The sequence below is a fragment of the Bradyrhizobium sp. USDA 4354 genome, assembly GCF_054060315.1.
The window spans coordinates 7,037,895-7,094,885 of sequence record NZ_JBSSDC010000001.1 but is presented as its reverse complement, the minus strand read 5'-3'; the positions used below and the strand labels follow the sequence as shown (position 1 = coordinate 7,094,885).

General features: G+C 64.3%; 52 protein-coding genes (1 of these 52 cut by a window edge). 34 read left to right on the top strand and 18 right to left on the bottom strand.

Annotated features, from left to right (window positions below; genetic code table 11):
• Window positions 1–333 precede the first annotated feature (333 nt).
• Window positions 334–510, bottom strand: coding sequence for a potassium channel family protein (locus tag ACVIIV_RS32965; protein WP_456748885.1), 177 nt, complete (start codon window positions 508–510; stop codon window positions 334–336).
• Between the two features lie 160 nt (window positions 511–670).
• Between ACVIIV_RS32965 and ACVIIV_RS32960 the strand changes: the two genes are divergently transcribed.
• Window positions 671–904, top strand: a complete 234-nt coding sequence (locus ACVIIV_RS32960) for a hypothetical protein (protein ID WP_456747905.1) — start codon at window positions 671–673, stop codon at window positions 902–904.
• Between the two features lie 105 nt (window positions 905–1,009).
• On the opposite strand, the gene ACVIIV_RS32955 is transcribed toward ACVIIV_RS32960, so the two are convergent.
• The 5 genes from ACVIIV_RS32955 to ACVIIV_RS32935 all read right to left on the bottom strand — a co-directional run bounded on the left by ACVIIV_RS32955 (window position 1,010) and on the right by ACVIIV_RS32935 (window position 8,525).
• The gene (locus ACVIIV_RS32955; protein ID WP_456747904.1) at window positions 1,010–2,461 is read right to left on the bottom strand and encodes a Spy/CpxP family protein refolding chaperone; all 1,452 of its coding nucleotides are present in this window, start codon (window positions 2,459–2,461) and stop codon (window positions 1,010–1,012) included.
• Window positions 2,462–3,176: 715 nt separating this feature from the next.
• The gene (locus tag ACVIIV_RS32950; protein ID WP_456747903.1) at window positions 3,177–4,364 is read right to left on the bottom strand and encodes a 6-phosphofructokinase; all 1,188 of its coding nucleotides are present in this window, start codon (window positions 4,362–4,364) and stop codon (window positions 3,177–3,179) included.
• A gap of 90 nt (window positions 4,365–4,454) precedes the next feature.
• Window positions 4,455–5,684: a fructose 1,6-bisphosphatase gene (locus ACVIIV_RS32945; RefSeq protein ID WP_456747902.1), complete on the bottom strand. Its 1,230-nt coding sequence runs from the start codon at window positions 5,682–5,684 to the stop codon at window positions 4,455–4,457.
• A 177-nt stretch (window positions 5,685–5,861) separates the two neighbouring features.
• A complete protein-coding gene (rocD, locus tag ACVIIV_RS32940; protein ID WP_456747901.1) occupies window positions 5,862–7,076 on the bottom strand; it encodes an ornithine--oxo-acid transaminase in 1,215 nt (404 codons plus the stop codon).
• Window positions 7,077–7,304: 228 nt separating this feature from the next.
• Window positions 7,305–8,525: a cytochrome P450 gene (locus tag ACVIIV_RS32935; RefSeq protein WP_456747900.1), complete on the bottom strand. Its 1,221-nt coding sequence runs from the start codon at window positions 8,523–8,525 to the stop codon at window positions 7,305–7,307.
• A 105-nt stretch (window positions 8,526–8,630) separates the two neighbouring features.
• On the opposite strand from ACVIIV_RS32935, the gene ACVIIV_RS32930 reads away from it, so the two are divergent.
• The 9 genes from ACVIIV_RS32930 to cnbZ all read left to right on the top strand — a co-directional run bounded on the left by ACVIIV_RS32930 (window position 8,631) and on the right by cnbZ (window position 20,079).
• On the top strand, window positions 8,631–9,173 hold the full coding sequence (locus ACVIIV_RS32930; protein WP_456747899.1) for a phosphonopyruvate decarboxylase: 543 nt from the start codon (window positions 8,631–8,633) through the stop codon (window positions 9,171–9,173).
• Window positions 9,170–9,760: a thiamine pyrophosphate-dependent enzyme gene (locus tag ACVIIV_RS32925; protein WP_456747898.1), complete on the top strand. Its 591-nt coding sequence runs from the start codon at window positions 9,170–9,172 to the stop codon at window positions 9,758–9,760. Before ACVIIV_RS32930 ends, ACVIIV_RS32925 begins: the two co-directional genes overlap by 4 nt.
• Window positions 9,761–9,916: 156 nt before the next feature.
• Entirely contained in the window at window positions 9,917–10,603 is a 687-nt protein-coding gene (locus ACVIIV_RS32920) for a TetR/AcrR family transcriptional regulator (RefSeq protein WP_456747897.1), read from the top strand.
• 1 nt (window position 10,604) lies between these two features.
• Window positions 10,605–11,798 carry an efflux RND transporter periplasmic adaptor subunit gene (locus tag ACVIIV_RS32915; RefSeq protein ID WP_456747896.1) on the top strand — a complete coding sequence of 398 codons (1,194 nt, stop codon included), beginning with the start codon at window positions 10,605–10,607 and terminating at the stop codon, window positions 11,796–11,798.
• A gap of 69 nt (window positions 11,799–11,867) precedes the next feature.
• Window positions 11,868–14,963 (top strand): MexW/MexI family multidrug efflux RND transporter permease subunit, encoded by a 3,096-nt coding sequence (locus ACVIIV_RS32910; protein ID WP_456748884.1) that lies wholly within the window; start codon window positions 11,868–11,870, stop codon window positions 14,961–14,963.
• Between the two features lie 129 nt (window positions 14,964–15,092).
• On the top strand, window positions 15,093–17,690 hold the full coding sequence (locus ACVIIV_RS32905) for an ATP-binding protein (protein ID WP_456747895.1): 2,598 nt from the start codon (window positions 15,093–15,095) through the stop codon (window positions 17,688–17,690).
• The gene (locus ACVIIV_RS32900) at window positions 17,687–18,076 is read left to right on the top strand and encodes a response regulator (RefSeq protein WP_456747894.1); all 390 of its coding nucleotides are present in this window, start codon (window positions 17,687–17,689) and stop codon (window positions 18,074–18,076) included. The genes ACVIIV_RS32905 and ACVIIV_RS32900 overlap by 4 nt, the downstream gene beginning before the upstream one ends.
• On the top strand, window positions 18,073–19,323 hold the full coding sequence (locus ACVIIV_RS32895) for an adenylate/guanylate cyclase domain-containing protein (RefSeq protein WP_456747893.1): 1,251 nt from the start codon (window positions 18,073–18,075) through the stop codon (window positions 19,321–19,323). The genes ACVIIV_RS32900 and ACVIIV_RS32895 overlap by 4 nt, the downstream gene beginning before the upstream one ends.
• Before the next feature lie 9 nt (window positions 19,324–19,332).
• Complete coding sequence (cnbZ, locus tag ACVIIV_RS32890; RefSeq protein ID WP_456747892.1) at window positions 19,333–20,079, top strand: 2-amino-5-chloromuconate deaminase CnbZ; 747 nt, start codon at window positions 19,333–19,335, stop codon at window positions 20,077–20,079.
• A 7-nt stretch (window positions 20,080–20,086) separates the two neighbouring features.
• On the opposite strand, the gene ACVIIV_RS32885 is transcribed toward cnbZ, so the two are convergent.
• The 6 genes from ACVIIV_RS32885 to ACVIIV_RS32860 all read right to left on the bottom strand — a co-directional run bounded on the left by ACVIIV_RS32885 (window position 20,087) and on the right by ACVIIV_RS32860 (window position 27,626).
• Window positions 20,087–21,892, bottom strand: a complete 1,806-nt coding sequence (locus ACVIIV_RS32885; RefSeq protein ID WP_456747891.1) for a gamma-glutamyltransferase family protein — start codon at window positions 21,890–21,892, stop codon at window positions 20,087–20,089.
• An 85-nt stretch (window positions 21,893–21,977) separates the two neighbouring features.
• On the bottom strand, window positions 21,978–22,967 hold the full coding sequence (locus ACVIIV_RS32880; RefSeq protein ID WP_456747890.1) for an ABC transporter ATP-binding protein: 990 nt from the start codon (window positions 22,965–22,967) through the stop codon (window positions 21,978–21,980).
• Window positions 22,964–23,950 (bottom strand): ABC transporter ATP-binding protein, encoded by a 987-nt coding sequence (locus ACVIIV_RS32875; protein ID WP_456747889.1) that lies wholly within the window; start codon window positions 23,948–23,950, stop codon window positions 22,964–22,966. The genes ACVIIV_RS32880 and ACVIIV_RS32875 overlap by 4 nt, the downstream gene beginning before the upstream one ends.
• A gap of 13 nt (window positions 23,951–23,963) precedes the next feature.
• Window positions 23,964–24,935, bottom strand: a complete 972-nt coding sequence (locus tag ACVIIV_RS32870; RefSeq protein ID WP_456747888.1) for an ABC transporter permease — start codon at window positions 24,933–24,935, stop codon at window positions 23,964–23,966.
• Window positions 24,936–24,945: 10 nt separating this feature from the next.
• Entirely contained in the window at window positions 24,946–25,926 is a 981-nt protein-coding gene (locus tag ACVIIV_RS32865; protein WP_456747887.1) for an ABC transporter permease, read from the bottom strand.
• A 104-nt stretch (window positions 25,927–26,030) separates the two neighbouring features.
• Complete coding sequence (locus ACVIIV_RS32860; RefSeq protein ID WP_456747886.1) at window positions 26,031–27,626, bottom strand: ABC transporter substrate-binding protein; 1,596 nt, start codon at window positions 27,624–27,626, stop codon at window positions 26,031–26,033.
• 305 nt (window positions 27,627–27,931) lie between these two features.
• Here ACVIIV_RS32860 and ACVIIV_RS32855 point away from each other — a divergent pair, with 305 nt between their 5' ends.
• From ACVIIV_RS32855 to ACVIIV_RS32830, 6 genes are all read left to right on the top strand, one after another.
• A complete protein-coding gene (locus ACVIIV_RS32855; protein ID WP_035710680.1) occupies window positions 27,932–28,189 on the top strand; it encodes a DUF6489 family protein in 258 nt (85 codons plus the stop codon).
• Complete coding sequence (locus tag ACVIIV_RS32850; RefSeq protein WP_456747885.1) at window positions 28,189–28,989, top strand: esterase/lipase family protein; 801 nt, start codon at window positions 28,189–28,191, stop codon at window positions 28,987–28,989. The genes ACVIIV_RS32855 and ACVIIV_RS32850 overlap by 1 nt, the downstream gene beginning before the upstream one ends.
• Window positions 28,990–29,034: 45 nt before the next feature.
• Window positions 29,035–30,585, top strand: coding sequence for a WS/DGAT/MGAT family O-acyltransferase (locus ACVIIV_RS32845; protein ID WP_456747884.1), 1,551 nt, complete (start codon window positions 29,035–29,037; stop codon window positions 30,583–30,585).
• A gap of 10 nt (window positions 30,586–30,595) precedes the next feature.
• A complete protein-coding gene (locus ACVIIV_RS32840; protein WP_456747883.1) occupies window positions 30,596–31,591 on the top strand; it encodes an alpha/beta fold hydrolase in 996 nt (331 codons plus the stop codon).
• Window positions 31,592–31,714: 123 nt separating this feature from the next.
• Window positions 31,715–34,954 (top strand): bifunctional cytochrome P450/NADPH--P450 reductase, encoded by a 3,240-nt coding sequence (locus ACVIIV_RS32835; protein WP_456747882.1) that lies wholly within the window; start codon window positions 31,715–31,717, stop codon window positions 34,952–34,954.
• A 30-nt stretch (window positions 34,955–34,984) separates the two neighbouring features.
• Window positions 34,985–35,659 carry a spermidine synthase gene (locus tag ACVIIV_RS32830; RefSeq protein WP_456747881.1) on the top strand — a complete coding sequence of 225 codons (675 nt, stop codon included), beginning with the start codon at window positions 34,985–34,987 and terminating at the stop codon, window positions 35,657–35,659.
• Here ACVIIV_RS32830 and ACVIIV_RS32825 read toward each other — a convergent pair.
• Window positions 35,656–36,570: an alpha/beta fold hydrolase gene (locus ACVIIV_RS32825; protein WP_456747880.1), complete on the bottom strand. Its 915-nt coding sequence runs from the start codon at window positions 36,568–36,570 to the stop codon at window positions 35,656–35,658. The two genes, ACVIIV_RS32830 and ACVIIV_RS32825, sit on opposite strands and share 4 nt — an antisense overlap.
• Window positions 36,571–36,732: 162 nt before the next feature.
• Here ACVIIV_RS32825 and ACVIIV_RS32820 point away from each other — a divergent pair, with 162 nt between their 5' ends.
• The 16 genes from ACVIIV_RS32820 to ACVIIV_RS32745 all read left to right on the top strand — a co-directional run bounded on the left by ACVIIV_RS32820 (window position 36,733) and on the right by ACVIIV_RS32745 (window position 50,919).
• A complete protein-coding gene (locus tag ACVIIV_RS32820; RefSeq protein WP_456747879.1) occupies window positions 36,733–37,113 on the top strand; it encodes a hypothetical protein in 381 nt (126 codons plus the stop codon).
• Window positions 37,110–38,192, top strand: a complete 1,083-nt coding sequence (locus tag ACVIIV_RS32815; protein ID WP_456747878.1) for a PHA/PHB synthase family protein — start codon at window positions 37,110–37,112, stop codon at window positions 38,190–38,192. The genes ACVIIV_RS32820 and ACVIIV_RS32815 overlap by 4 nt, the downstream gene beginning before the upstream one ends.
• On the top strand, window positions 38,189–38,782 hold the full coding sequence (locus ACVIIV_RS32810) for an N-acetyltransferase family protein (protein ID WP_456747877.1): 594 nt from the start codon (window positions 38,189–38,191) through the stop codon (window positions 38,780–38,782). Before ACVIIV_RS32815 ends, ACVIIV_RS32810 begins: the two co-directional genes overlap by 4 nt.
• A 262-nt stretch (window positions 38,783–39,044) precedes the next feature.
• Window positions 39,045–39,500, top strand: a complete 456-nt coding sequence (locus tag ACVIIV_RS32805) for a phasin (protein ID WP_456747876.1) — start codon at window positions 39,045–39,047, stop codon at window positions 39,498–39,500.
• Window positions 39,501–39,744: 244 nt separating this feature from the next.
• Window positions 39,745–41,031, top strand: a complete 1,287-nt coding sequence (locus ACVIIV_RS32800) for a DUF445 domain-containing protein (protein WP_456747875.1) — start codon at window positions 39,745–39,747, stop codon at window positions 41,029–41,031.
• 197 nt (window positions 41,032–41,228) lie between these two features.
• Entirely contained in the window at window positions 41,229–41,999 is a 771-nt protein-coding gene (locus ACVIIV_RS32795) for an esterase/lipase family protein (RefSeq protein ID WP_456747874.1), read from the top strand.
• Between the two features lie 204 nt (window positions 42,000–42,203).
• A complete protein-coding gene (paaX, locus tag ACVIIV_RS32790; RefSeq protein WP_456747873.1) occupies window positions 42,204–43,070 on the top strand; it encodes a phenylacetic acid degradation operon negative regulatory protein PaaX in 867 nt (288 codons plus the stop codon).
• Window positions 43,071–43,146: 76 nt separating this feature from the next.
• A complete protein-coding gene (gene paaA, locus ACVIIV_RS32785; protein ID WP_456747872.1) occupies window positions 43,147–44,139 on the top strand; it encodes a 1,2-phenylacetyl-CoA epoxidase subunit PaaA in 993 nt (330 codons plus the stop codon).
• A 10-nt stretch (window positions 44,140–44,149) separates the two neighbouring features.
• Entirely contained in the window at window positions 44,150–44,437 is a 288-nt protein-coding gene (gene paaB, locus ACVIIV_RS32780) for a 1,2-phenylacetyl-CoA epoxidase subunit PaaB (RefSeq protein WP_015687593.1), read from the top strand.
• Entirely contained in the window at window positions 44,437–45,213 is a 777-nt protein-coding gene (gene paaC, locus ACVIIV_RS32775) for a 1,2-phenylacetyl-CoA epoxidase subunit PaaC (protein WP_456747871.1), read from the top strand. The genes paaB and paaC overlap by 1 nt, the downstream gene beginning before the upstream one ends.
• Window positions 45,207–45,710, top strand: coding sequence for a 1,2-phenylacetyl-CoA epoxidase subunit PaaD (gene paaD, locus ACVIIV_RS32770; RefSeq protein WP_456747870.1), 504 nt, complete (start codon window positions 45,207–45,209; stop codon window positions 45,708–45,710). Before paaC ends, paaD begins: the two co-directional genes overlap by 7 nt.
• Window positions 45,711–45,712: 2 nt before the next feature.
• Entirely contained in the window at window positions 45,713–46,795 is a 1,083-nt protein-coding gene (paaE, locus tag ACVIIV_RS32765) for a 1,2-phenylacetyl-CoA epoxidase subunit PaaE (protein ID WP_456747869.1), read from the top strand.
• A 51-nt stretch (window positions 46,796–46,846) separates the two neighbouring features.
• On the top strand, window positions 46,847–47,290 hold the full coding sequence (gene paaI / locus ACVIIV_RS32760; RefSeq protein WP_456747868.1) for a hydroxyphenylacetyl-CoA thioesterase PaaI: 444 nt from the start codon (window positions 46,847–46,849) through the stop codon (window positions 47,288–47,290).
• 49 nt (window positions 47,291–47,339) lie between these two features.
• Entirely contained in the window at window positions 47,340–48,671 is a 1,332-nt protein-coding gene (paaK, locus tag ACVIIV_RS32755; RefSeq protein ID WP_456747867.1) for a phenylacetate--CoA ligase PaaK, read from the top strand.
• 182 nt (window positions 48,672–48,853) lie between these two features.
• Complete coding sequence (locus ACVIIV_RS32750; protein ID WP_456748883.1) at window positions 48,854–49,861, top strand: quinone oxidoreductase family protein; 1,008 nt, start codon at window positions 48,854–48,856, stop codon at window positions 49,859–49,861.
• On the top strand, window positions 49,861–50,919 hold the full coding sequence (locus tag ACVIIV_RS32745; protein WP_456747866.1) for a YeeE/YedE family protein: 1,059 nt from the start codon (window positions 49,861–49,863) through the stop codon (window positions 50,917–50,919). The genes ACVIIV_RS32750 and ACVIIV_RS32745 overlap by 1 nt, the downstream gene beginning before the upstream one ends.
• Here the strand turns inward: ACVIIV_RS32745 and ACVIIV_RS32740 are convergent.
• Complete coding sequence (locus ACVIIV_RS32740; protein ID WP_456747865.1) at window positions 50,898–51,812, bottom strand: DMT family transporter; 915 nt, start codon at window positions 51,810–51,812, stop codon at window positions 50,898–50,900. The genes ACVIIV_RS32745 and ACVIIV_RS32740 overlap by 22 nt on opposite strands.
• Before the next feature lie 83 nt (window positions 51,813–51,895).
• On the opposite strand from ACVIIV_RS32740, the gene pdxR reads away from it, so the two are divergent.
• A complete protein-coding gene (pdxR, locus tag ACVIIV_RS32735) occupies window positions 51,896–53,341 on the top strand; it encodes a MocR-like pyridoxine biosynthesis transcription factor PdxR (protein WP_456747864.1) in 1,446 nt (481 codons plus the stop codon).
• Between the two features lie 10 nt (window positions 53,342–53,351).
• On the opposite strand, the gene ACVIIV_RS32730 is transcribed toward pdxR, so the two are convergent.
• The 4 genes from ACVIIV_RS32730 to ACVIIV_RS32715 all read right to left on the bottom strand — a co-directional run bounded on the left by ACVIIV_RS32730 (window position 53,352) and on the right by ACVIIV_RS32715 (window position 56,840).
• Entirely contained in the window at window positions 53,352–54,575 is a 1,224-nt protein-coding gene (locus tag ACVIIV_RS32730) for a bifunctional alpha/beta hydrolase/OsmC family protein (protein WP_456747863.1), read from the bottom strand.
• A 25-nt stretch (window positions 54,576–54,600) separates the two neighbouring features.
• Window positions 54,601–55,260, bottom strand: coding sequence for a sulfite oxidase-like oxidoreductase (locus ACVIIV_RS32725; protein ID WP_456747862.1), 660 nt, complete (start codon window positions 55,258–55,260; stop codon window positions 54,601–54,603).
• Window positions 55,261–55,349: 89 nt separating this feature from the next.
• Window positions 55,350–56,573 carry a cytochrome P450 gene (locus ACVIIV_RS32720; protein WP_456747861.1) on the bottom strand — a complete coding sequence of 408 codons (1,224 nt, stop codon included), beginning with the start codon at window positions 56,571–56,573 and terminating at the stop codon, window positions 55,350–55,352.
• A gap of 57 nt (window positions 56,574–56,630) precedes the next feature.
• Entirely contained in the window at window positions 56,631–56,840 is a 210-nt protein-coding gene (locus ACVIIV_RS32715; RefSeq protein ID WP_018648108.1) for a ferredoxin, read from the bottom strand.
• Between the two features lie 138 nt (window positions 56,841–56,978).
• Here ACVIIV_RS32715 and ACVIIV_RS32710 point away from each other — a divergent pair, with 138 nt between their 5' ends.
• On the top strand, window positions 56,979–56,991 hold the 5' portion of the coding sequence (locus ACVIIV_RS32710) for a TetR/AcrR family transcriptional regulator (protein ID WP_456747860.1). 635 nt of this gene lie beyond the right edge of the window; 13 of the gene's 648 nt are visible here — the first part of the coding sequence; the start codon lies at window positions 56,979–56,981; its stop codon lies off the right edge, out of view.

The following is a 56,991-nucleotide window of genomic DNA, read 5'->3' as shown; positions in this document are numbered from 1 at the left end:
AGGCCTCTTTTGCGGTGAGGATGAAAACCTGAGGACTTCCCTGAACCGTGTCTGGATAAGCAGCCATTGAATGTTGGCAAAAGCGGCAGAGCCTGCGCAAGCAAAGATTGCGTTTTATTTCTGTTACATCTCAAACAATTGCGTGAAGTTGACTGACGGTGCGGCGCGCGTTGCGGCTGTCGACCGGTGACGGCCGCCCGCCGGCGGCGATTGCGCGTGGCGCTGATTTGCGCGATAGTTCAAATGGTTCGGCAGATCCGCGACACATGTCGCGTGGACCCGTCCGCTACTGTGCATGGGGTTGTTTTCGACATTTCTGTTCGGCGGTGCGATTCAGGTGTCCCGATTGCGATGCGCGATCTCGATCGTGACCAGGCGCGCCACCAACGTCGCCGGATAGAGCTGGCCGAAGATGGCTTCCATGTTGCACAGGCGGCGCGCGACAGGGTGAAGGGGCGCGACGTCGCCATATCCTGTTGTGGTCATCGTTGCGAAGCTGAAGCGGCGCAAGACGGTGGTTGAGTTGCCGCGCGTGTCTCGGTGAAAAGTCAGACGATTGCGCAATCATCGATTCACCGTCGAATCCCGGGCTATCACTCGTCAATTCGATCTGCGAAGCTCTGACGACACAGATGCGCTTGCAACAAGCAGGCGCGAAGGGAGGTTCGCAGTGGAGAAAGTGCGACGCTTGCGTGCGATGAGCTCACTGTGCCGCCAACAGGCCGCGTACAACAGCATGAACAAATGGAAGCTGCTGGCTGAAGCAGAATACTGGGATCATCTGGCTGAGCTCGAGTTGTCTTCTCACTTCAGGCTTTGCAATGCCAGTGCGTCGAATGAGATCGAGCAGCCTCAAGCGATCACAAACCCGAATGATGCTGGGCGGAAGACGATTTCCGTATGAGGTCAGAGCGAGGCTGTCGTTTGCGTTCCGTACCGTTGCTCTCTCGCAGAGAGCCGCGTCGTTCGGCCGTTGCGCAAATTGCAACGAGAGAACGCGACGCTGCCCTCACGGGCCTGCGACCTGTTGCAGCGTGTTGAAGCGGGCCTTCTGCTCGCTGCTCAGCGTGGCGTAGAACTCGTCCAGCGCGGGTTGCACCAGCTTGGCGGCGGCGAGCATGGCTTGGAGACGATCCCCCATGGCTTCCAGGCGTCCGACTGGTGTCAGCGGCACACTGTCGGGGCAGACGGCTTGCAGTGCTGCGACTGCCTGCTTCGTCGCTTCGCCCAAGCGCTCGAGCGCATCCTTCTGCCTGCCTGCCGGACGGACAACGGCGTCGATGCGTTCGATCGGCAACTGGGTCAGGCCAGACTTCGGATCGCCGCAGCCCTCGCTATTCGCTTCCTGCTGCTGGGACGAGCGGTCGCCGACATTGGGGCCGAGCGCGTTGAAGCGGGCCTGCTGTTCGTCATTGAGCGAGTTGTAGAAATTCTCCAGTGCCGGTCGCACGATCTTGACGGCCTCCAGCGTCGCATTGACGCGATTCATCATCGCGCGCAGGCGGCCAGGCGGAGTCAGTGCATAGGTCTCGGCACAGGATTCCTTGAAGACATCGGCAGCCTTGGCCGCCGCGGTCTTCAATTCGTCGAGGAGCGCGCGTTGCTCCGGCGTCGGCTGCACGGCTCGCGCGATATCGGCCAGCGGCCAGGCGGTGACGCCCTTGTCCGGTGTGGCGCACAATTGCTGAAGCGGCTGCGAGCTCACGGTGGCGCGCGGCCGCGCGCGTCCGCCGCCGGCTTGCGGATAGTCTGAGGGGTTGATGCTGGCATAGGCGGAATAGGGGCCGTCGCCACCCCAGAACACGGTGTCGACGAAGTCATCATACGCGTACGCCCAATAGCCGGGCTCGTACGCATAGGGCCAGAACGTGTAGTTAAAGATGTCGGAATAGGCGTAAGGCCAGAACACGGGCCCAAGCCACGCCACGAACACCGCCGGATGGCGGTGACGCCAGGCCTGTCGGGGCGCCCAGCCGCTCTGGCGGGCGACCAGGGCCGCTTGGGTCTGCGCAGTAGCCTGCGTGCGGAAGCGCTCTGCAAACCGCCCGCGCTCGGCAGCCTGCGCGGCGGCGGTGGCGGCTGGGGCGCGCTCGGCGGGAGCCTGGAGGCCAAGCCGCTGCTGGCGCGCCAGGTCAATCTGCTGCGCGCGCTGCTCACGGCCAAGCAACCGGTTCTGTGCCTGGAGCATCTGTTGCTGCAGGCGCTGCGCCCGCGCGCCTTCCGGCTTTTGCGACTGCAGTTGCTGCACGCGCTGCTGCAGCCGTTCGATGCGGTCCTGACGCTCCGTCGTCTGGCGCGACAGCATCTCGCGCTGCCGCTGCTCGACTTGCTGCGAGCGCTGTTGGATACGTTGCTCGCGCTCAAGCAGGCGGCTCTGCGACTGCAGCAACCGCTGCTGCTGATGTTGCGCCCTTGCGCCTTCCGGCTTCTGCGATTGCAATTGCTGCACGCGCTGCTGCAAGCGGTCGATGCGGCCTTGGCGTTCCGCAGATTGGCGCGAAAGCATCTCGCGCGGCGGTCCCGGTCGCTCGCTCACGGCCGGGGGTGCGCTTGGGCGCGAGGGGGCGGCGATATGCGGCGTCGGCCGCGGTGCCATCGCCGGACGTTGCGGAGCTGCCGGCGCCCGATGAGATTCAGGCCGCGGTGCCGCGACGTGCGGCGCCGCCCGCGGCGGCGGCGCAGCAATGTGTGGGGCTGGGCGCGGTGGCGCAGCGATGTGTGGGGGGCGCGGCGGCGGTGAGGCCATGCGAGGCGCCGAAGGCGCCATGGCCGGCCGCTGCGGCATGGCCGGCGGATGGAATGCCGGCGCGGCGGGACGTGCCATGGCCGGCGGCGCCGCCGGACGGGCCATGGCCGGTGGTGCCGCTGGCCGTGCTGCCGGCGCTGCGGCTGGACCGGGTGGCCCGCCTCTGCCATGTCCTTGGCCGGGTCCCTGGGCGAACGCGTCGATGCTCGCCGTCAGCATCAAAAAACCAACGAAAACAGCCGTAAGGCAAGCGCCACGCGGAAGCATGATCGTAGCTCCCAGCTCGTAATCGCCCACGACGTTCAACGCACAGCTGGCGGAATCGTTCGTTGTCGGCCACGAGCGGCATTGCGATTTTCCGACGCAGGCGGCCTCAAGAGAAATCCTGCGTCAGGGTGGTGGCGAGCCGCTCCAGCGCCCAGTCGGCACGCTAGGACGCGCGGTTGAGAAAGATCGGCAGCCCCTGCTTGTTGGCGTAGATGGGGCGGTAGCGCTCCGTGTTGTAGCTGCTCGCAACGTCCAATTTGCGCGGACCGAGCCTGGCGTCAGGGATGGGCACGAGGTTGTAGCGGCCCTCGACCAGCGCCGACATCAGGCCGGTCTTGCCTTCCAGCATGGCATCGTAGGCCATGTTACCGAAAGTCAGGGCCACAAGCTTGTCGATGAAGTCCGGATCGCCCGATCGCAAATCGTAGGTGAGATCGGAGATGATCGTCTCCTCGCCGGTGCGCTGCTTGATCTCGTCGGCAAGCGATTCCGCCACGTTGGCCTTCTTGCGGTGACCGTAGGCGTCAGGCTCGCCGTATTCCCGCAGCTTGTAGCCTTCCCACTGAGCTCCCTCGCTGAGCACGATCAGCGCATAGTTGCTTGGATTGGCGCGCTTGTCCTCGATGAGCAACCGGATCAGCTTGTCGAGGTCGACCTTATACTCCGGTATGACGCATCGTATCGAGGTCGCATACGCGGTGTAGAGTGCCGTAAATCCGGCATCGCGGCCAAAGACGCGGAAAATGCCAATTCGCTCATGCGAGCCGACGGTAGTGCGCTGCCGCTGGATGGCATCGCTGGCGCGGGTGATCGCGGTCGAGAAGCCGATGCAGTACTCGGTGTTGCGGACGTCATTATCCATCGTCTTCGGGATCGCGATGATCTTGACGCCGAGTTCGTTGAGCTTGGCCGCATAACTGAGCGTGTCGTCGCCGCCGATGGCGATCAGGTGTTCGATGCCGAGTTCCGAAAGGTTAGCGAGCACCCGGCTGGTGAGGTCCCACGTCTTTGTCGCGATGCCGCCGCTGGTGCTCAGCGAGACCGGAACATCATTGCCGACGAGATGATCGGGCAGCTTTTGTATTTTGGAAGGATTGACGCGGCTCGAGTGCAGCACGGTGCCGCCGCGCCGGTCGATCGTTCGAGTGTTTTCACGGTTCAGCGGGATGACGTAGTGGGACCTGCTGTTTGGGTCGTCGAGGTTCAGGTGCGTGAGGGCCTCCCAACCACGGCGCAGACCGACAACCTCGATGTCGTCCTCACTGCCGCGATAAGTCACGCTCTTGATGACTGCATTGAGGCCGGCGACGTCGCCGCCGCCCGTGAGAATGCCGATGCGTTTTTTGGCCATATCCACCTCCCGGATAGGCATGTCGTCATAGCGCCTGCATCTGTCGATTGAACGGTGAACGTCGCTCCAGCTTCTGATTGAAGGCGGTCGCTACTCGGCCGCTTCCGGCTTGCGGTCGTCGCGCAGTCGAAAACGCTTCAGCAGTCCGGACACGGTGTCGCGGAAGCCGCCATATTCCAGTTCGGAATAGGGCAGCATGGCGGCGCCAGACCAACCTTGGCTGCGCATCTCGATGGCCTTGCGCTGGGCGCACCGGCGGACCTCATCCCACGCCGGGTTGTCGAAGAAATCGGTGTAGGACTCGGCAAACCGGCCTTCCCTGTCGATCGAAAAGCCGACGCAAGAAACGATCGGCAGGCAGTACATGCCGGTAACGGGGGTGTTGAGTGGCACCGGCATGAGCGGCATCACATGCGAGCCGCGTGCATCGCCGCCCACGAAGTGCGCTTTGGCGAACGGCGAGATTATTTCCTCCGGAGCTGGGAAAATCCCCTGGTTCCTGACGATCGCGACTGGATCATCCTTGCCGGTGTACTTGCCTGCGATCGCGTGGAGGCGCTGTGCCGAAACGGCCACGACGACCTCGCCATGGGTTCGAGAAATGATGCGATCGATGCCAAAGCGCTCGTTGTCGCGAAGCAGGGCGGCAATGTGGTAGCTGTCGGCGGGTGCGTCGAGCTCGAGTAGGCTGTCGCCGGCTGTGTTGTCCATGTCGATGATATGGAAACGGAATCCCTTGATCATCGGAGGCAGCATCAGCCCAGCGCAGTACATGGGGTCGGCAAAGGCGAGATAGAGCGGCAGGTTGTAGGCGCCGGGGCCGCATTTGTCGGCCGCGAATACCATAAAGGACTCCGCGGGTCGCACGCTGGAGAGGCTGTGGTCGAAGCTGAGCTCGGCGACGCCTGGGCCGGCGCCGCGAATGTTCCCGGAAGGCGCGTCGGCGAGAAGATCCTGGCCAGCGCCATAAAGCCCGGAGGTCTTCGCGACCGAGGTGGCCGCGAGGAACGTCTTCCAGGCGAGTTGATGGACCTCGGAGCTTCCTTCACCCCGTGTGTGCGTCATGATGATCGCAATGTCGTCGCCGGTGTGGCAGATGAAGCCGTCGATCAGCAGACCATTGCAGATCGCCTTGGCAACCTCGCCCTCGACAGTCGCGATCATGCGTGAAGACGGTTTCGTATGCCCGCCAACGGAGCCAACGTCAGCTTTGATGACTGAAAGGGTGAGTCTCATGAGCGTTTCTCCGATCCGCGCAGCTCTGCGCCTCCGGCCTCGGCGCTTGCTGCGCCGGGCACGGCGCTGCTCATTCGCGGACAAAAACGTCCGTCGCTCCGATAGGTTCCACGCACCCGTTCATCCGGTTGCCGGGATCATGCAGAGTTTTGCCTTAGGACCATGCGTCACTATTTGCTGCGCTGCACGAGTCCGGTTCTGGCCGGACCGCCAACTGTCGTAGGCCGCGGCCGGCATAGCGGTCTTCCGACGCAGGCAGCCTCAGGAGAGATCCTGCGTCAGGGTGGTGGCGAGCCGCTCCAGCGCCCAGTCGACCTGGTCGCTGGTGATCACCAGCGGCGGGGCGATGCGGATCGTTTGCTCATGGGTATCCTTGGCGAGGATGCCCTTGCCCTGAAGCACCTCGCAATAGCGGCGGGCGCGGCCGGCCTCGGGATGCAGCTCGACGGCCAGCATCAAGCCGCGGCCGCGCACCTCGCGGATCGTATTGGCACGAATGTCCTTCAAGCCTTCCAGAAAGCGCGCGCCCTGCCTGGCCGCGTTCTCGATCATGCCTTCCTCGACCAGCACGCGCAGCGCCGCGCGCGCCACCGCGCAGGCGAGCGGGTTGCCGCCGAAGGTCGAACCATGCTGCCCGGGTCTCAAGGTCCCGAGCACGTCGTTGTTTGAGAGTACCGCCGATACGGGATAGAAGCCGCCGGACAGCGCCTTGCCGAGCAGCGTCACGTCCGCCTCTATACCCTCGTGCTGTTCAGCGAGCAGCTTGCCGGTGCGGCCGAGCCCGGTCTGGATCTCGTCGAGCACCAGCATCACGTTGTTGGCGGTGCAGAGCTCGCGCACCTCAGTGAAATAGCCGGCTGGAGGAATGACGACGCCGGCTTCGCCCTGGATCGGCTCGACCAGAAAGGCGACCGTGTTTGGGGTGATTGCCTCCTCCAGCGCCGCGGCGTCGCCGAACGGGATGATCTTGAACCCCGGCGCAAACGGCCCGAAATGTGTGCGTGTCTCGGGGTCGGTTGAAAAACCGACGATGCCCAGCGTACGTCCGTGGAAATTGTTGGCGCAGACGATGATCTCGGCCTGGCCGTCCGGCACACCCTTGACCTCATAGCCCCATTTGCGCACCGACTTGATGGCGCTTTCGACCGCCTCGGCGCCGCTGTTCATCGGCAGCACCTTGTGGGAACCGGTGAGCGCGGCGATCTCCTCGTAGAACGAGGCGAGCTGGTCGTTGTGGAAGGCCCGCGAGGTGAGCGTCAGCCTGTGCGCCTGTTCGACCATCGCCGCCAGGATCTTGGGGTGGCAGTGGCCCTGGCTGACCGCCGAATAGGCCGAGAGGCAGTCGAGATAGCGGTGGCCTTCGGTATCCCAGACCCAGACACCTTCGCCGCGCGACAGGACCACCCCGATCGGCTCGTAATTGCGGGCGCCAAAACGTGCTTCCGTTGCGATGAAATCAATGACCGACGCGCTCATCTGTCGTCACTCCATTGCCGCGCGCGGAGGCGTCAACCGACTGCGCCGGCGGCCTTCAGCTTGATTTGGGGATCAGCCCGCCGTCTTGGAAGCCTTTCATGCGCCAACGGCGTGGCTCAGCCCGATTTGCCTGAAACATCCGATAGTTCTCCGGATCTACAAGGTGTCATTCGTCGACCCGGTCTCTACTGTGCATGGGGTTGTTTTCGCAATTTTTGTTTTCGGCCCTCACCCGATCGCGCAGGGCACGCTCAAGAAGCCGCGAAACCGAACCCGGCCGCCCCGCACCGGCTGGCCGCTGACGGCATAGTTCGGGAAACGCGCCAGGAAGCGCGAGATCGCGATCGCCCCTTCCAGCCGCGCCAGCGCCATGCCGGCACATTGATGCGCGCCGGTGGCGAAGGCGAGGTGTCGGTTCGGCGTGCGCGCGATGTCGAAGCGCTCAGGGTCGGGAAACTGCGCGGGGTCGCGGTTGGCAGCGCCGATGCACAGCGTCACCGACGTCCCGGCATCGAGCATGACGCCGCCGAGCTCGACCCGTTCAGTGGTCATGCGGTTGCCGAGCTGGTTGGAGCTCTCGTAGCGCAGCATCTCCTCCACGGCGGTCTTGATCATGTCAGGGTTATCGATCAGCCGCTGCTTCTGGTCGGGATTGCGGTCCAGCGCCACGAGACCGTTGCCGATCAGGTTGGTCGTGGTCTCATGGCCGGCATTGAGCAGGAAGATGCAATTGTGCAGCAGCTCCTTCTCGGTCAGCCGCTCGCCGTTTTCCTCCCCCTGGATGAGGCGCGTCAGCACGTCGCGCTCGGGATTGCCGGGTTTCGCGCGCCGGCGCGCGACCAGCGTTTCCAGATAAGCGAGGAAGTCCGTCACCGCCTTGTTGCCCCGCGCGGCGGCTTCGGGCGACACCACGGGTTCGAGCGCGCCGAGGATCGCCAGCGACCAATCGCGCAGCGGTCCGCGTTCGGCGTGGGGGACGTCGAGCAGATTGCCGATCACCTCGATCGGGATCGAGGCGGCGAAATCCTCGATCAGCTCGCAATCGCCCTTGGCCGCGATGGCGTCGAGCAGGCTGTCGACCAGCTTGATGAGATCGCTCTCCATCCCTGCGATCGCCCGCGGCGATAGCGCGCCCATGATCAGGCGGCGCACGCGAGTGTGGGAGGGCGGATCGTTGAAGACGAGGCTCGTGGTGTGGTGCTCGTAGAGCGGGGTATCGCCGTACTTCGGCGCGAACTCGCGCCTCTTGTCCGAGCTGAACGACTTCGTGTTCTTGTAGGTGACGACGAGATCGTCATAGCGGGTCAGGAACACTGTGCCGTTCGGCAGGCGCTTGACCGGCTCGTTCTCCCGCAGTGCACGATAGGTCGGATAGGGGTTGTCGTAAAATTCAGGCGTCAGCTTCTCGAGGTCGAAGCTTGCCGCCAACTCCTTCGCATCTGCGTTCATCCCGTTATACTCGCCGGTTAAAGCCGTTATGCCGTTTTTGTTGTTCTGGTCGGCGCACGCATGCGTCTACAGTCTTTGCACCTTGCTAGCCGACCGGACAGGAAAATGCACGCACGCGCTGACGCTGCCGACACGGCGCCGAACTGGCCCGACGATATTTTCGCGACCCTGCAACGCTTCGATATCAGGCAGGTGCCTTACGTGCCGGATGCCGGCCATTCGAGGCTGATCCAGCGCGTGCTGGACTCCTCCACCATGCGCGGCATTCCGCTGACGACGGAGGAGGAGGGCGTGGCGCTGCTCGCCGGCGCGTGGGCCGGTGGCCAGCGCGGCGTGCTGCTGATGCAGTCGAGCGGCGTCGGCAATTGCATCAACATGCTGTCGCTGATCCCGATCCTGCGCTTTCCGTTCCTCACGCTGGTGACCATGCGCGGCGAGTGGGGCGAGTTCAATCCGTGGCAGGTCCCGATGGGATCGACCACGCAGGGCGTGTTCGAGCTCTCCGGCGTCCGGGTGCTGCGCGCCTCGCACGCGGCCGAGGTGCCGGCCGTGCTGGAGGCGGCCGCAGCGCAGGCCTACAATGCGCTCACCCCGACCGCCGTCCTTCTGTCGCAGCGCCTGATCGGCGCCAAGGTTTTCACCAAATGAGCAAGGCCAATCTCCTCGACCGCCGCCAGGTGGTGTCCACGCTGCTTGCGGACCGCAAGGACGTCGTCGCGATCGGCGGCTTGGGTGCCTCCACCAACGACATGTGCGCGGCCGGCGACCACGCCCGCAACTTCTACCTCTGGGGCGGCATGGGCGGCGCGGCGATGATCGGGCTCGGACTCGCGCTGGCGCAGCCGAAGCTGCCGGTGCTGGTCATCACCGGCGACGGCGAGATGCTGATGGGCTTGGGCAGCCTTGCCACCATCGGGCTGCAGAAGCCCTCCAACCTGTCGATCGCAGTGCTCGACAACGAGGCCTATGGCGAGACCGGCGGCCAGACCAGCCACACCTCGGCCGCCGCCGACCTCGTCGGCGTCGCCAAGGCATGTGGCATTGCGGACAGCCGGGCCGTCACGACCATGGCCGAGGTCGAGGCCTTTGCCAAAGCCGTCCACGACGTCTCCGCCGGGCCGCGCTTTGCCAATGTGAAGATCGACAGCGCCAGCCTGGAGCGGATTTTGCCAAGCCGGGATGGAACTTACATCCTCAACCGGATCCGCGGCGACTTCGGCTTCCAGCCGATCTAGCCCGGCGCTGCTCGTAAAAGGCGAGCACCGTACACGCTGGCCGGGTGACGGGGCGAAATTTCCCCTGAGTCTGCAACGCATTCAGGTTGCGATGCAACATAGTGCTTGACTTCTGCGTGGGTGAGTGCTTACTCACCCGGCATGAGCTCATTGCGTATGACGAGCGACCTGAGGCGTCAATTGATCCTCGGCGCCGCAAAGCGCTGCTTTGCCCGACACGGCTATACCGGCACCACGACGAAGAGCGTGGCGGCCGCCGCTGCCATTTCCGAGGCGCTGCTGTTCAAGCATTTCCCGTCCAAGGCGGCGCTCTACGCCGAAATCCTCAGCGACGAATGCGAGGCAGATCCGGCGTTGATGGAGCTGCTCGAGCGGGAGCCGTCGACCGCCACTCTGGTCGAAGTGATCCGTGGCATGGTCGAGCATTTCCTTGAGATCGCCGACGGGCCCGACCAGGAAGAGGCGCAGCGCCTGCGACTGATGGCCACGAGTCATTTGGATGATGGCGAATTCGCCCGTTTGCTGTACGCCAAGATCGAGACGCTGATCGGGGCCGTCTTCGTCACCTCGCTCGAGCGGGCGATTGCCAGCGGAGACGCGCGGCCCTGCGCGGGCGATCCGCTCAACCTGTTCTGGTTCGCGCATCATGCGGTGATGACCGTGGCGCTGACCAGGCTGCCGGCCACGCCCTGTCTCGCTTACGGCAAGGCGAATGATCTGGAGCGGCAGCTCTGTGAGTTTCTCCTGAGGGGGATCGGACTTAACGACGCCGCAATTGCTACGCATCTGAGCCACGATCAGGCCGCAGATGCCGACAAGGCGGCGATTGCAGAAAGTGCATGACATGAACATCGTAGCCGAACACAAGATTTCGGGCGAACCGATCGACAACAAGGCTCCCAAGCGTCCGGTCCGGCCGGTGCGCTGGTTCATCATCGTCAGCACGCTGCTGGCCGTGCTCGTCGGTGGCCTCGTCTGGTTCAATTATTTCCGCGGCCAGATGATCAAGCAGTTCTTCGCAAACAACAAGCCGCCGCCGACGGCCGTCAGCGCAGCCGAGGCGAAGTCCGAGGTGGTGCCGAACCTGCTCACCGCGGTCGGCAGCCTTGTCGCGGTGCACCAGGTCGACGTCAGCGCCGACGTCAACGGTCGCGTCACCGAGATCAAGTTCGAGCCGGGCACGCATGTCGAAGCCGGCACGCCGCTGGTGCAGCTGTTCGACACGCCCGAGCAGGGCGACCTTGCCAATTACAAGGCGCAGGCGACCGTCGCGCAGCTCTCGCTCGACCGTGCCAAGCAGCTGGCCTCGCGCCAGTTCGGCCCGCAGGCCACCGTCGACCAGGCGCAGGCCGCTTACGACCAGGCACAGGCGGGCATTGCCAAGACCGAGGCGCTGATTTCGCAGAAGCTGGTGCGTGCGCCGTTCTCCGGCGATCTCGGCATGCGCAAGGTCGAGCTCGGTCAGTACCTGACGGCCGGCACGGCGATCGTCTCATTGACCGACCTGTCGGAGCTGTGGGCCAACTTCACGGTGACCGAAAAGGATTCCGGCAGCCTCAAGGTCGGCCAGACCGTTCGGCTGAAGGTGGACGCCTATCCGGGCCGCACCTTCGAGGGCAAGATCACCACGATCGAGCCGCAGATCGCGACCGACACCCGAAACATCCGTGTGCAGGCGACGATCGCCAATCCCGAGAAGATCCTGAAGCCCGGCATGTTCGTGACCACGACGGTGGTGTTGCCGGAGAAGCCGGCGGTAATCACCGTTCCGGAAACGGCGGTCGACTATACGCTGTACGGCGACTCCGTGTTCGTGATCACCGAGAAGAAGGAAGAGGACGGCAAGACCAGCCTCTCGGCGGTGCGCACCTTCGTGCAGACCGGCAACCGGGTCGAGGGCCGCGTCGAAATCGTCAAGGGCTTGAAGGCGGGCGACAAGGTCGTCGCCGTCGGCCAGCTCAAGCTGCAATCGGGTGCTCCGGTGTCGATTTCGACCGACCCGGCCCCGCCGATTCCGGCGCAGCCGCCGCGCTACTGATCCACTGCATTCAAGTGATCCGGCTCGGCCGGATCACTTCTCTTGAGACATAGAATCGAGATCGCCGCGATGGCCTTTACCGATATTTTCATCAAGCGTCCGGTCCTGTCGGTCGTCGTCAGTCTGCTGATCCTGTTGATCGGACTGCGCGCGGCCATGGTGCTGCCGATCCGGCAATATCCGAAACTGTCGAACACGGTCATCAACATCACGACCGTCTATCCCGGTGCGTCCGCGGACCTGATCCAGGGCTTCATCACCACGCCGATCGAGCAGGCGGTCGCCTCCGCCGAGGGCGTCGACTACATCACCTCGTCATCCGTGCTCGGCACCTCGACGATCCAGGTCTACATCAAGCTGAACTTCGATCCGAACCAGGCGCTCACCGAGGTGCTGGCGAAGACGAATTCGGTGAAGTACCTGATCCCGAAGGAATCCAACGACCCGATCGTCACCAAGACCACCGGCCAGACCACCGCCGTGATGTATCTCGGCTTCTCGTCCGAGGAGCTGTCGGGTTCAGCGATCTCCGATTATCTGACGCGTGTGGTGCAGCCGGTGCTCTCGACCGTCGACGGCGTCGCCTCGGCCGACATTTTGGGCGGTCAGACTTTCGCGATGCGGCTGTGGCTTGATCCCGTGAAGATGGCTGGCCGCAACGTGTCGCCGGCCGATGTCGCGGCCGCGATCACCGCCAACAACTTCCAGTCCGCGGCGGGCCAGACCAAGGGCTATCTCATCGTCTCGAACGTCTCGACGAATACGGGCCTGACCGACGTCAACCAGTTCAAGAAGATGATCGTCAAGGCCAAGGACGGCGGCTTCGTGCGGATGGAGGACATCGCCACCGTCGAGCTTGCGGCCCAGAGCACGGACGCCAGCGTCGCCTTCAATGGCGAGCATGCGATCTTCATCGGCGTGCAGGCAACGCCGCAGGGCAACCCGCTGACTCTGGTGAAGGGCGTGCGCGCGCTGTTCCCCGAGCTGGAGCGCAATCTGCCGCCGTCGATGAAGATGAAGGTCGCCTACGATTCGACCAAGTTCATCCAGTCCTCGATCGACGAGGTGGAGAAGACGCTGGGCGAAGCCGTGATCATCGTGATCGTGGTGATCTTCCTGTTCCTGGCCTCGCTCCGCTCGGTCATCATTCCCGTCGTCACCATCCCGCTGTCGATGATCGGCGTCTGCACCCTGATGCTGGCGCTGGGCTTCAGCTTCAATCTTTTGACCCTGCTCGCGATGGTGCTCGCGATCGGCCTCGTCGTCGACGACGCCATCGTCGTGGTGGAGAACATTCATCGCCACCTTGAGGAGGGCAAGACACCGGTCCAGGCCTCGCTACAGGGTGCGAGGGAAATCGTCGGGCCTGTCATCTCCATGACCATCACGCTGGCCGCGGTGTACGCGCCGATCGGCTTCCTTGGCGGTCTTACCGGTTCGTTGTTCCGCGAATTCGCCTTCACGCTCGCGGGCTCGGTGATCGTGTCGGGCGTGATCGCGCTGACGCTGTCGCCGATGATGTGCTCGGTGCTGCTGAAGAACGCCGAAGAGGGCCGTTTCGCCAAGCTCGTGAACCGTGTGTTCGGCGCCATGACGCGGTGGTATGGCCGCAAGCTCGACCGCTCGCTCGACTACAAGGCCATCACCGGCCTGTTCGCAGTGACGATCCTGGGGCTGGTCGGCTTCCTCTACATGCATACCTCGAAGGAGCTGGCGCCCGAGGAAGATCAGGGCATCGTGTTCGCGGTGACCAAGGCGCCGAAATACGCCAACATCGACTATGTCGATTTCTACGGCGACAAGCTCGACAAGGAATTCCAGAAATTCCCCGAGACCGATCTGCGTTTCGTGCTGAACGGCATCAACGGCCCGCAGGGCGGCATCGCCGGCATGCTCTTGAAGCCCTGGGACGAGCGCACACGATCGTCGATCGCCTTGAAGCCGCTGGTGCAGGCCGAGCTCTCCAAGATCGAGGGCGTGCAGGCGTTCGCGTTCAACCTGCCGCCATTGCCGGGCGGACCGGGCGGTCTGCCGATCCAGATGGTGATCAATTCCACGGCCGGCTTTCAGACCGTCTATGAGCAGATGGAGAAGCTGAAGGAAGCTGCACGCAAGAGCGGCATGTTCATCGTCTCCGACAGCGACCTCGCCTATAACCAGCCGAACGTCGAGGTGACGATCGACCGCACCAAGGCGCAGGACCTCGGCGTCAACATGCAGAACCTCGGCTCGACGCTCGCGGTGCTGCTCGGCGGCAATTACATCAACCGCTTCAATCTCGAGGGCCGCTCCTATCAGGTGATTCCGCAGGTCCCGCGGGGCAAGCGGCTGTCGCCGGAATCGCTCGGCGGCTACTATGTGACGACCAACACCGGCCAGCAGCTTCCGCTGTCGACCGTGGTCTCGATCAGGACCAAGACCGATCCGAATTCGCTGACTCACTACAACCAGCTCAATTCGGCGACGTTCTCGGCCGTGCCGATGCCCGGCGTGACCGTTGGCGCTGCGGTCGACTTCCTCGAAGGCGAGGCCAAGAAGCTGCCGCAAGGCTTCAGCCACGACTACCTCGCCGACTCCAGGCAGTACGTGCAGGAAGGCAATCAGCTCGCGATCACCTTCGGTTTCGCGCTGATCATCATCTTCCTGGTGCTGGCCGCGCAGTTCGAGAGCTTGCGCGATCCGCTGGTCATCATGATCTCGGTGCCGATGGCGATCGTCGGTGCGCTGATCCCGCTGTTCTTCGGCGCGGCGACCATGAACATCTACACCCAGGTCGGTCTGCTCACCCTGGTCGGCCTGATCACCAAGCACGGTATCCTGATGGTGGAGTTCGCCAACGAGCTCCAGGTCAACGAGCGGCTCGACCGCCGCTCGGCCATCGAGATGTCGGCCCGCATCCGCCTGCGGCCGATCCTGATGACGACCGCCGCGATGGTGACCGGCCTGATCCCGCTTTTGACCGCAACCGGCGCGGGCGCGGCCAGCCGCTTCTCGATCGGTCTGGTCGTCGTCGCCGGCATGTCGATCGGTACGCTGTTCACGCTGTTCGTGCTGCCGGCGGTCTATGTGGTGCTGGCGACTGACCATCGCGCGGCGGCCGATTCCGAGCGGAACAAGCAGGTTAACGAACTCGACCTGGATTCAAAGGTGCTGCGGCCGACCTGAGGCCTCACGGCAACCCGGTCCCGGGGCGGCAGCGGTCATCCGCTGCCGCCCTTTTTCGTTGTGTCTCGGGCAGGCCCTGCGCCGCGCTTGCGAGAGACAAGGACCGGTCTTCTTGCTAGGTTCCGCGGGATGAGCCTTTCCCTCCACCCCGACACACCTCGAGCCGGGTCGCTGCCGAGCGCGGCCCCAGGCGAGGCCGCGTCCGGCGGAACGGCGGGCCGCGGGATCAGGACCCGGCTCTTCGCCAAGTACGTCGCGCTGTTCGTGGCCGTCGTCGCCATCGCGCTGCTCGCCAATGGCCTGTTCGAGGTCTTCTTCTATTATCGCGAGCACAAGGCCTCGCTGATCCGGGTCCAGCATGAGCAGGCCGAGGCGGCTGCGGCCAAGATCGGCCAGTTCGTCAAGGAGATCGAGAGCCAGCTCGGCTGGACCACGCAACTGCCCTGGTCGGGGGGCTCGATCGAGCAGCGCCGGTTCGATGCGCTGCGCCTGCTGCGCCAGGTACCTGCGATCACCGAGCTAGCCCAGGTGGATTCGACCGGTAAGGAGCGGCTGCGGGTTTCGCGGCTGGCGATGGACGCGCTCGACAGCGGGATCGACCTGTCGAGCGATCCGAAGTTCACCGAGGCGGTTGCGCACAAGGTCTATTACGGGCCGGTCTATTTCCGCCGGGAGTCCGAGCCCTACATGACGCTGGCGCTGGCGGGCGCGCGCAAGGATGCCGGCGTCAGCATCGCGGAGGTCAATCTCAAGCTGATCTGGGACGTCGTGTCCCAGATCAAGGTCGGCGAGCACGGCCACGCCTACGTGGTCGGCCCGGAGGGACGCCTGATCGCGCATCCCGACATCAGCCTCGTTCTGCGCAATACCGACATGTCCAAGCTCGCGCAGGTGCGGGGTGCCCGGGCCGGTGGCGGCACCATGCCGGACTCATTGCAAGAGGCGACCAACATCCAGGGGCAGACGGTTCTGACAGCCTCCGCCCCGATCGCGCCGCTGGGCTGGACCATGTTCGTGGAGCTTCCTGTCGAAGAGGCCTACGCTTCGCTCTATGCCTCGTTGCAGCGGCTCGCGATCGTACTGCTCGCGGCGTCGATTTTCGCAGTGCTCGCCGGGGTTTTCCTGGCGCGCCGCATGGTCGGACCGATCCAGGCGCTGCGCAGCGGCGCCGAGCGGATCGGCGGCGGCGACTTCTCCCAGCGCATCTCGATTAAGACCGGCGACGAGCTCGAAGGCCTCGCCGATCAGTTCAACGAGATGGGCGCGCGCTTGCAGGAATCCTATGCCGACCTCGAAAGCAAGGTCGAGCAGCGCACCGCGGAATTGAGCGAGTCCTTGCAGCAGCAGACGGCCACGGCGGAAGTGCTCGAAGCGATCAGCTCATCTCCGGGGGACCTGGAGCCGGTATTCCAGAAAATGCTCGAGAACGCCACGCGGGTCTGCGCGGCCAATTTCGGCGTGATGCACTTGATGCAGGGCGACACTTGCATGGTCGTGGCGGACCATAACCTTCCCGAAGCGTACCGCGCTTCTCGAGCCGGCCTTCAGGTCCAACCGCATCCGGAAAGCGGTCTTGCGACGGTGATCCGCACGCATGCGATCTCTCACATGGAGGACTTGCGGGAGGGTGGTGCCTATCGGGCTGGAGCTCCCCACGCAATCAAGCTCGCCAACATCGCCGGAGCGCGTACGGTCCTCGTCGTGCCGATGATGAAGGAAGACGAGCTGATCGGTACGATCACGATTTTCCGACAGGAGGTTCGACCATTTACCGAAAAGCAGATTGCTTTGGTCGAAAACTTCACCAGGCAGGCCGTCATCGCCATCGAGAACACGCGGCTGCTTCGCGAGTTGCGTGAGCGCACCGAGGCGCTGTCCCAATCCCTGAACGATCTGCGCGTCGCGCAGGATCGCCTGGTACAAACCGAGAAGCTCGCCTCGCTCGGCCAGCTCACCGCCGGCATTGCCCACGAGATCAAGAACCCGCTCAATTTCATCAACAATTTCTCTGCGGTCTCGACGGAGCTGATCGACGAGCTCAACGAGACCCTGCAATCGGCCGCGCTCGACGGCAAGACGAAGGAGGAGGTTGACGAGCTGACCGCCATGCTCAAGGGCAATCTCGAGAAGGTGGTGCAGCACGGCAAGCGCGCCGATTCCATCGTCCGGAACATGTTGCTGCATTCGCGCGAAGGCTCCGGCGAACATCGCGCCGTCGACATCAATGCCGTCGTGGAGGAAAGCCTCAATCTGGCCTATCACGGCGCGCGCGCCGAGCGGCCGGCCTTCAACGTCACGCTCCAGCGCGCGTTCGATCCCGCTGCCGGCATGGTCGACATCTATCCGCAGGAGATCACGCGCGTCTTCCTCAACCTGATCTCGAACGGCTTCTACGCCACTGCCAAGCGTAAGGAGAGCGAGGGCGATGCTTTCGAGCCCACCCTCAACGTTGCGACCAAATATCTTGGCGGCAGCGTCGAAATCCGGATCCGCGATAACGGCACCGGAATTCCGCCCGAAGTGAAGGAGAAGATGTTCAATCCCTTCTTCACCACCAAGCCGGCCGGCGAGGGCACCGGGCTCGGCCTTTCCATGAGCCATGACATCGTCGTGAAGCAGCACGGCGGCACGATCGACGTGAACACCACACCCGGTGTATTCACCGAATTCATCATCACGCTGCCGCGTACGATGATGGCAAACGGCACTTCTGGAGGCAAGTCTTGAACGTTTACATCCTGGTCGTCGATGACGAGCCCGACGTCGAGGCGCTGTTCCGGCAGCAGTTCCGGCGCGACCTGCGCGCCGGCCGCTTCCAGATGGAGTTCGCGCTCTCGGCTCCCGAGGCGCTCAAGCGCGCCGCCGAGGTTCACGATCCCTCGCTGATCTTGATCCTCTCCGACGTCAACATGCCCGGCATGAGCGGGCTCGACATGCTGCCGAAGGTGCGCGCCGCGCATCCGGACGTTCCCGTCATCATGATCACCGCCTATGGCGATGCGGAGACGCGTCGCAAGGCGATTGAGCGCGGCGCCGTCGGGCTTCTCACCAAGCCGATCGACTTCGCGCTGCTGCGGCAGGAGATCGACACGAGGCTCGAGCAAGCCGCATGACTGCGACCATCCTCTTCGTCGACGACGAGCCGGACCTGGAGGCGCTGATCCTGCAGAAATTCCGCAGGCAGATTCGCGATGGGCACCTCGCTCTCATCTTCGCGCGCGACGGCCTGGAGGCGCTGGAATCGCTCGAGCGGAACCCGCATGTCGACATGGTGGTCTCCGACATCAATATGCCGCGGATGGACGGGCTGTCGCTGTTGCAAAAGCTCCAGGAGGCGGAGGACAAGAAGTCGACCATCATCGTCTCGGCCTATGGCGACATGAGCAACATCCGCACAGCCATGAACCGCGGCGCGTTCGACTTCCTGACCAAGCCGATCGACTTCGCCGATCTGGAAGCCACGATCGAGAAAACCATCCGGCATGTGGAGATGTTGCGCGACGTGCGGCGGCGCCAGATGGAAGCCGAGCGCGCCCATGCCTCGCTGTCGCGTCATTTCTCGCCAGAGCTCGCCAAGCGTCTGGCGGCCGGTGGCGAAGGTGAGGGGATCGAGGTGCAGTGGCGCGATGTCGCGACCATCTTCACTGACATCACCGGTTTCACCTCGCTGGTCGAAAGCGCGCCGCCCGAGACGCTCGGCGAGCTGCTCAACGAATATGTCGGCGGGATGACCGAGATCGTCTTCGCACATGAGGGAACGGTCGCGAAGGTCATCGGCGATGCGATCCAGGTGCTGTTCAATGCGCCCGGCGATCAGCCCGACTATGCGACCCGTGCGGTCGCCTGTGCTCATGATCTCGACGCCTGGGCGCAGGACTTTTGCGCTCGGCAGAAGGCCAAGCGTGTGAATTTCGGCACGACGCGCATCGGCATTCACGCCGGGCCGGCGCTGGTCGGCAATTTCGGGGGCAACCGCTTCTTCGACTACACGGCCTATGGCGACTCCATCAACATCGCGGCGCGTCTCGAAGCCGCCAACAAACATCTGGGCACCCGCATTTGCGTCAGCGCTAGCGTGGCTGCAGCGGCTGAGAATTTTCAAGGCCGCCCCGTCGGTGAGCTGATGCTGCGCGGCCGCAGCGAACCGCTGCGCGCGTTCGAGCCGTTGCCGCAGGCCAAATTCGAAGCGCCGGAATCCGCGCTTTATTCCGAGGCTTTCGCCAAGATGGAAGCCGGCGACGCCGCCGCCATGCCGGCCTTTGCAGCGCTGGTCGGTATGCACGCCGACGACTCCCTGGCCGGCTTTCACCTGAGGCGCCTGCTCAATGGCGCCAAGGGCATTCGCGTGCCACTCGAATAGGGGTTCAACATGACGCGTGACTTCTCCGCCGGCAATTATCGTTTCATTCCGTCCGTATTCCAATATTCGGCTGGTGCCGCCGCAGATGATGGCTACGAGATCGAGCGCGTCCGCTTCGATCGCCTGGTGCCGCTCGCGGAAGGATTTGCGCTGGCCGCAAAGTTCATCCAGGAGGCGGGACGTCCGCTGACGGCGTTCTGCGCCTGCGAGCTGCGCTCGCCGGCGGCCTTCAGCGAGGAAGGCTTTCGCGCGTTTAACCTGCACTATGTGAAGACGCTGTCGGAATGGGGCATTTTCGATGGCGCCACCAATCCGGTCGCGCGCAGCAATGTCTGTCCGGAGATCGATCCGCCGTCCGAGCCGTCCTTCTACGCATTCTCCTTCACGCGTCCGACGCGGTCAAACGCACCCAGCTTCGTCATCGCCGGTGGTGCGGAGGCACGCGAGGGCAGTGGCACTTATGTCGAGCGCACGGTGCGCTACCGCGACCTCAGCCCCGAGGGGCTGCGGGAGAAGGTGCGCTTCACCACCACGTCGCAGATGGAAAACCGGATGGCGGCCTTCGGCTTTGGCTGGAAGGACACCACCGCCGTGCAGGCCTATTCGGTGCACGACTTCCACCACGCGCTGGTCGATGAGCTGGTCCGCCGCGGCGCGCTGCGCTCCGGCCTGACCTGGCATTTCGCCCGGCCGCCAGTGGTCGATCTCGAATACGAGATGGATTGCCGCCGCGTGATGCGGGAAGTGGTGATCTGATCGGACGTCAGCGTCCTGCGGCGTAGCCCTGCATGCCGCGCGGATTGGCGGCGGCGCGGCGGCGGCGACCTACGCGTGAGGCCGCGGTGAGGCGGCCTTCCGACCAGTCGGGACCGATCTCGACGATATGCCCGCGCTCGCGAAGATTTTCGATCGTCGCCTTCGGCACGCGGTTCTCGAGCACGAGCACGCCGGGGCGTGCGGTGCGCGGCCAGAACGAGATCGGGAAGTGCTCGGAATGCCAGGCCGGCGCGTCGATCGCCTCCTGGAGATTGAGGTTGCAATGGACGTGGCGCAGGAAGAACTGCGTGATCCATTGGTCCTGCTGGTCGCCGCCGGGCGAGCCCCAGGCCAGATACGGCTCGCCGTCGCGCAGTGCCATGGTCGGCGACAGCGTCGTGCGCGGGCGCTTGCCTGGTGCGAGAGCTGCGGGATGACCTTCCTCCAGCCAGAACATCTGGGCGCGGCTGCCCAGACAAAAACCGAGCTCGGGAATGATCGGCGAGGATTGCAGCCAGCCGCCCGATGGCGTCGACGAGATCATATTGCCGGCCTTGTCGATGATGTCGAAATGCACGGTGTCGCCGCGCACCTCGCCGAAGCGCCCGACGGTCGGCTCGCCGGCGCCGAGCGCGCCGACTGCCTCGCGCTGGCCTTCGGCGCGTCGCAGCTTGACCATGCCGCCAAAACCTTCGACCGAGCCGGGAATGAAATCGAGCGAGGCCTTGTCGGTGACGAGCTTGCGGCGCTCGTCGTTATAGGCATCCGACAGCAGCGTCGAGATCGGGATCTCGGTGAACTTGGGGTCGCCGTAGAATTTTTCGCGGTCGGCGAAAGCGAGCTTGGCGCATTCGATCTGGAGATGGATGAACTCCGGACCGGTCGGATCGAGCCCGTCGAGAGCAAAGCCCTTCAGCAGCGCGAGCTGCTGCAGTGTCACCGGGCCCTGGCTCCAGACGCCGGCCTTGCAGACCGTGTAGCGGCCATAGTCGTAGGTAAGCGGCGCTTCGATGGCCGGCTGCCAGCGTGCTATGTCGTCGGCGGAGAGCACGCCGCGATGCGGCGAGCCGCTGACGTCCATGACTTCCTGGGTGCGGCAGAATCTGTCGATAGCTTCCGCGACAAAACCTTGCGACCAGGCTTTTCGCGCGCGCTCGATCTCGGCATCACGGCCACCTCCGCCGCTTTCCGCCTCGCTGAGGATCCGGGCGTAGGTCGCGGCCAGCGTCTTATTGGTGAAGAGTGTGCCGGGTTTCGGCACCTCACCGTTGGGCAAGTAGACTGCTGCCGAAGTCGGCCAATGCTTGCGGAATAGCTGCTCGACGGTCTGGATCGTGGCGCAGGCGCGCTCGACCAGCGGATAGCCATCGCGGGCATAGGAGATCGCGGGCTCCAGCACGTCGCGCACGCGCATCGTGCCATAGTCGCGCAGCAGCATCATCCAGGATTCGAACGTGCCGGGGACGCAGGCGGCGAGCAGGCCGGTGCCGGGCACCATGTCGAGGCCTTCGCTCTTGTAATGCGCAATGGTGGCGCGCGCCGGCGCCGGGCCCTGGCCGCAGATCACCTCGGTGCGGCCGCGCTTGACGTCGTGCACGATGATTGGGACATCGCCGCCGGGACCGTTCAGATGCGGCTCGACCACCTGGAGCGTGAAAGCGGTGGCGACGCCGGCATCGAAGGCATTGCCGCCCTTCTCCAAAATACCCATGCCGACGGCGGTCGCGATCCAGTGCGTCGTGGCGACGACCCCGAACGTGCCCTCGATCTCGGGCCTCGTCGTGAACGGATCGGGATTGATATTGCTGCCCATTGGACTTCACCACCTTACTTCCGGCGCGCAATTGATCACAGCCGATGCCGCGCCGCCAATGCGCTGATAGCATGGCACGCGCGCGTCACGCCGGGACCGGTGCGGTGTTGACTGCGTGGCAGGCGACGCGGTCGATCAGTTCCGGCGTCTCCTTGCGGCAGAGATCGAATGCCAACGGGCAGCGCGGATTGAAGGCGCAGCCGGAGGGCGGATTGATCGGGTTCGGGATCTCGCCCTTGACCGGAATGCGCTGGCGACCGCTCATGGCGAGATCCGGCACGGCGCCGAGCAGCATCTTGGTGTAGGGCATGCGCGGGCGGGCGAACAGCTCGCGTCCCTCCGCGATCTCGACGATGCGGCCGAGATACATCACGCCGACCCGGCTCGCCATGTGGCGCACCACCGCGAGATTGTGGCTGATGAACATGTAGGTCAGGCCGAACTTGTCCTGGAGATCGCGCATCAGGTTCAGGATCTGTGCCTGCACCGAGACGTCGAGGGCCGAGGTCGGCTCGTCGCAGACGATGAATTCTGCATCCGATGCGAGCGCGCGCGCGATCGCGATGCGCTGGCGCTGACCGCCGGAGAATTCGTGCGGATATTTCAGCCTGTCGTCGGGGTGCAGGCCGACGAGGCTGAGGAGCTCGCCGACACGGGCCTGGATGTCGCGCTCGCCCTGGATCAGGTCGAAGGCGCGGATCGGCTCGGAGATGATGGCATCGACGCGGAAGCGCGGGTTCAGGCTCGCATAGGGATCCTGGAAGATCATCTGAATGCGGCGACGCAGCTTTCGCCGCGCCGACGCCTGCCGCGGATCCGTCATCGAGACGCCGTCGATCAGGACATCGCCGGAGCTTGGCGGCAACAGGCCGACGACCATTCGCGCCACCGTGGTTTTGCCGGAGCCGGATTCGCCGACCAGGGCAAAGGTCTCGCCCTTCCGGATATCGAAGGTGACGTGATCGACCGCCTTGAGATATTCGAGATGCCCGCCCTCCAGCACACGATTGAGCCAGGGTTTCGAGACGTCGAAGACGCGGCGCAGGTTTGTGGCCTGGACGAAGGGAACGCTCATGCCGCGCTCTCCGCCGGCACGGTATCGTAGAGATGGCAGGCGACCGATTGCGCGCCGCGCGGCAGCGGCTCCGGCCGCTCGACACGGCAACGATCGAAAGCGAAGGCGCAGCGCGGATTGAACGAGCAGCCACGCGGGATGGCCGACAGCCGCGGCATCGAGCCCGGAATCTGCACGAGGCGCTTGTCGTCCCCGGCGAGCGTCGGGATCGCGCCCATCAGGCCCTTGGCGTAGGGATGCAACGGGTTCTTCACGACGTCCTGCACCGGGCCGATCTCGGCGACGCGGCCGGCATACATCACCGCGACACGGTCGGAGGTCTCGGCGATCACGCCCATGTCGTGGGTCACCAGCATCACGGCGGTGCCGTGATCGCGTCCGAGCCGTTTGATCAGCGAGATGATCTGCGCCTGCACGGAGACGTCGAGGGCGGTGGTCGGCTCGTCCGCGATGATCAGCTCCGGCTCCGCGCAGATCGCCAGCGCAATCACGACGCGTTGGCGCATGCCGCCGGAGAACTCGTGGGGATAGCCGTCGATGCGCTTTTCCGGCGCGGGAATGCCGACCTCGGCCAAGAGGTCGATGGCGCGGCGGCGGGCGGCCGCCTCAGACAGATTGAGATGGGTACGGATCGTCTCCACGATCTGGTCGCCGACCCGGTAGAGCGGATTGAGCGAGGTCAGCGGATCCTGGAAGATCATGCCGATGCGCTTACCCCTGATACGGCGCATCTCCTCCGCCGGCAGGTTGTCGATCCGCAGGCCCGCCAGATGAATCTCGCCGCCAGCGATGCGGCCGGGTGGATCGATCAGGCCGATCACCGAGAGGCCGGTGACGGACTTGCCGGCCCCGGATTCGCCGACGACGCCGAGCACCTCACCCTTGGCGATGTCGAAGGAGACGCTGTCGATGGCGCGTAGCGCGCCGCGGCGGGAGGCGAACTCAACCTGGAGATTGCGCACGGAAAGGACGGGTTCGGTCATGAGTGAGGCGTACTCATCGGAGCTTCGGATTCAGCGCGTCGCGCAGCCAGTCGCCCAGGAGGTTGATCGACAGGATCAGCGCGGCCAGCGCGAGCCCGGGAAAGGCGACGATCCACCATTCGCCGGCGAACAGATAGTTGTTGCCGATGCGGATCAGCGTGCCGAGCGAGGGCATGGTGTCGGGCAGGCCGACGCCGAGGAAGGACAACGTCGCCTCGGTGATGATGGCCAGCGCGAGGTTGATCGTGGCGATGACCAGGATCGGGCCCATGGTGTTCGGCAGCACATGCCGCAGCATGATCTTCGGCGCGGGCAGGCCGATCAGCTGCGCGGCGGCGACATAGTCCTTGTTCTTCTCGACCATGACGGAGCTGCGCACGGTCCGGGCATAGCCAACCCAGAAGCTCAGGCCGATCGAGATCACCAGCACCGCCAGCATGCTGGTGGCGTCCAGCCGGTTGCCGAGGATCGATTTCGCGATGCCGTTGACCAGCAGCGCGATCAGAATGGCGGGAAAGGTGAGCTGCACGTCGGCGATCCGCATGATCACCCCGTCGACTGCGCCGCCGAAATAGCCGGCGATCAGGCCAAGCGCGATGCCGAGCGCACCGGCGAAGATCACGCCGGCGACGCCCACGGCGAGCGAGATGCGCATGCCGTAGAGGATAGCGGAAAACACGTCGCGGCCCTGCTCGTCGGTGCCGAGCAGGAACGGGCTCTGACCGTCCGCGGTCCACAGCGGTGAAATCCGCGAATTCATCAATTGCAGTTGTGCCGGATCGAAGGGGTTCTGCACCGCGAGCACGGATGCAAAGATCGCGAGCAGGAAGAACAAGACCGTGATGGCTGCCGCCACCATGGTGAGCTTGGAGCGTCGGAACGAATAGAACAGGTCGCTGTCGAGTGCGCGGCTGAACCAGCTGTGGGCGGCATGCGTCGGCTGCGCGCCTTGCTTGTCGGAATTGGAAACGACTGCGTCGGACATGCAGGCTGCCTTAGGCGGCGCGACCGACGGTCGAGCGCAGGCGCGGATCGACCACGGTGTAGAGGATGTCGACCACCAGATTGATGGTGACGAAAATCAGCGAAACCATCAGCAGGTAGGCGGCCATGATCGGGATATCGACGTTTTGCACGGCCTGGACGAACAGAAGTCCCATGCCTGGCCATTGGAACACGGTTTCGGTGATGATCGAAAATGCAATAACCGAGCCAAACTGAAGACCGGCGACCGTGATCACGGGAATCAGCGTGTTCTTCAGCGCGTGGCCGAAATGGATGGCGCGGGTGGTCAGCCCCCGGGCGCGAGCGAAGCGGATATAGTCAGTTCGCAACACTTCCAGCATCTCGGCGCGCACCAGCCGCATGATCAGGGTCATCTGGAACAGGCCGAGCGTGATCGAGGGCATGATCAGTGCCTTCAGTCCGGACAGCGTGAGCAGGCCCGTCGTCCACCAGCCGAGCTTGACCACTTCACCGCGGCCGAACGAGGGCAACCAGCCCAATGTCACCGCGAACAGGTAGATCAGGAGGATGCCGATCAGGAAAGTCGGCAGCGAGATGCCGATCAGTGAGACCGCCTGGAATAGCTTGGCGAGCACGGTGTCGCGCTTGAGCGCGGAGTAGACGCCCATGAGGATGCCGAACACCATCGCAAACACCGTCGCACAGATCGCAAGCTCCAGTGTCGCGGGCATGCGCTCGCTGAGCAGCGCCGAGACTGGCTGGCGGAATTGGTAGGAGACGCCGAATTTGAACTGCGCGGCATCCGCGAAATAACGCACGAACTGCACCGGCACGGGATCGTCGAGGCCGAGCGACTTGCGCACGATCGCGCGTTCGGCCGCCGATGTGTCGATGGAGACGATCTGGTTGACGGGATCGCCGGCGAAACGGAACATCGAGAACGCGATGATGCCGACGGCGAACATGACGCCGATGGCCTGAACGGCACGGCGAAGAGTGAAAGCGAGCATGCCTTCCACTTTCCTTGGGTCTACATACGGCCGACGCCCTTGTCAGCCGGAAAAGGAAAGGTCCCGGAGGCCTGACGCTGCCGGGACCTCGTGTTCAACCGACGCTATTCCTTCTTGGTTGCCCAGTGGAACATGACCAGGTTGTCAGCGCGCTGCGGCAGGTTGACCTTCTTCGAGACGCCCCAGGCGAGCGCCTGCTGGTGCAGCGGGATGTAGGACCAGTCCTTGTTGCCGATCTCATAGGCCTGCTTGATCAGCTGGTTTCGCTTGGCGGTGTCGGCTTCGACCAGCACCTTGTCGGTGATGGCATCGAACTCCTTGTTGCAATAGCCGCCGAGATTGGCCTCGCCTCGCGACGATTTCGCATCGTCACGACAACCCATGATGTCGTAGAGCACGTTGTGGGAGTCCATCGTGCTCGGGGTCCAGCCCAGGAGATAGAACGAGGTCTGGTAGCCGCCTTGCTTCAGCACCTTGGCGAAGTATTGTGCCTTCGGCTGCGCCAGCAGATTGATCTTGACGCCGATGCGGGCGAGCATGCCGACGACGGCCTGGCAGATCGCGGCGTCGTTGACGTAGCGATCGTTCGGGCAGTCCATAGTGACCTCGAAGCCATCGGGGTAACCGGCCTCGGTCAGCAGCTTCTTGGCGCCGTCAGGATCGAATTTCGGCCGCGTGAACTCCTTGGACAGCACGAACAGCTCCGGCGCGATCATCAGCGCCGAGGGCGTCGACAGCCCGCGCATCACGCGCGTCTTGATCAGCTCGATGTCGATCGCCTTGTAGAAGGCCTCGCGAACACGGACGTCCTTGAAGGGGTTCTTGCCCTTGATATTGGAGTAGAGCAGCTCGTCACGCATCTGATCGAAGCCGATGAAGATGGTGCGCAGCTCCGGCCCCTTGAGCACCTGGGCATTCGGGCTGGAATCGACGCGGGAGATGTCCTGGATCGGCACCGGCTCGATGACGTCGACTTCGCCCGAGAGCAGCGCGGCGACGCGGGTGGCGTCGGAAGCGATCGGGGTGAAGATGATCTCCTTCAGATTACCTTCGACCTTGCCCCAGTAGTTGGGATTGGCCTTGAACACCGTCTTCACGCCGGGCTGATGGCTTTCGATGATGAAGGGGCCGGTGCCATTCTCGTGCAGCGAGGCGTAGCTCGGCGTGGTCGCCGCCACCGGCGTCGGATCGACGACGTTGTTCTCCTCGGCCCATTTCTTGTCCATGATGTACCAGACATCCCACGCGTTATGCAGGATGGGATTGGGCGAGGGCAGGATGAAGTCGACGGTGTAGTCGTCGACCTTCACGACCTTGACGTCGGGCGCAAGGCGGGTCTGCATGTTGGACCCCTTCTTGCGGACGCGATCGGCCGAGAACACCACGTCATCGGCGGTGAAGGGGTCGCCATTGTGGAATTTCACGCCCTTACGCAAATGGAAGCGCCAGCGGGTCGGTTCCGGAGTTTCCCAGCTTTCCGCCAGCGCCGGGATGATCTTGAGATCCTTGTCGCGCGCGGTCAGACCTTGATAGACGTGGCCGAGATGGGCGTGGGTGGTGCTCTCGTTGAGCGTATAGGGGTCGAGCGACTTCAGGTCACCCTGGTTGGCATAACGTAGCGTCTGGCTCGACGCCGGCGAGACCGTCAACGCAAACGTTCCGGCGAGCGTCGCCGCAAACAGACTTCGACCGACTGACATTCTTGACCCTCTCCACACCGCCACGCCGGTGATTTTTGATTGTTCGGCGAGGCTGACTGATCCATGTTGCCCAGAGTTCTCGACCCGTGCAAGCGCCATTCCAGCAAGGAACGCGCCAAGTTGCGCCGCTGTGCAGCAATGCTGACCGTGTCGCCCGGCATGGAGGACCGCGCCTTTCGACTTTGGTTGACCATACCGGCTGATTGCAGGACCGGGCATGTCGCGCCGGCATCAGGTCGCTTGCGTTGCGCCACAACTCGCGGCGATACTGCGGGCGGGCCGCTCGAATCTCATATGGAGGGGACATGAAGGTTAACATCGAAATCGACTGCACCCCCCTCGAGGCTCGCCAGTTCTTCGGTCTGCCTGACGTGGCGCCGATGCAGACCGCGGTGATGGACAAGCTGCAGCAGCAAGTTCTCAGCAACATCGAGAAGGTCTCGCCGGAATCCCTGATCCAGAGCTGGTTCACCTTCGATCCCAAAATCGCCGAGCGGTTTCAGGACATGTTCGTCGCTATGGCCGGCCTCGGCGGCACGCGCAGCGGCGACAAGAAGAAATAGTGTCGTCCGGACCGGACGCGGCGCTGGAGTCAGGCCGGCTTCGTCCGCCGGGTCTCGGCCTGCTGCTCGCCGAGGCCCGTGGACTATTCGAATTGAATGCGAGCCTGCTGCTGTCGCCCCTCCTGATGCGCGCGCCGAGGGGGGACGGCCATCCGGTGCTGGCGCTGCCGGGCTTTCTCGCCAGCGATCTCTCGATGGTGCCGATACGGCGTTACCTCAGCGAACTCGGTTATGAGGCACATGCCTGGCGGATGGGCCGCAATCTCGGCGGGCTTGGGCGGATGCGGGATTCGCTGCGCGCCCGTTTGACCGAAATCCATGCCGCCACGGGGCGCAAGGTCAGCCTGGTCGGATGGAGCCTCGGCGGCGTCTATGCCCGCGATCTCGCACTTTGGGCACCCGACAAGGTCCGTTACGTCGTCACGCTCGGCAGCCCTTTTGCCAACGACGTGCGGGCGACCAATGCCACGCGGCTCTACGAGGCGATGTCCGGCGAGAGGGTGGAGGATTTTGCGGAAGCGCGCGAGGCGATTGCCGGCGATCTGCCGGTGCCGACGACGTCGATCTATTCGCGCGCTGACGGCGTCGTGAACTGGCGGACCTGTCTGCTCCGCCCCTCCGACCGCGCCGAGAATATCGAGGTGCACCTGGCGAGCCATATCGGGCTCGGGGTGAACCCGGCGGCGCTGTGGGCCGTGGCGGACCGCCTGGCGCAACCGGAGGGAGAATTTTCCCCATTTGACCGGGCCGGGCCGTTTGCCATTGCATATGCCCCGCCGGAACAGGCAGTATCGGCCTGACGAGAAGCGCCGCCTAAGGCGCCCGTCACATCTCGGGAGGGAACTATGGCTGACGGGAAGAAGCTGTCGTCGCTGGACGCGTCGTTTCTCTATCTGGAAACGCCGGAGATGCCGATGCACGTCGGGAGCATGGCGATCTTTCGCCTGCCCGACGACTACAAGGGCGACTTCTTCGAAGACTTCAAGGCGATGATCGTCTCGCGCCTGCACATCGCGCCGATCCTGAAAGCGCGGCTGGAGAAGGCGCCGCTCGACATCGACCACCCCTCCTGGGTCGAGGACGACCAGTTCGACATCGACCGTCACATTTTCCGCGCCAGCCTGCCGCAGCCGCGCGACCGCGCCACGCTCGAGCGCATCGTCGGCTGGATGCACGCCAAGCTCTTGAACCGCGCGCGCCCGCTCTGGGAATTCTACGTGTTCGAGGGCATGAAGGACAACGAGGTCGGGCTCTATTCCAAGATGCACCATGCCGCGATCGATGGCGGCGCCGGCGCAGCGCTGACCAACATGATCTACGACATCTCGCCGATCCCGCGGAAGGTCGAGCCGCCGGCGGCTGGAAGCAAGCCGGGACAGGAGCCGCGCGACATCGCTGCGAACCTGCTGGATTCCTATCAGCAGCTGTTCAGCCAGCCGCTCGATGCTTCGCAAGCGGCGAAGAATCTGCAGCTGCCACGCACCGGCAAGAGCGACATCGGCTCGATCCTGTTCGACAATGCGATGTACCAGATCGAGAGCGCGGTGCGCTTTGCCGGCAACATCCCGACCGTGCTCAAGAGCGTCTCCGACGTGCTCGGCAAGGTCGCCGATCCCAAATCGCGCGAGAGCCTCGCCAGCATGGTGTCGCCGCCGACCATGCTGAACAAGACGATCTCGTCGGAGCGGAGCTTTGCCGGCGTGTCGATTTCGCTGTCGCGGGCCAAAGCGCTGGCCAAGCAGGCCGGCGGCAAGCTCAACGACGTCGTGCTGGCGCTGGCCTCCGGCGTGGTCCGCCGCTATCTCCTGCAATATGGCACGCTACCGGCGAAATCCCTGACCGCCGCCGTGCCGATCTCGCTGCGCGAGGAGGGCAACACCGAAGCCAACAACCAGGTGTTCGGCATGATCTGTTCGATCGCGACCAACATCGCCGATCCCAAGGCGCGGCTGGAGGCGATCATCGCGCAATCGACCAAGTCCAAGGAGATGTCGCATCCCTTGCGCGCCTTGATGCCGCAGGTCTCCAACATCTCGATGCTTGGCGCGCCGATCATGGTGCAGATCCTGGCGCTGCTCTACAGCCGATCCAACCTGTCGGACGTGCTGCCGCCCGCCGCCAACATCACGGTCTCCAACGTGCCCGGGCCGCGGCAGACGCTGTACGCCGCTGGCGCCGAGCTATTGCACATCTTCCCGGTGTCGATCGCGACGCATGGTCAGGCGCTCAACATCACCGTGCAGAGTTATCGCGACCAGCTCGATTTCGGCTTCATCGTCGGCGCCAACATCATCCCGCATGTGCAGGTGATGTGCGACATGCTGCCCGAGGAGTTCGCCGCGCTGGAGGCGGCCTACGCGCCGCCGGCCGCCGATATCAAGGGCGCTGCGGAGTAGGAATTTTGCAATGATCGAGATGCCGCCACTGAAGTTCGTGCAGACGAACGGAATCCGTATGGGCTATTACGAGGCCGGCCCACAGAGCGACAAGCCGCCGATGGTGCTGTGCCATGGCTGGCCGGAGCTCGCCTTCTCCTGGCGCCATCAGATCAAGGCGCTGAGCGAAGCCGGCATCCGCGTGATCGCACCCGACCAGCGCGGCTATGGCGCGTCGGACCGGCCCGAGCCCGTCGAAGCCTACGACATCGAACATCTGACGGGTGATCTGGTCGGCCTGCTGGATCATCTGAAGATCGACAAGGCCATCTTTGTCGGCCACGATTGGGGCGGCTTCATCGTCTGGCAGATGCCGCTGCGGCACATCGATCGGGTGGCCGGCGTGGTCGGTGTCAATACGCCTCACACCGATCGCGCGTGGGCCGATCCGATCGAGCTGTTGCGCGCGCGCTTCGGCGACAAGATGTACATCGTGCAATTCCAGGATCCCGCGCGCGAGCCTGACAGGATATTCGGCAGCCGCGTCGAACAGACCTTCGATGCGTTCATGCGTAAGCCGGTGCCGCGCCCGGCTGAGGCGCCGCCGGAGGAGGTGGTTGCCGGTGTCGGCGCCTCGCCGCGGCTCAATCTGGCATTTCCCCAGATGATTGCCGGTTATGACGCGAAGCACGATCCGCGTACGCCGATCCTGTCGTCGGAGGAGAAGAAAGTCTTCGTCGATACCTTCACCAGAACCGGCTTCACCGGCGGCATCAACTGGTACCGCAACATGTCGCGCAACTGGACGCGTGCCGAAGGGCTCGATCATACGGTCCGCGTGCCGTCGCTGATGATCATGGCCGAGAATGACGCGGTGTTGCCGCCGTCCTCCGCCGATGGCATGGAGAAGCTGATTCCCGATCTCGAAAAATATCTCGTCAAGGACAGCGGCCATTGGACGCAGCAGGAGAAGCCGGAAGAGGTCAGCGCCAAGCTGATCGAATGGCGTAGAAGGCGGTTTGGCTAGCTCGTCATTGCGAGCGAAGCGAAGCAATCCAGGAATGTGTCCGCGGAGACACTCTGGATTGCTTCGTCGCAAGGGCTCCTCGCAATGACGAGGTGACTGTCGATGCAGGGGGAAGCGCATTTAATGTCGTCATCCAAGAACCGTCTGGATCCGATCCCGCATCCGCCGACCAAGCCGGTGGTCGGCAACATGCTGTCACTGGACTCGGCCGCTCCGGTGCAGCACCTGACGCGGCTTGCCAAGGAGCTCGGACCGATCTTCTGGCTCGACATGATGGGCTCACCGATCGTTGTCGTCTCGGGCCACGATCTCGTCGACGAGCTGTCCGACGAGAAGCGCTTCGACAAGACGGTGCGCGGTGCGCTGCGGCGTGTGCGTGCGGTCGGCGGCGACGGCCTGTTCACCGCCGATACGAAGGAGCCGAACTGGAGCAAGGCGCACAACATCCTGCTCCAGCCCTTCGGCAACCGCGCCATGCAGTCCTATCACCCGAGCATGGTCGACATCGCCGAGCAGCTCGTCCAGAAATGGGAGCGGCTCAACGCCGACGATGAGATCGACGTGGTCCATGACATGACCGCGCTGACGCTGGACACGATCGGCCTGTGCGGATTCGACTACCGCTTCAACTCGTTTTACCGGCGCGACTACCATCCCTTCGTCGAGTCGCTGGTGCGCTCGCTCGAAACCATCATGATGACGCGCGGCCTACCGTTCGAGCAGCTGTGGATGCAGAAACGGCGCAAGACGCTGGCCGAAGACGTCGCCTTCATGAACAAGATGGTCGACGAGATCATCGCCGAGCGCCGCAAGAGCGCGGAGGCAATCGACGACAAGAAGGATATGTTGGCCGCGATGATGACCGGCGTCGATCGCGTGACCGGCGAGCAGCTCGACGACGTCAACATCCGCTACCAGATCAACACGTTCCTGATCGCGGGGCACGAGACCACCAGCGGCCTCTTATCCTACACACTCTATGCGCTACTCAAGCATCCGGACATTCTCAAGAAGGCCTATGACGAGGTCGATCGCGTCTTCGGCCCCGACGTCAACGCGAAGCCGACCTACCAGCAGGTGACGCAGCTCACCTACATCACGCAGATCCTGAAAGAGGCGCTGCGGCTGTGGCCGCCGGCGCCGGCCTACGGCATCTCGCCGCTGCAAGACGAGACCATCGGTGGCGGCAAGTACAAGCTCAGGAAGGGTACGTTCGTCACCGTCCTGGTGACAGCGCTGCATCGTGATCCCAGCGTGTGGGGCCCTAATCCCGACGCCTTCGATCCCGAGAATTTCAGCCGCGAGGCGGAGGCAAAACGGCCGATCAATGCCTGGAAGCCGTTCGGCAATGGCCAGCGCGCCTGCATCGGCCGCGGCTTTGCGATGCACGAGGCGGCGCTTGCGCTCGGCATGATCCTGCAGCGCTTCAAGCTGATCGACCACCAGCGCTACCAGATGCACCTGAAGGAGACGCTGACGATCAAGCCGGAAGGCTTCAAGGTCAAGGTGCGTCCACGCGCCGACCGCGAGCGCGGCGCTTATGGCGGGCCTGTTGCGGCTGTGTCTTCAGCGCCAAAGGCGCAGCGCAAGCCCACCACGCGGCCCGGCCACAACACGCCGATGCTGGTGCTCTACGGCTCCAATCTCGGCACCGCCGAGGAGCTTGCGACGCGCATGGCCGACCTCGCGGAGATCAACGGCTTTGCCGTACATCTCGGCCCGCTCGACGATTGCGTCGGCAAGCTGCCGCAGGAAGGCGGCGTGCTGATCATTTGCGCCTCCTACAATGGCGCGCCGCCCGACAATGCGACGCAATTCGTCAAATGGCTCGGCGACGACCTGCCGAAGGACGCCTTCGCCGGGGTGCGTTACGCCGTGTTCGGCTGCGGCAACAGCGACTGGGCCGCGACCTATCAATCGGTGCCGCGCTATATCGACGAGCAATTGTCGAAGCACGGCGCCCGCGCGGTCTATCCGCGCGGCGAGGGCGATGCGCGCAGCGATCTCGACGGCCAGTTCCAGAAATGGTTTCCGGCGGCGGCCCAGGTCGCCACCAAGGAATTCGGCATCGACTGGAATTTCACCCGTACCGCGGAGGACGATCCGCTTTACGCGATCGAGCCCGTGGCAGTGACTGCCGTCAACACCATCGTCGCCCAGGGCGGCGCGGTGGCGATGAAGGTTTTGGTCAACGACGAGCTCCAGAACAAGAGCGGCCCCAATCCGTCGGAGCGTTCGACCCGCCACATCGAGGTGCAGCTGCCGTCCAACGTCAGCTATCGCGTTGGCGACCACTTGAGCGTCGTTCCGCGCAACGATCCGACGCTGGTGGATTCGGTTGCCCGTCGCTTCGGTTTCCTGCCCGCTGACCAGATCAGGTTGCAGGTCGCCGAGGGCCGCCGTGCGCAATTGCCGGTCGGCGAGGCCGTGTCGGTCGGCCGCCTGCTCAGCGAGTTCGTCGAGCTGCAGCAGGTGGCGACCCGCAAGCAGATCCAGATCATGGCCGAGCACACCCGCTGCCCCGTCACCAAGCCGAAGCTGCTGAGCTTCGTCGGCGAGGAGGCGGAGCCGCTCGAGCGTTACCGCGCCGAGATTTTGTCCAGGCGCAAATCGGTGTTCGACCTGCTGCTGGAATATCCCGCTTGCGAATTGCCGTTCCACGCTTATCTGGAAATGCTCTCGCTGCTGGCGCCACGCTATTACTCGATCTCGTCCTCGCCTTCGGTCGATGCGGCGCGATGCAGCGTCACGGTCGGCGTGGTCGAAGGCCCGGCCACCTCCGGCCGCGGCACCTACAAGGGCATCTGCTCCAACTATCTCGCCAACCGGCGCGCGGGCGATACGATCTACGCCACCGTGCGCGAGACCAAGGCGGGTTTCCGGCTCCCGGACGATTCATCCGTGCCGATCATCATGATCGGCCCCGGCACGGGGCTGGCGCCATTCCGCGGCTTCCTCCAGGAGCGCGCGGCGCGCAAGGCGAAGGGGGCCACGCTCGGCCCGGCCATGCTGTTCTTCGGCTGCCGCCATCCCGACCAGGATTTTCTCTATGCCGACGAGCTGAAGGCGCTGGCGGCGGGGGGCGTTGCGGAGCTCTTAACTGCATTCTCGCGCGTGGACGGACCCAAGACCTATGTGCAGCATGTGCTCGCCGCGCAGAAGGACAGGGTCTGGCCGTTGATCGAGCAGGGCGCCATCATCTATGTCTGCGGCGACGGCGGCAAGATGGAGCCCGACGTCAAGGCTGCCCTCGTCGCGATCCACCGCGAGAAGAGCGGCAGCGATGCCGCCGCCGGCGCACGCTGGATCGAGGAGATGGGTGCGAAGAACCGGTATGTGCTCGACGTCTGGGCGGGCGGGTGATTGTTCGTCCGATCGTGCTAAAGCTCCCCCATGATTCCCTGGGAAAAGATCGACACCGCCAAAATCCCCGGCTCCGACGAAGAGCTCCGCCTGATGCGACGCGGCAAGGAGTTCTCGATCAAGCTCGGCACCAACGAGCTGATGAACAGCCGCCTTTCTGGCTCCGAGGCCGCGCTCGCCACGCTTGCGGCGAAGCAGATCGAGAAAATCAAGATGCCGGTCGTTCTCATCGGCGGTCTCGGCATGGGTTTCACGCTGCGTGCGGCGCTGGCCGTGCTCGGAGACAAAGCGAAGATCGTGGTCTCCGAGCTTGTCCCGGCGGTCGTCGCCTGGGCACGCGGCCCTATGGCTGAGGTCTTCGGTGACAGCCTCGATGATGTCAGGGTAAACATCCGGGAAATCGACGTCGGCGAAATTATCCGCGCGCAGCGGTCCGCCTTCGACGCCATTCTCCTCGACGTCGATAACGGGCCGGAAGGTCTGACCCGGAAGGGCAATGACGCGCTCTACAATGTGAGCGGATTGGCGGCGGCCAAGACGGCGCTGCGGCCGGGCGGTGTGCTCGCCGTCTGGTCGTCGGGACCGAACCCGGCATTTACCAGGCGACTCCGAAGCGCCGGCTTCGGTGTGAACGAAGTCAACGTCCGCGCGACCGGCAGAGGCGGTGGCGCACGCCACGTGATCTGGATGGCGCGGAAGAGTTAGGCCGCCTGCGCCGCCGCGCCATGCGCATGCTTGTCGATGGCGCCGATGATCTCCGGCCAGAAGCGCATCGGCAGGGCGTGGCCCATGCCCTCGATCATCAGCAGCTTTGCGTTCGGGATCGACGCGGCCGTGTCCTTGCCGCCTTCGGGGCGGACCAGCGGATCGACGGTGCCGTGAATCACGAGCGTCGGAACCTTCACGGCGTGCAGCCGCTCCTTGCGGCTGCCGGAGGCAAGCACGGCGCGGAGCTGGCGGCCGACGCCGGCCGGATTGAGCCCACGTGCGAACACGCGCTCGGCGCGACCAGGATCGAGCGCTTCCTCTTCCGGAAAATGCCCGGCGCGCAGCACTTTCCAGGTCTGGCCGTAGCGGACGATGAACTCCTCCTTGCTGCGCGGCGGTGGTGCCATCAGCATGGCGGCGGCCTCGCGTGTCGGCGGCGGCACGCGCGGATTGCCCGTGGTCGACATGATCGAGGTCAGTGAGCGCACGCGGTGCGGAAACGACAGCGCCACCTCCTGCGCGATCATGCCGCCCATGGACGCCCCGACCAGATGCGCCGAATTGATGCCGAGCGCATCCATCAGGCCGACCGTGTCCTTGGCCATGTCGATCAGCTTATAGGTTGCGGCCACGGGAATCCTGAGGAAGCGCAGCTTCAGCAGCTCGAGCGGCGTGAGGCGCTTGCCCCCGGTGAGATGGCTCGACTTGCCGATGTCGCGATTGTCGAAGCGGATCACGCGGAAGCCGCGCGCGGCGAGCTGCTCGCAGAACGCATCGTCCCAATGGATCATCTGCGCCCCGAGCCCCATGATCAGCAGCAACGGCTCGGCATTGTCGTTGCCGAAAATCTCGTAGCAGATGTCGATGCCGTTGGCGCGGACGGTCTGGGGCGGCTGATGGGCGGTCACGGGTCCCTCCTGCTGATCGATGCTGTATCGCACGGTTTCGTTCCGCGAAGAAGCCGCGTGCGCGACGCCGCGCCCGCTGCTTGCCGGTTGACCGGCACCTCGCAACGGTGTGGTATGGCGAGAAATGAAGGGTGCAAAGCCCTCCACATTGGGAGGACGCTGATGACCGACAAGATCACCGATCCGGTCGCCTTGTGGCAGAAGATGGTTGGCGAGATGGAGAAGGGTTTCAACTCCTTCGCGACCAAGGCGATGGAGACGCCCGAATTCTCGCAAGCCATGAACCGCGCCGGCGGAGTTGCTGCAGGTGCTCAGAAGCAATTCGGAGATCTCATGGAGAAGTACCTGCTCTCCATGAACCTGCCGAGCCGCGAGCAGATGACCGGTATCGCGGAGAGGCTTCAGTCGATTGAAGGCCAACTCGGCGAGATCAAGTCGATGCTGAGCCAGATGTCGGCCAACTCGGGTGCGCAGCAGGCCGGCACCGCTCCGCGACCGCCGCGCACGAAACGTCCGCCGTCCGAAGGCGGAGACCAAAAATGAACGCGCCGACGGGACTTGATCTTGCGTCGATCCCGGAGCGCATCCAGTCCGAGGTGCAGCGCGCGATTCAGCGCAGCATCAAGGGCGTCGAATATTTCTCGACCTCCGGCCCTTCGCTCGGCTCGACGCCAAAGGACGTGCTGCACTCGCGCGGCACCATGAACCTCTATCACTATCGGCCGATGTCGGACGAGATCTACCGCGTGCCGGTGCTGATCGTGATGGCGACGACCAACCGCGGCTACATCCTCGACCTCGTGCCCGGCCAGAGCTTCATCGAGTTCCTGCTCAGGCGTGGCTATGACGTCTACATGCTGGACTGGAGCGCGCCGCGGCCGGAGGAGAAGAGCCTGCGCATGGAGGACTATGTCCTCGACTTCATCCCGGATTGCGTCCGCCGCGTGCAGGCCGATTCCGGCGAGCAGGACGTCTCCGTGATCGGCTATTGCTTCGGCGGCGTGCTGTCGCTGCTCTACGGTTCGATCCACAGGGACGGGCCGATGAAGAATTTGATCTGCTTTACCACGCCGATCGATTTCCGCGAGATGAAGCTGTTCTCGAATTTCTCCGACCGCCGCTATTTCGATGTCGACCGTCTCGTCGACAGCGTCGGCAACGTGCCGCCGGAGATGATCCTGTCCTCGTTCGAGATGCTGCGGCCGGCCTCGCGCACGGTGAGCCAGATCCAGCTCTGGGAAAACATCTGGAACGACGAGTTCGTGAAGTCGTACCGCATGTTCGACCGCTGGGCGACCGACACGCTGCCGCTGGCCGGCGAGTACTTCCGTGCCATCACCAAGGACCTGATGTGGGACAACAAGCTGTTCAACGACACCATGTCCGTCGGCGGTCGTGCCGCCAAGCTCGAAAATATCAAGGTGCCGATCCTGCATGCGGTAGCCGAGCACGACCACATCGTGCCGTATGACGCCGCCAAGCATTTGATCGCCAAGATTGGTTCGGCGGACAAGGAAGAGGTAATGCTGAAGGGCGGTCACGTCTCGCTCGTCGCGGGCGCAAACGCTGTGAAGCGGCTGTGGCCGAAACTGGATTCCTGGCTGGGAAAGAGATCGACATGAGTGAGCAGCGTTCCTATCCGTGCCACGTCAAGGCCGACGCCGGCGATATCGAGATCCGTCTGATGTCGCCCGCGGACGAGGTCGCGGTACTGGCCTTCGGCAAGGGCCTGCCGAGCCATGATCTGCTGTTCCTGCCGCGCAACATCAGTGAGCCGAAGGTGCTGTCGGCTTGGGTCAAGGAGATCGAGCGCGGCGCAATTCAGAGCCTGCTCGCGGTCAGGGACGGCAAGGTCGTCGGCTGCGGCACGCTGGTGCGCGATCCGCACTCCTGGTCGCCCCATGTCGGCGAGATCCGCATGGTGGTTTCGCCCGAGGTCCGCGGCAAGGGAGTGGGCAAGGCGCTGTCGCAGGAGACTTTTGCCCTCGCACTCGGCGCAGGCCTTGAAAAGCTCTCGGTTCAGATGACTGTCGACCAACAGGCGGCGATCGCCCTGTTCGAAAGCCTCGGCTTCAAGGCTGAGGCATTGCTGCGGGACCATGTTCGGGATGTCGACGGCAAGACCCACGACATCGTCGTGCTCGGGCACAACATCGCGCAGGTCCAGGCTCAGATGGAGGCCTATGGGCTGCCAGGCGCCGTCCAGCACTAAAAGCGCCGTCCAGCAGTAAAAGCGCCGTCCAGCACCAAGAGGGTCGTCCAATACTACGCCCGGATCGGGGTCAATCCTCGGAAACCCAGTTGGCGAGGGAGGCATCATGATGCCTCTTGTTAAGGCTATTCACGATTTCGTGATATCGCACTGCAATATGAATATTGCATCGCACAATTAACTCTGCCATATAAGCCATGCCCCGGGCCACTGAGGACGGGGTGAGCCCATAGCTCAGACCAATGAGGATGGAGAGAACCCCATGACCACTGAAACCAACACCGCTTTCGAGGGCTTCAACGACGCCTTCAAGAACATCCAGAACCTGGAAGTTCCCGAGGCCGCCCGCGAATTCGTCAAGAAGACTGCCAACACCGCCAAGGACCGTGCTGCCGAGGTGTTCGCTGGTTCCGAGCGCGTGACCGCCGCTGTCGAGAACGCGGTGACCGAGTCCGTCACGGAAGCCGGCAAGATCAGCCGCAACATCCAGCAGGCGATCTATGAGGACGCCGAGGCGTTCTTCTCGGGCATCGACAAGCTCGCGTCCGCCAAGTCGGTCAGCGAGGCCGTCGAGATCCAGTCGAGCCTCCTCCGCGCCCGCGGCGAAGTGTTCGTCTCGCGCGCCAAGGCGACCGCCGATTATCTCGGCAAGCTCGCCGCCAATGGTGCGAAGTCCGCTCAGGACAATTTCGCCAAGGTCTACACCAAGACCGCCTGATTAGGCCGCCTGAGTAGAAACTGAATTTGAGGCCCGCTTCGGCGGGCCTTTTGTTTTGGTTTGCGTTCCCCGGATGCAGTGCAGCGCGCCCCTGGCGATGCGAAGCATCGTCCAGTGGTGTGGTGCACTGCTGATCCGGGGTCCATCTTGCTTTGGATGTTGCTGGGGTCCCGGCTCTGCGGTGCATCGTTGCACGCTGCACCGCGTCCGGGACACGTGGAGATTGACGCGCTAAGTATCCCCCATGAGTCCACCCCGCACCTTCTCCTTCGACACTCCCGGCGACGCCGAACGCGCGGCCGAACTGCGCCGCGTGAAAGCGCTGGCGACGCTGGTCCTGGCCTCGACGCTTCTGCTCTTCATCGCCGCAAAATGGCTGTTGCCCGTGCACCCCGTGTTCGGCTTCATTGCAGCCTTCGCGGAAGCCGCGACCATCGGCGGGCTCGCCGACTGGTATGCGGTGGTCGCGTTGTTCAAGCGGCCGCTCGGCCTGCCCATCCCCCACACCGCGATCATCCAGAGCAACCAGGCCCGCATCGCCGACAAGCTCGGCGAATTCATCCAGGTGCATTTCCTCGAGGCCGGCCCCGTCGAGGCCAAGCTGAGGGAGATCGATTTCGGCTCCTTCGTCGCCGACTGGCTGCGCGACCGCAAGCGCAGTGACGACCTCGCGCGTTTCGCGCTGCGCCTTCTGCCAGAGGCCGTTTCCGCCACCGAAAGCTCCGGCCTGATGACCTTCATCATCCGCCGCATGTCCTCGCAGCTCCAGGCGATCGACCTCGCCCCGCTCGCGGCCGGTACGCTGCGCGGCTTCGTTGCGGAGGGGCGGCACCAGATCCTGTTCGACGATCTCTTGCGCGTGATGCACGAGACGCTGAACCAGAAGGAAACGATGGCGATGATCCGCGACAAGGTGCGCGCGGAATTGCCGACGCTCCTCAAGCTCTATCGCGCCGACAAGTTTCTGGTGAACAAGATCGTGGCCTCCGCCACCGCCTTTTTCAACGAAGTGCGCAGCGATCCCAAGCATCCGTTCCGCGGTGAGTTCGATCGCATGGTGCTGAGCTTCGTCGACCGGCTCGGCACGGACCAGGCCTATATCGACCGCATTGACGGCTTGAAGCGCGATCTGCTCGCGCGTCCCGAGCTTGCCGATCTCGCGCGCACCGTCTGGGCGAACACGCGCTCGTTCATCGAGCGCAGCGCATCAGGTGAGACGCAGGTGTTGCAGCATCATCTCGCCGGCATGTTCGTCGCTGCTGGCGAGGCGCTCGCCGGCGATGCCGAGCTGCGCGGCGAGATCAACCAGGGCCTGGTGACTGTGCTGCGCAGCTTCGTCGCCGACCAGAAGAGCGGCGTCTCCACCTTCATCTCCGATCAGGTCAAGGCGTGGAATATGACGCAGCTGATTTCGCTGATCGAAATCAACATCGGCCGCGACCTGCAATACATCCGCTTCAATGGGTCGCTGATCGGCGGGCTCGCCGGGCTTGCGCTCTACTCCGCAGAATTCCTGCTTCGATTGTTGTGACTTTTGCGTCACGCCGTTAGCATTAACGCGCGGGCCTATTGTCGCCTCATGTCTCTCCCGCTTGAATGTCGGGAACCGGCCGCCTAGCTGATTCATGTTGCGCTGCGGAACGTTCAAGAAGCCGGCGTATTGGAATTCGTGCCCATTTGCCGGCATCGCTGCCGGCGGCCTCTCAAGTCTTCCCAGGGGAAACATTGATGACCGCAACTGCCCAGACGCTGCGTCCGCCGTCCCGCACCTTGATGTTTCTGGAGGGGCGCGCGATCCACGAGTTCGGCGCATTTCTCGGCGCGCTGCCGCTGCTGAGCCTCGCGCCGCGCGGCGATGGACATCCGGTGCTGGTGCTGCCCGGCCTCGTGGCATCCGATGCGTCGACGCGCGCGCTGCGCGCGTTTCTGACGAGCAAGGGCTATGCGGTGAGCGGCTGGCGTCAGGGCCGCAATTACGGCCTTCGTCCGGGCGTTCAGCACGCGATGGTGGATCTGGTCCAGGAGCTCAGTGACAAGCACGGCCGCAAGATCAGCCTGGTCGGCTGGAGCTTAGGTGGCCTCTATGCGCGTCAGCTCGCCAAGATGATGCCCGAACGCGTGCGCCAGGTGATCACGCTCGGCAGCCCCTTTGCCGGCGATCCCCGTTCGACCAATGCCTGGCAGGTCTATGAATGGGCGAGCGGCCGCCGCGCCGATGAGGTCGATCCGCAGTTCGGCGGCGAGCTCGCCGTCCCGCCGCCGGTGCCGACCACCGCCATCTTCAGCCGCACCGACGGTGTCTGCGCCTGGCAGGGCTGCATGGAGAAGGCCGGTGCCCGGACCGAGAGCATCGAGGTCGAAAGCAGCCATTGCGGCATGGGTCATCATCCCGCCGTCGTCTATGCCGTGGCCGACCGCCTCGCGCAGAAGGAAGGCCAGTGGCGCCCGTTCGATCGCAGCGGCTGGCGCAGCCTGGTCTATCCCGATCCGCATCGGTAGCTTCTTCGCCTCTCCCCGCCTGCGGGGAGAGGCCGGAATTTGCGAAGAGCAAATTCCGGGTGAGGGGGACTCTCCACGCGTCCAACTCTCACCGAATCCGCGGAGGCCCCCTCATCCCGACCTTCTCCCCGCAAGCGGGGAGAAGGAGAAAAGCATCGCTCCCGTCCATTGTCGCGCCCGCACCAAACGCGCTATGCCTCGCGCATGGCGCATCCGCTCTCCCGCATCATCGAACAGCTCAAGCGCGAGCCGTCGCGCACCGGCTCCATCGTCATCACCGTGTTCGGCGATGCCATCGTGCCGCGCGGCGGTTCGGTGTGGCTCGGCACGCTGCTGGAGTTCTTCGAAGGTCTCGACATCGATAGCGGCGTCGTCCGCACCGCGATGTCGCGGCTTGCTGCCGACGGCTGGCTGACGCGCGAGAAGGTCGGCCGTAACAGCTTCTATCGTCTTGCTGAAAAAGGCCGCCAGACCTTCGAGGCTGCCACGCGCCACATCTACGATCCGCCGCCATCGGATTGGACCGGACGCTTCGAGCTGCTGCTGATCGGCAATGGCGAGGACCGCGACGCCTCGCGCGAAGCGCTGCGCAATGCCGGCTTCGGTAGCCCACTGCCGGGCGTGTGGGTCGCGCCGTCAGGTGTGCCGGTGCCGGACGAGGCTGCGGGCGCGATCCGTCTCGAAGTCTCGGCGGAGGACGACAGCGGCCGCCGCCTGCTCAGCGCGAGCTGGCCGCTGGAGCGCACCGCGGATGCCTATCTGAAATTCATGAAGACGTTCGAGCCGCTGCGCGCCGCGATCGCGCGAGGTACGGATTTGTCCGAGGCTGACGCCTTCACCGCGCGGATCCTGTTGATCCACTATTATCGCCGTGTCGTGCTGCGCGATCCGCTGCTGCCGGAGAGTCTGCTTCCGCCGGATTGGCCGGGACGGGCTGCCCGCGGACTCTGCGGCGAGATCTATCGCGCGCTCCTCGCTCCATCGGAACAATGGCTCGACGGCCATGGAACCAATGAGAAGGGGCCATTGCCGCCGGCGCGAAAGCACCTGGAAAGGAGGTTCGGCGTCTGATCTTTATGTTACAGAAATATCTTGCATAAGGCAATTTTTGTTATATATTGTCTCCCAATAAACGGGAGGGATACGCATGTACACCCAGGCGCTGAACACGGCCGAGACCGAGGACCGCGGTCTTGAGGACGCCGCCAGGGCTGCGCAGTTCCAGGCCCGCATCGATGCCGAGGAGCGCATCGAGCCGAATGACTGGATGCCGGCGGCCTATCGCAAGACGCTGACCCGCCAGATCTCCCAGCATGCGCACTCCGAAATCGTCGGCATGCTGCCTGAAGGCAACTGGATCACGCGCGCGCCGACCTTGCGCCGCAAGGCCGCGCTGCTCGCCAAGGTGCAGGATGAATGCGGCCACGGCCTCTATCTCTATGCCGCCGCCGAGACGCTCGGCTCCTCGCGCGAGGAGCTGGTCGACGCCATGCTCGCGGGGAAAGCAAAGTATTCCTCCATCTTCAACTATCCGACGCTGACCTGGGCCGACATCGGCACGATCGGCTGGCTGGTCGACGGCGCCGCGATCATGAACCAGATCCCGCTGTGCCGCTGCTCCTATGGACCCTATGCGCGCGCGATGATCCGCGTCTGCAAGGAGGAGTCCTTCCACCAGCGCCAGGGCTACGAGATCATGCTGACGCTGTGCCGCGGCTCCGACGAGCAGAAGGCGATGGCGCAGGATGCGCTGAACCGCTGGTGGTGGCCGGTGCTGATGATGTTCGGCCCGCCGGATGCCACGAGCCAGCACAGCGACACCTCGACGAAGTGGAAGATCAAGCGCTTCTCCAATGACGAGCTGCGCCAGAAATTCGTCGACGCCACCGTACCGCAGGCGCAATATCTCGGCCTCACCATTCCCGATCCCGGCATGACGCAGGATGCGGACGGGCTCTGGCGCTACAGCGAGATCGACTGGGCCGAATTCAAGCAGGTGCTCGCCGGCAATGGCCCCTGCAATCGCGACCGCCTGGCCGCGCGCCGCAAGGCGCACGAGGAGGGCGCCTGGGTGCGCGAGGCGGCAGCCGCCTATGCCGCCAAGCGCGCGCAGCGTCAAACTGCCCAGGCTGCCGAATAGGGAGATCACGATGGCCACGCCGAACACCCCGCTGTGGGAAGTCTTCATTCGCAGCCGTAACGGGCTCGCGCACAAGCATGTCGGCTCGCTGCACGCGAGCGACGCCACCATGGCCCTGCAGGCCGCGCGCGACATCTACACCCGTCGCGGCGAAGGCCTGTCGATCTGGGTCGTGCCGTCGAGCGCGATCACCGCGAGCGATCCCGCCGAGAAGGGCATGATGTTCGAGCCGGCGGAGTCGAAGATCTACCGGCATCCGACGTTCTACGAGGTCCCTGAGGAAGTGGGGCACATGTGATGGCCGTCGCCAACATCCAGGTCTCCGAAACACCGCTGGTGCTCTACGCGCTGCGCCGGGCTGACGATGCGCTGATCCTCGGCCACCGGCTGTCGGAATGGTGCGGACACGCGCCGATGCTGGAAGAGGACATGGCGCTGTCCAATGTCGCGCTGGATCTCATCGGCCAGGCCCGCGAGCTCTACGCCTATGCTGCCAGGACCGAGGGCAGGGACAACGATGAGGACAAGCTCGCCTATTTGCGCGACGTACGGCAGTATCGGAACCTGCTGCTGGTCGAGCAGCCCAACGGAGACTTTGCCCAGACCCTGGTGCGGCAGTTCTTCTATTCGGCCTTCGCCGATCTCTATTGGCGCGCGATGATGAATTCGCGCGATGCGGCGCTGGCTGCGATTGCCGCCAAGTCGGAGAAGGAGAGCGCCTATCATCTGCGCCATGCCTCTGAATGGATCATCCGGCTCGGCGATGGTACCGACGAGAGCCATCGACGGGCGCAGGCCGCGATCGATCATCTCTGGGCCTTCACCGGTGAGATGTTTGCCGTCGACGACGGCGAACGCGCCCTGGTCCATGCGGGCATCGCCGTTGATCCCGGCACCTTGCGCGGTCGCTGGCTGACGACCCTCTCGGATGTCACCCGTGAAGCAACGCTCAAGCTGCCGCAGAACGAATGGATGCAGCAGGGCGGCCGCTCCGGCCGCCACAGCGAGCATCTCGGCCACCTCCTGTCGGAGTTGCAATCGATGCAGCGAACGTTTCCGGGGCTGACATGGTGACGCTATTGGAGCGCGATAGCGATTTGCGCCAACGCGCCTGGGATGCCGCGGCGAGCGTGGTTGATCCGGAAATCCCGGTGTTGAGCATTGCCGATCTCGGCGTGCTGCGTGATGTCGTTCTCGACGGCGACCGTGTCGAGGTCGCGATCACGCCGACCTACTCGGGCTGCCCGGCCATGAACATGATCGCGCTCGAAATCGAGGTCGCGCTGGAGCGCGCCGGCTTTCATCAGCCCAAGGTCCGCACCGTGCTGTCCCCAGCCTGGACCACGGACTGGATGAGCGAGGAGGGCCGCCGCAAGCTGCGCGCCTACGGCATCGCGCCGCCGCAAGCCTCGAGCTCACGCCGTGCTCTGTTCGGAGAGCAGACGGTGGCGTGCCCGCAATGCGGCTCCGACAAGACCGAGCTGCTGTCCGAATTCGGCTCGACCTCCTGCAAGGCGCTCTGGCGCTGCAAGGCCTGCCGTGAACCCTTCGATTATTTCAAGTGTCATTGACCATGGCCGCAGCCGCACCGCGCTTCCACCGCCTGGCCGTCAGCGATCTTCGCCGCGAGGCATCGGACGCCGTCTCGATGACGTTTGCCATTCCCGGCGAACTCGCTCGTGACTACGCCTTCACGCCCGGCCAGTACCTGACGCTCCGCACCACGCTGGACGGAGAGGAGGTGCGCCGCTCCTATTCGATCTGTTCCGGCCCCGACGACGGTGAGATCCGCATTGCCGTGAAGAAGGTCGATGGCGGCGCGTTTTCGAGCTGGGCAGCCGAAGATCTCAAATGCGGCGACGAGCTCGACGTGATGACGCCGACAGGCCGCTTCGGTGTCGTGCCGCCAGCAGATCGTGCGCGCATCCATGTCGGCTTTGCCGCAGGCTCCGGCATCACGCCGATCCTGTCGATCGTGAAGGGCGTGCTCGCGCGCGAGCCGGACAGCCGCTTCTTCCTGTTCTACGGCAACCGCACCACCGACAACATCATGTTCCTCGAAGCGCTCGAGGAGCTGAAGGACCGGTTCATCGATCGCCTCTCGATCTTCCACGTTATCTCGGGCGAGGAGCAGGATATCCCGATCCTGCATGGCCGGCTTGACGGCGACAAGGTGCGGGTGCTGCTGCGCTCGCTGGTGCCGGCGGCAAGCGTCGATCATGTCTTCATCTGTGGTCCATCAGGCATGAGCGAGGAGATCGAGTCGACCTGCCGCGACCTCGGAATTGCGGACGAGCGCATCCATGTCGAACGCTTCGTCTCCGAATTCGGCGGCAGGCCGCGGCCGAAGACCGCGGTTGCGCCCAACGCGCCGTCGAAGGCGATTGCGTCCCTGATCATCGACGGCAAGCGTCGCGACGTGCCGGTCGCCGAGAATGAGGCGATCCTCGATGCCGCGCTGCGCGCCGGCGTCGATCTGCCCTTCGCCTGCAAGGGTGGCATGTGCTCGACCTGTCGCGCCAAGCTGGTCGAGGGCGAGGCGCCGATGGACATCAACTATTCGCTGGAACCGTGGGAGCTCAAGGCCGGCTTCGTCCTGACCTGCCAGGCCAAGCCGTCCACGGAGCGGGTCGTCGTCGATTACGACCATGTTTGACAGTGTTGACCAACCAGCAGAACATTGCGTGCAAACAGCCGGGAGAAGCGCGTGAACGTCAAAGCTGCCCTGTCGCCCGAGGATATTGCCCGCGCCTGCGCCGAGGCGATGTGGGCCGAGGACGATGCGTCCAAGGGTCTCGGCATGGAGATCGTCGAGATCGGCCCGGGCTTCGCAACGCTCGCCATGACGGTGCGGCCGGACATGGTCAACGGCCAGCGCATCGCCCATGGCGGCTTCATCTTCACCCTCGCCGATTCCGCCTTTGCGTTCGCCTGCAACTCGCACAACGAGCGCGTCGTCGCGGCGCAGGGCCAAATCACCTTCATCAAGCCCGGCAGGCTTGGCGACCGACTCGTTGCGAAGGCGCGGGAGGTCACCCGCGGTGGTCGTTCCGGCATCTACGACGTGCGTGTCACGGCGTGCGAGGTCGTCATCGCTGAATTCCGCGGGCATTCGCGCGTCATTCCCGGCACGTGGCTGCCGGCGCAATAAAAATAAGAGACCAATAAAGAAAAGAACAGATCAATGTGGGGAGACGAGGATGGCTCTGACGAGGCTGAAGGAAGGCGGTAACGCTTATCGTGCCGAGATGGACGCGCCGGAGCGCGCGTCGCGCGACGAGATCATGGCGTTGCAGAAGCAGCGGCTGGCCTGGTCGCTGAAGCACGCCTACGACAACGTCGCGCATTATCGCAAGGCCTTCGACAAGGCCGGCGTGCATCCGTCCGACTTTCGCGAGCTCTCCGACCTCGCCAAGTTCCCGTTCACGGTGAAGACGGACCTGCGCGACAATTATCCCTTCAACATGTTCGCCGTGCCGCGCGAAAAGCTGGTGCGGGTGCATGCTTCATCCGGCACCACGGGCAAGCCGATCGTCGTCGGCTATACCCAGCGCGACATCGACACCTGGTCGGAGGTGATGGCGCGATCGATCCGCGCCGCCGGCGGCCGCACTGGCATGATCATCCACAACGCCTACGGTTACGGCCTCTTTACCGGTGGCCTTGGCGTGCACTACGGCGCCGAAAAGCTCGGGTGCACCGTGGTGCCGATCTCCGGCGGCATGACCGAGCGGCAGGTGCAGCTCATCAACGATTTCCGGCCTGACATCATCACGGTGACGCCGAGCTACATGCTGGCGATCCTCGACGAGTTCAAGCGGCAGAAGCTCGATCCGCGCCAGAGCTCGCTCAAAATCGGCATCTTCGGCGCCGAGCCCTGGACCAACGCGATGCGCGGCGAGATCGAGGATGCCTTCGACATGGACGCGACGGACATCTACGGTCTCTCCGAGGTGATCGGCCCCGGCGTCGCGCAGGAATGCATCGAGACCAAGGACGGTCTGCACATCTGGGAGGACCACTTCTACCCCGAGGTCATCGACCCCGAAACCGGTGCGGTGCTGCCGGATGGCGAGAAGGGCGAGCTGGTCTTCACCTCGCTCACCAAGGAAGCTTTTCCGGTGATCCGCTATCGCACCCGCGACTTGACGCGGCTGCTGCCGGGCACAGCGCGTCCGGGCATGCGGCGCATGGAGAAGGTGACGGGCCGCTCCGACGACATGATCATCCTGCGCGGCGTCAACCTGTTCCCGACACAGATCGAGGAGGTGCTGCTCGCGACCGACTGGTGCGGCGGGCACTTCATTCTGGAACTCACCCGCGAGGGCCGGATGGACGAGCTGACCATCATCGCCGAGGCGCGGCCCGAAAGTTGGGACGGCCGCGGGCTCGTCGATCATGCGGACCGGATCTCGACCCACATCAAGAATACGATTGGCGTCAGTTCGAGAGTTCAGGTGGTCGCGCCGGCCACGCTCGAGCGCTCGCTCGGCAAGGCCAAGCGGCTCTACGACAAGCGGCCCAAGGACTGAGTCTCACCCCTCATGGTGAGGAGGCGCGTAGCGCCGTCTCGAACCATGCAGGCCCGGCTACAGCAGCGGGGGCCTGCATCCTTCGAGACGCTTGCTTCGCAAGCTCCTCAGGATGAGGGGAGGCGGTTGACTTGACCGGCCTCAAAGGCGACAAGGCCCGCGAGAAATCGCGGGTCTTTTGCATGTCATCAGCCGATCCCAAAGCCGTCGACGCGCGCTGCGTCCGCCTTAATGCCAAGGCCGAGAACGCCGCTGCGGTTGCGCCAGCCGTCGAGCGTCATACGCTCACGCGCGGGCCGCACGATCTCCTGATCGAGGTGAAGGCTGCGGCGGTCAATCCATCGGACGTCAAGGCTGCAACGGGCCTGATGCCTTATGCCGTATTTCCGCGCACGCCCGGCCGCGACTACGCCGGCGTGGTGATCGAAGGGCCCGCGGGCGCGCTCGGCCGCGAGGTGTTCGGCTCCTCCGGCGATCTCGGCATCCGCCGCGACGGTACGCATGCGAGCCATCTGGTCGTCGAGGCCGATGCCGTGGTGGAGAAGCCGAAGACGGTATCGTGGGAGGAGGCCGCCGGCATCGGCGTGCCCTTCGTCACCGCGATGGAGGGCTTCCGTCGCGCCGGCATCCCGAAGCCCGGCGAAACGGTGCTGGTGTTCGGCGTCAACGGCAAGGTCGGTCAGGCCGCGGTGCAGATCGCGACCTGGCAGGGTGCGCGCGTCATCGGCGTGGTGCGCAAGGCGGAAGCTTATGAAGGCCACGCCAACGCGCCCATCAAGGTGATCGACGCCTCCGCCATCGACGTTGCCGCGCGCGTGCGCGAACTGACCGGCGGCAAGGGCGCCGACATCGCCTTCAACACGGTCGGCGATCCCTATTTCCAGGCCGCGCACAAGTCGCTCGCCTTGCGCGGCCGCCAGATCCTGATCGCCGCGATCGACCGCATCGTGCAGTTCAACATCCTCGAATTCTATCGGGGCCAGCACACTTATGTCGGCATCGATACACTCGGCCTGTCATCCGCCGCGACGGGCGCAGTGCTGCGCGACCTGGGGCCGGGTTTTGCGAGCGGCCATCTGAAACCGTTTCCGATCAAAGCGAATGCGATTTATCCGCTGGAGCGCGCCAAGGAGGCGTATCTTGCGGTCGCCGGCTCATCGCGCGATCGTGTGATCTTGAAGCCGCAGTAATGGAGTCCTCCACCCAGCTCGTCATTCTTGCCGGCCTCGTCATTGGGCTCATCTACGGCGCTGTCGGCCTGCTCAGTGGTTTCTGCCTGATGAGCAGCATGCGCGGATGGCTGGCGGACGGTGATGGGCGACTTGTGCGGAGCTATGCGCTGGCCGTTGCGGTTGCGATCGCCGCCAGCCAGTTCCTCGCCGGTAGCGGCACGGTCGATCTCGGCAAGTCGATCTACCTGCAGCCGTCGTTCTCGCCGGTGGTGCTGTTCCTCGGCGGTCTTCTGTTCGGCTACGGCATGGTGCTGTCGAACGGCTGCGGCTCGCGGGCGCTGGTGCTGCTCGGGCGCGGCAATCTCCGCTCGTTCGTCGTCGTGGTCGTGCTGGCCATCGCCGCACAGATGACGCTGAAGGGCCTGATCGCGCCGGGGCGGATCGCGCTGGTCCAGGCGACGCAAACCACGGCCGCCACGAATTCGCTGCCGTCTTTGCTGGCGACGCTCGGTTTCACGGAATCGCTTTCGCGCGCGCTTGCCGCAGCCGCGACAGTCGTCGCGTTGATCCTGTTTGCTTTCGCGCATCCTGCATTCCGCCGCTCGCTCGGCCAGATCGTAGCGGGCATCATCGTGGGCCTCCTCGTCGCCAGCGGCTGGTTGGTCACCGGCTATCTCGGTGCCGACGACTTCAATCCGGTCCCCGTGACCTCGCTCACCTTCATCGCGCCGATCGCGGATGCCCTGCAATACGCCATGCTCTCGACCGGACTGACGCTGAACTTCGGCGTCGCGACGGTTGCCGGCGTCTTCGCCGGCAGTCTGGTGACGGCGCTCGTGACGGGCCGCTTCAAGCTTGAGGGCTATTCCTCACCGCGCCACATGCTGCGCTCGGGCAGCGGCGCGGCGCTGATGGGGATCGGCGGCGTGATGGCGTTCGGCTGCTCGATCGGGCAGGGGCTGACGGGAGTCTCGACGCTCGCGCTGGGGTCGTTCGTCGCAGTCGCCGGCATCCTGCTCGGCACCGCGGCCGGCCTGCGCGGGGTTCTGCGGGTTCAGCCTCTCGCGGTGGCCTGACTGCGCAATAACCGATCGCCTAGCGTCGCAAGGCCGATGCCGGTAACGATCAGTCCGGCCGCGACGGCAAGGCTCGCGTCGATGGGTTCGCCCAGAAGGATCGCAGCGCTGGCGATGCCGACGAGCGGTGTCCCGGTGGTGCCAAGCGACGTCGTCAGGGCCGAGATGCTCTTGTTGACCATCGACATCGCCCAATAAGCCAGGACTGTTCCGACCAAACCCGAATAGAGGAACAACAATACGAGCCTCCACGACCACTCCACATGTGGGAGGCCGTCCACGGCTGTCGCGCCGACCGACAGCACGATCGTTGCCACGAGCACCTGCCAGAGCAAAAGCTGGAGCGGAGATCCGATCCAGCGATGCGCGCGGATATAGATGATGTTCGCAGCCCAGGAGATCGCGGCCAGGATGACCATGCCGGCGCCGAGCAGCACGTTTGTGTTGGTCCAGTCGATCGAGGATGGATTCAGGATGACGGCAAGGCCGATCAGCCCGAGCAGAGCGCCGGCGAGCTTCGGCGCCGTCAGCGTGTCCTTGCCGAAAAGGGGCGCGGCGAGTGCGACCCAGAGCGGCGTGGTGTAGCCGAGCACGATGCCCTTGCTTGCCGGCAGGAAGCGAAGGCCGCTGGCAACCAGGATCGAGAACAGCGTCATATGCAGCAGCGCCACGCTCAGGATCACGGGAAAGTCGCGTCGCTCCGGGATCACGAGATTGTTGCTCAGTCCGAGCAGCACGAACAATCCAGCCAGCGCGATCCAACTCCGGATTGCCGCGCTCCACAGCGGCGGGACGAACTGCACGAGCTGCTTGGTCACTGACCAGTTCACGCCCCAGGCCAGCACCACGATGAGGAACAGGCCGATGGCCGCACGGGGTGACAGGGTGTTCATGTCGCAGGTCCTTGAAGCAGTCCAGGCCGCCGGATAGCATCCCGACTGGCATTTGAAAAAGTGCCAGATTGGAGAAGAAGAGAGTGCCAGTATCCGACACGACGATCTCCGCGTTGATCGAGCTGAAGCGGACCGATGGCGAGGGGCTGGTGGCGCAACTGACGAGCCAGCTGCGAGGCCTGATCGCGACCGGCCGCCTCGGCAAAGGCCGCGTGCTGCCGTCGAGCCGACGGCTTGCGAGCGATCTCGGCGTCTCGCGCAACACCGTCACATACGCGTTCGAGCAGCTCGTGGCCGAGGGATATGTCGCAGCTTCTCATGGCCGCCGTCCCGTGGTCATGATCGACGGCCACGAACGCATCGAACGGGGCGCCGTCGCAGCGGGCGAATGCGTCGGCAAACTGCGGCTCTCGCCTTGGGCTACGAAGCTCCAGCAGGCCGACTGGCCGATGTCTTATCGGGGGCAGCTCAAACCGCTGCGCCCGGGGCTGGGCGATTTCAGGGAGTTTCCGGACGAGGTCTGGGCACGCTGCCTGCGCCGCAGTGCCGTGCATGCAGGCACGCGCGAGCTGGGACCGGTCAACCGGCTGCGCCTGTGCGAGGCGCTGACGCATTATCTGGCGACGAACAGGGACGTCCGCGCCACGGCGGAGCAGATCATGATCCTGCCGAGCGCGCAGGCCGCGCTGACCTTGATTGCTGCCACACTCATTTCGCCGGGCGATCATGTATGGGTGGAAGACCCAGGCTATCCCGGCGCGGCGGCTGCCTTTCACGCATCCGGCGCGCGCCTGACCGGCATCGGGCTGGACGAACAGGGCATGCAGCGAATGCCAGGCCTTGGAGCTCCCAGGCTGATCTTCATGACGCCGTCGCATCAGCACCCGACCGGCCGGTTGATGTCGCTGGCCCGCCGCACCGAGTTTCTCGCGGCAAGCCGGCCCGGCAGGACCTGGATCGTCGAGGACGATTACGACGGCGACTTCCACTACGACAGCCGGCCGGTGCCGGCCTTGCAGGGGTTAGATGCCCATGGCCGCGTGTTCTATGTCGGCACATTCTCGAAGGCGATGAGGTCGGACATCCGGCTCGGCTATCTGGTCGCGCCGGCGGCGCTGGTCAGCACCTTGGAGATCGCGCAGCAGCACATGGGACTGATCGCCGCCAGCCACATCCAGGAGGCGCTGGCCGAATTCATCGCCGATGGGCACTTCCTCGCGCATCTGCGCCGGATGCGCCGGCTCTATCACGCGCGCCGCGATCACCTCGTCGAGGAGCTGCAGCGGCATCTCGGTGGCATGCTCTCGGTCGAGGTGCCCCCCGGCGGCATCCAGCTCGTCGCCCGCATCGAGCGCGGCCGCACTGATCGGGCGGCGGTGAAGCGGCTGGTCGAGGCGGGCGTCGAAACGCGCGCCTTGTCCAGCCTGGCGCTCGGCAAGCCGCGCGATCACGGCCTGCTGCTCGGCTTTGCGGCGTGGCGCGAAAACGAGATCAGCGCGGCCGTGCGGACGATGGCGTCGTGCTTCTAATGGGGCATCGTTACTCGACGGCCTTCGTCACGATCCGGATCTCCGATGTCAGCGTACGGTGCACCGGACACTTGTCGGCGATCTCCATCAGCTTCTTGCGCTGCTCGGCATCGAGCGCGCCGTCCATCGTGATGTCACGCTCGATCTGGTCGAGCATGCCCTCGCGCGTCTCGCATTCCGCGCAATCCTTGGCGTAGATCTTGGAATGTTTCAGCGTGACCGTAACGCGGTCGAGCGGCAGCGACTTGCGGTCGGCATAGAGGCGCATGGTCATGGAGGTGCATGCACCGAGACCGGCGAGCAGGAAATCGTACGGGCCGGGACCGGCATCCTCGCCGCCGGCCGCGACCGGCTCGTCGGCCACGAGACGATGCGGACCGACCGAGATGGTCTGGTTGAACTTGCTCTTGCGGGTCTCCTGCACCACGACCTGGCGCGCCGCCTCCGGAAGATCCACCGCCTTGGCGGGCCTTGCCGTGTCGATGTAGCGGCTCGCCCAAGCCGCGATCACGTCGGCTGCGTAGAGGGCGTCGGCCGGTTTCGTGAGCAGATGATCGGCGTGGTCGAGAGAGACGAAACTCTTGGAGTGCTTCGCCGACACGAAGATCTTGGTCGCATTGTCGATGCCGACAGTATCGTCAACAGGCGAATGCATCACGAGAAGCGCCTTGTGCAGGCCGGTGACATCCTTCATCAGCTCGTGCTCGGCGATGTCGTCGAGGAATTCACGCTTGATCCGGAACGGACGTCCCGCGAGCGAGACTTCGACCTCGCCCTGAGCGCGGATGTTGTCGATATGCTCTTTGAATAGGCCGGTGACGTGAGCGGGATCGGACGGCGCCGCGATGGTGACGACCGCCTTGGCTTCAGGGATCTGTCCTGCTGCCGCGAGGATCGCTGCGCCGCCGAGGCTGTGGCCGATCAGGATCGACGGCGCCTTGCGGGCACTGCGCAGATGATCGGCGGCCCGGACGAGATCGGCGACGTTGGAGGAAAAGGTCGAATTGGCGAAATCGCCTTCACTGGAGCCGAGCCCGGTGAAGTCGAAGCGCAGCACCGCGATGTCCTTGGCCGCTAGTGCGACAGCTATGCGCTTTGCGGCCAGGGTGTCCTTGCCGCATGTGAAGCAGTGCGCAAACAGCGCGAAAGCCGCGGGCTCGCCGTCAGGCAGCTCCAGCGCGGCCGCGAGCTGATGGCCGCCTTCGCCGGTGAATTGAAAGCGCTCCGTCGGCATGGGCTTCCCCCGTTCTTGCTTGAACCTAATCGCCCGAGTAGCGTTGCTCGGCCCAGGGATCGCCGCGGTTATGATAGCCGCGGACTTCCCAGAAGCCCGGCGCGTCCTCGGTCAGGAATTCGATCGCCTGGAGCCATTTTGCACTCTTCCAGAAATACAGATGCGGCACGACTAGCCGCACCGGGCCGCCATGCTCCTCCGTCAGCGGCTGGCCGGACCAGCTGTGGGCGAGCAGCGCGTCTTCGGCAGCAAAATCCTCCAGCGCGAGATTGGTGGTGTAACCGTCGTAGGAATGCAGCACGACGAAGCGCGCATCCTCGCGGGGCTGGCAGGCTGCGAGCAGATCGCGCGTGGCGAGCCCCTCCCATTCATTGTCGTAGCGCGACCAGGTCGTCACGCAATGGATGTCGGAGGTGAACCGAGCCTGCTTCTGTGCGATGAACTCGTCGAAGGTCCAGAACACGGGAGTTTCGATCGCGCCGTAGACGTCGAGCCGCCACCGCTCGCGCGATACCGGCGGCACGACCCCGAGATCGAGCACCGGCCAGTCCTTGGTGAGGTGCTGCCCGGGCGGCAGGCGCTGGTCTTCCGGCCGGGTGATTTTGCCGGTGAGAAACCGGCCTTCGCGCGCCCATTTCTCCTTGGTGCGCGTCAGCTTACTGTCGGATGGCGTCTCGTCGGTCATGGCCTACTCGTGGCGATGCATGGCGGAGGCGTGCTTGGTGTCGCGCATGCCATGAAAAGGCCTGTCCACTTCCTTTGCTTTGGGAAGGCCTACATCGCCTTTCCGAGCAGAAATGGCAACTGCCGGGGGCCTCTCACCGTGCCCTGTGACCAGGTCACCGTGCCTGCCGGATCGAGCCGGAAGTCTGGAATCCGCTTCAGCCATTCCTCCAGCGCAACCTGCATTTCCATGCGCGCAAGATTGGAACCGACACAACGGTGGATGCCGAGGCCGAAGGCCGCGTGGCGATTCTCGCGTCGGTCGATCACGACTTTGTCAGCGTCCGGAAACATCTTGGGATCGCGGTTGGCAGCCGGGAAGGACAGCAGCACCATGTTGCCCGGCTTGACCGGACAACCCGAGATCGTCGTCTCCTTGACCACTTCGCGCGCCATCGTCACCGGCGAATAAGCGCGCAGCAACTCCTCCACCGCCGCCGGGATCAGCCCGGGCTCGGCGATCAGCCGCTCGCGGTCGGCCGGCGTCTTCGCAAGATGCCAGAGCGAGGAGCCGATCGCGCTCCAGGTGGTGTCGATGCCGGCGATCAGCAGCAGGCGCAGCGAGCCCAGCACGTGGGTGTCCTCGAGCGGACTGCCGTCCTTGTTCCTGGCGTTCATCAGGTAGGAGATCAGGTCGTCGGTGGGCTTGTTCTTGCGCGCCTCGATGTGGCCGCTGAAATAGGCCGTCATCTCCTGCACGGCCTGGAGCAGCTTGCTCTCATCCTTGATGCCGAGCTCGAGGATCATGTGAATCCAGTTGATGAAGAGATCGCTGTCGCTCTCGGGAATGCCGAGCATGTGCGCGATCGCCCGAACCGGGACGTATTTGCTGTAGCGCGCGGCAGCGTCGATCTTGCCGTCGGCGATGAAGTCGTCGATCAGCTCGTTGCAGATGGCGCGGACCCGCGGTTCGAGCTTCTTCATCGCATCCGGCGTGAACGGCGGCAGCAGCAACTGCTTGGCCGGCTTGTGCACAGGCGGATCGGAGGTGATGGGCGGGGCAGCGTTCTTGCTGGTGATTTCCGGCCGCACGTCACGGACGATAATTCGGCGCGAGGAGAAATGCTCGGTGTCGTTGGCGATCTCGCGCACCGCTTCATAGGTCGTCGGCAGGTAGCAGCCGAGGAAGCGTTTCGTGTGCACCACGGGACTTGCGGCGCGCAGCTCGTCCCAGATCGGGAAGGGGTCCTCCGTCCATTGCGGATCGGTGTGGTCGAAATCATGGACCCAGTCGGTCACGGGCGGATGGGCGGCGGGCTGGTTGACGTCGGACATGGCAGGAAATCCCTTCGCTCGTGTTCGCTGAAAGCACGCGGGGCGGCAGTGGCCGGGCTACTCCTCGATCACATCGATCGCGATTTCCGGGCAGTTGGATTTCGCAAGCCAGGCCTTGTCCTCGAGCCCCGGCGGGACGGTGCCGTCGCCGGCTTCGTGCGCGTTGCCATATTCGTCGAGCTCGAAAAGTTCCGGCGCGAGTGCCTTGCAGCGGGCATGACCCTGGCATTTGTCGGGGTCGACGTGAACCTTCAGTCGCTCTGCCATTGCGGCTTCCTTGGTCGTGTGCGCGCGAGGGCCCGAAGGGCGGCGCGTTTCCTCATCTGGGTTCTATTTAAGTTATATCCTATTACATTCGCGACGGGCTTCCCCTGTCAAGCTCAAACTTATAGGGTTCGCTTCAACATGCGTTCACAAC

Coding starts and splice junctions, on each gene's coding strand:
- ACVIIV_RS32950 (WP_456747903.1), bottom strand. CDS start 4,364: ATGGCCAAAAAACGCATCGGCATTCTCACGGGCGGCGGCGACGTCGCC.
- rocD (WP_456747901.1), bottom strand. CDS start 7,076: ATGAGCGCGTCGGTCATTGATTTCATCGCAACGGAAGCACGTTTTGGC.
- ACVIIV_RS32935 (WP_456747900.1), bottom strand. CDS start 8,525: ATGAACGCAGATGCGAAGGAGTTGGCGGCAAGCTTCGACCTCGAGAAG.
- ACVIIV_RS32930 (WP_456747899.1), top strand. CDS start 8,631: ATGCACGCACGCGCTGACGCTGCCGACACGGCGCCGAACTGGCCCGAC.
- ACVIIV_RS32925 (WP_456747898.1), top strand. CDS start 9,170: ATGAGCAAGGCCAATCTCCTCGACCGCCGCCAGGTGGTGTCCACGCTG.
- ACVIIV_RS32920 (WP_456747897.1), top strand. CDS start 9,917: ATGACGAGCGACCTGAGGCGTCAATTGATCCTCGGCGCCGCAAAGCGC.
- ACVIIV_RS32915 (WP_456747896.1), top strand. CDS start 10,605: ATGAACATCGTAGCCGAACACAAGATTTCGGGCGAACCGATCGACAAC.
- ACVIIV_RS32910 (WP_456748884.1), top strand. CDS start 11,868: ATGGCCTTTACCGATATTTTCATCAAGCGTCCGGTCCTGTCGGTCGTC.
- ACVIIV_RS32905 (WP_456747895.1), top strand. CDS start 15,093: ATGAGCCTTTCCCTCCACCCCGACACACCTCGAGCCGGGTCGCTGCCG.
- ACVIIV_RS32895 (WP_456747893.1), top strand. CDS start 18,073: ATGACTGCGACCATCCTCTTCGTCGACGACGAGCCGGACCTGGAGGCG.
- cnbZ (WP_456747892.1), top strand. CDS start 19,333: ATGACGCGTGACTTCTCCGCCGGCAATTATCGTTTCATTCCGTCCGTA.
- ACVIIV_RS32885 (WP_456747891.1), bottom strand. CDS start 21,892: ATGGGCAGCAATATCAATCCCGATCCGTTCACGACGAGGCCCGAGATC.
- ACVIIV_RS32880 (WP_456747890.1), bottom strand. CDS start 22,967: ATGAGCGTTCCCTTCGTCCAGGCCACAAACCTGCGCCGCGTCTTCGAC.
- ACVIIV_RS32875 (WP_456747889.1), bottom strand. CDS start 23,950: ATGACCGAACCCGTCCTTTCCGTGCGCAATCTCCAGGTTGAGTTCGCC.
- ACVIIV_RS32870 (WP_456747888.1), bottom strand. CDS start 24,935: ATGTCCGACGCAGTCGTTTCCAATTCCGACAAGCAAGGCGCGCAGCCG.
- ACVIIV_RS32865 (WP_456747887.1), bottom strand. CDS start 25,926: ATGCTCGCTTTCACTCTTCGCCGTGCCGTTCAGGCCATCGGCGTCATG.
- ACVIIV_RS32860 (WP_456747886.1), bottom strand. CDS start 27,626: ATGTCAGTCGGTCGAAGTCTGTTTGCGGCGACGCTCGCCGGAACGTTT.
- ACVIIV_RS32855 (WP_035710680.1), top strand. CDS start 27,932: ATGAAGGTTAACATCGAAATCGACTGCACCCCCCTCGAGGCTCGCCAG.
- ACVIIV_RS32845 (WP_456747884.1), top strand. CDS start 29,035: ATGGCTGACGGGAAGAAGCTGTCGTCGCTGGACGCGTCGTTTCTCTAT.
- ACVIIV_RS32840 (WP_456747883.1), top strand. CDS start 30,596: ATGATCGAGATGCCGCCACTGAAGTTCGTGCAGACGAACGGAATCCGT.
- ACVIIV_RS32835 (WP_456747882.1), top strand. CDS start 31,715: ATGTCGTCATCCAAGAACCGTCTGGATCCGATCCCGCATCCGCCGACC.
- ACVIIV_RS32830 (WP_456747881.1), top strand. CDS start 34,985: ATGATTCCCTGGGAAAAGATCGACACCGCCAAAATCCCCGGCTCCGAC.
- ACVIIV_RS32820 (WP_456747879.1), top strand. CDS start 36,733: ATGACCGACAAGATCACCGATCCGGTCGCCTTGTGGCAGAAGATGGTT.
- ACVIIV_RS32815 (WP_456747878.1), top strand. CDS start 37,110: ATGAACGCGCCGACGGGACTTGATCTTGCGTCGATCCCGGAGCGCATC.
- ACVIIV_RS32810 (WP_456747877.1), top strand. CDS start 38,189: ATGAGTGAGCAGCGTTCCTATCCGTGCCACGTCAAGGCCGACGCCGGC.
- ACVIIV_RS32805 (WP_456747876.1), top strand. CDS start 39,045: ATGACCACTGAAACCAACACCGCTTTCGAGGGCTTCAACGACGCCTTC.
- ACVIIV_RS32800 (WP_456747875.1), top strand. CDS start 39,745: ATGAGTCCACCCCGCACCTTCTCCTTCGACACTCCCGGCGACGCCGAA.
- ACVIIV_RS32795 (WP_456747874.1), top strand. CDS start 41,229: ATGACCGCAACTGCCCAGACGCTGCGTCCGCCGTCCCGCACCTTGATG.
- paaX (WP_456747873.1), top strand. CDS start 42,204: ATGGCGCATCCGCTCTCCCGCATCATCGAACAGCTCAAGCGCGAGCCG.
- paaA (WP_456747872.1), top strand. CDS start 43,147: ATGTACACCCAGGCGCTGAACACGGCCGAGACCGAGGACCGCGGTCTT.
- paaB (WP_015687593.1), top strand. CDS start 44,150: ATGGCCACGCCGAACACCCCGCTGTGGGAAGTCTTCATTCGCAGCCGT.
- paaC (WP_456747871.1), top strand. CDS start 44,437: ATGGCCGTCGCCAACATCCAGGTCTCCGAAACACCGCTGGTGCTCTAC.
- paaD (WP_456747870.1), top strand. CDS start 45,207: ATGGTGACGCTATTGGAGCGCGATAGCGATTTGCGCCAACGCGCCTGG.
- paaE (WP_456747869.1), top strand. CDS start 45,713: ATGGCCGCAGCCGCACCGCGCTTCCACCGCCTGGCCGTCAGCGATCTT.
- paaK (WP_456747867.1), top strand. CDS start 47,340: ATGGCTCTGACGAGGCTGAAGGAAGGCGGTAACGCTTATCGTGCCGAG.
- ACVIIV_RS32750 (WP_456748883.1), top strand. CDS start 48,854: ATGTCATCAGCCGATCCCAAAGCCGTCGACGCGCGCTGCGTCCGCCTT.
- ACVIIV_RS32745 (WP_456747866.1), top strand. CDS start 49,861: ATGGAGTCCTCCACCCAGCTCGTCATTCTTGCCGGCCTCGTCATTGGG.
- ACVIIV_RS32740 (WP_456747865.1), bottom strand. CDS start 51,812: ATGAACACCCTGTCACCCCGTGCGGCCATCGGCCTGTTCCTCATCGTG.
- ACVIIV_RS32730 (WP_456747863.1), bottom strand. CDS start 54,575: ATGCCGACGGAGCGCTTTCAATTCACCGGCGAAGGCGGCCATCAGCTC.
- ACVIIV_RS32725 (WP_456747862.1), bottom strand. CDS start 55,260: ATGACCGACGAGACGCCATCCGACAGTAAGCTGACGCGCACCAAGGAG.
- ACVIIV_RS32720 (WP_456747861.1), bottom strand. CDS start 56,573: ATGTCCGACGTCAACCAGCCCGCCGCCCATCCGCCCGTGACCGACTGG.
- ACVIIV_RS32715 (WP_018648108.1), bottom strand. CDS start 56,840: ATGGCAGAGCGACTGAAGGTTCACGTCGACCCCGACAAATGCCAGGGT.